This is a genomic window from Citrobacter sp. Cf088 (assembly GCF_030334295.1).
GTDB lineage: Bacteria > Pseudomonadota > Gammaproteobacteria > Enterobacterales > Enterobacteriaceae > Citrobacter > Citrobacter freundii.
Genome location: NZ_JAOWEE010000040.1, coordinates 57672 through 115342 on the forward strand (window position 1 = coordinate 57672; position 57671 = coordinate 115342).

45 protein-coding genes (2 of these 45 cut by a window edge) are annotated in these 57671 nt (G+C 53.3%); 24 read left to right on the plus strand and 21 right to left on the minus strand.

Features of this window, described 5'->3' with window-relative positions; all coding sequences use genetic code 11:
- A protein-coding gene (gene mrcA / locus OGV71_RS05635) for a peptidoglycan glycosyltransferase/peptidoglycan DD-transpeptidase MrcA (RefSeq protein WP_204583216.1) crosses the window boundary here: on the plus strand, positions 1–2258 show its 3' portion. Its footprint begins 295 nt before the window's first position; only the last 2258 of its 2553 coding nucleotides appear in the window; the start codon falls outside the window, past its left edge; its stop codon occupies positions 2256–2258.
- Positions 2259–2313: 55 nt separating this feature from the next.
- Here the strand turns inward: mrcA and nudE are convergent, their stop codons facing one another.
- A complete protein-coding gene (gene nudE, locus OGV71_RS05640; RefSeq protein ID WP_071697068.1) occupies positions 2314–2874 on the minus strand; it encodes an ADP compounds hydrolase NudE in 561 nt (186 codons plus the stop codon).
- 322 nt (positions 2875–3196) lie between these two features.
- On the opposite strand from nudE, the gene igaA reads away from it, so the two are divergent.
- From igaA to hslO, 4 genes are all read left to right on the plus strand, one after another.
- Positions 3197–5332 (plus strand): intracellular growth attenuator protein IgaA, encoded by a 2136-nt coding sequence (gene igaA / locus OGV71_RS05645; RefSeq protein WP_003023535.1) that lies wholly within the window; start codon positions 3197–3199, stop codon positions 5330–5332.
- Between the two features lie 62 nt (positions 5333–5394).
- Positions 5395–6063 (plus strand): GMP/IMP nucleotidase, encoded by a 669-nt coding sequence (yrfG, locus tag OGV71_RS05650; RefSeq protein WP_003023533.1) that lies wholly within the window; start codon positions 5395–5397, stop codon positions 6061–6063.
- Between the two features lie 10 nt (positions 6064–6073).
- Positions 6074–6475 carry a ribosome-associated heat shock protein Hsp15 gene (gene hslR, locus OGV71_RS05655; RefSeq protein ID WP_003837900.1) on the plus strand — a complete coding sequence of 134 codons (402 nt, stop codon included), beginning with the start codon at positions 6074–6076 and terminating at the stop codon, positions 6473–6475.
- A gap of 24 nt (positions 6476–6499) precedes the next feature.
- On the plus strand, positions 6500–7378 hold the full coding sequence (hslO, locus tag OGV71_RS05660; protein ID WP_003023531.1) for an Hsp33 family molecular chaperone HslO: 879 nt from the start codon (positions 6500–6502) through the stop codon (positions 7376–7378).
- Positions 7379–7487: 109 nt separating this feature from the next.
- Here hslO and OGV71_RS05665 read toward each other — a convergent pair whose 3' ends face one another.
- Complete coding sequence (locus tag OGV71_RS05665) at positions 7488–9206, minus strand: DUF4153 domain-containing protein (protein ID WP_204583215.1); 1719 nt, start codon at positions 9204–9206, stop codon at positions 7488–7490.
- Between the two features lie 378 nt (positions 9207–9584).
- Between OGV71_RS05665 and pckA the strand changes: the two genes are divergently transcribed.
- The 3 genes from pckA to nadS all read left to right on the plus strand — a co-directional run bounded on the left by pckA (position 9585) and on the right by nadS (position 11996).
- Positions 9585–11207: a phosphoenolpyruvate carboxykinase (ATP) gene (pckA, locus tag OGV71_RS05670; RefSeq protein ID WP_003023529.1), complete on the plus strand. Its 1623-nt coding sequence runs from the start codon at positions 9585–9587 to the stop codon at positions 11205–11207.
- Between the two features lie 122 nt (positions 11208–11329).
- The gene (locus OGV71_RS05675; RefSeq protein ID WP_003847996.1) at positions 11330–11647 is read left to right on the plus strand and encodes a type II toxin-antitoxin system RelE/ParE family toxin; all 318 of its coding nucleotides are present in this window, start codon (positions 11330–11332) and stop codon (positions 11645–11647) included.
- Between the two features lie 52 nt (positions 11648–11699).
- Positions 11700–11996 (plus strand): NadS family protein, encoded by a 297-nt coding sequence (nadS, locus tag OGV71_RS05680; protein WP_003837894.1) that lies wholly within the window; start codon positions 11700–11702, stop codon positions 11994–11996.
- Positions 11997–12052: 56 nt separating this feature from the next.
- Here the strand turns inward: nadS and envZ are convergent, their stop codons facing one another.
- Both envZ and ompR read right to left on the minus strand, forming a co-directional pair.
- A complete protein-coding gene (envZ, locus tag OGV71_RS05685) occupies positions 12053–13405 on the minus strand; it encodes a two-component system sensor histidine kinase EnvZ (RefSeq protein ID WP_003837891.1) in 1353 nt (450 codons plus the stop codon).
- The gene (ompR, locus tag OGV71_RS05690; RefSeq protein ID WP_001157751.1) at positions 13402–14121 is read right to left on the minus strand and encodes an osmolarity response regulator transcription factor OmpR; all 720 of its coding nucleotides are present in this window, start codon (positions 14119–14121) and stop codon (positions 13402–13404) included. The genes envZ and ompR overlap by 4 nt, the downstream gene beginning before the upstream one ends.
- A 225-nt stretch (positions 14122–14346) precedes the next feature.
- Between ompR and greB the strand changes: the two genes are divergently transcribed.
- The 6 genes from greB to OGV71_RS05720 all read left to right on the plus strand — a co-directional run bounded on the left by greB (position 14347) and on the right by OGV71_RS05720 (position 21636).
- Positions 14347–14820: a transcription elongation factor GreB gene (gene greB / locus OGV71_RS05695; RefSeq protein WP_003023524.1), complete on the plus strand. Its 474-nt coding sequence runs from the start codon at positions 14347–14349 to the stop codon at positions 14818–14820.
- 98 nt (positions 14821–14918) lie between these two features.
- Entirely contained in the window at positions 14919–17252 is a 2334-nt protein-coding gene (locus tag OGV71_RS05700; RefSeq protein ID WP_016151100.1) for a Tex family protein, read from the plus strand.
- Between the two features lie 375 nt (positions 17253–17627).
- Positions 17628–17855 carry a ferrous iron transporter A gene (gene feoA / locus OGV71_RS05705; protein ID WP_003023519.1) on the plus strand — a complete coding sequence of 76 codons (228 nt, stop codon included), beginning with the start codon at positions 17628–17630 and terminating at the stop codon, positions 17853–17855.
- 18 nt (positions 17856–17873) lie between these two features.
- Positions 17874–20192, plus strand: coding sequence for a Fe(2+) transporter permease subunit FeoB (feoB, locus tag OGV71_RS05710; protein WP_032937253.1), 2319 nt, complete (start codon positions 17874–17876; stop codon positions 20190–20192).
- 11 nt (positions 20193–20203) lie between these two features.
- Positions 20204–20440 carry a [Fe-S]-dependent transcriptional repressor FeoC gene (gene feoC / locus OGV71_RS05715; RefSeq protein WP_003023516.1) on the plus strand — a complete coding sequence of 79 codons (237 nt, stop codon included), beginning with the start codon at positions 20204–20206 and terminating at the stop codon, positions 20438–20440.
- Between the two features lie 245 nt (positions 20441–20685).
- Entirely contained in the window at positions 20686–21636 is a 951-nt protein-coding gene (locus OGV71_RS05720) for an Rpn family recombination-promoting nuclease/putative transposase (protein WP_286532824.1), read from the plus strand.
- Positions 21637–21681: 45 nt separating this feature from the next.
- On the opposite strand, the gene bioH is transcribed toward OGV71_RS05720, so the two are convergent.
- Positions 21682–22452 carry a pimeloyl-ACP methyl ester esterase BioH gene (gene bioH, locus OGV71_RS05725; RefSeq protein WP_204583214.1) on the minus strand — a complete coding sequence of 257 codons (771 nt, stop codon included), beginning with the start codon at positions 22450–22452 and terminating at the stop codon, positions 21682–21684.
- Positions 22453–22489: 37 nt separating this feature from the next.
- Here bioH and gntX point away from each other — a divergent pair, with 37 nt between their 5' ends.
- The 3 genes from gntX to gntT all read left to right on the plus strand — a co-directional run bounded on the left by gntX (position 22490) and on the right by gntT (position 25492).
- Entirely contained in the window at positions 22490–23173 is a 684-nt protein-coding gene (gene gntX, locus OGV71_RS05730; protein WP_204583213.1) for a DNA utilization protein GntX, read from the plus strand.
- Positions 23174–23231: 58 nt separating this feature from the next.
- A complete protein-coding gene (nfuA, locus tag OGV71_RS05735) occupies positions 23232–23807 on the plus strand; it encodes a Fe-S biogenesis protein NfuA (RefSeq protein ID WP_003023509.1) in 576 nt (191 codons plus the stop codon).
- A 368-nt stretch (positions 23808–24175) separates the two neighbouring features.
- Entirely contained in the window at positions 24176–25492 is a 1317-nt protein-coding gene (gntT, locus tag OGV71_RS05740; protein WP_032950402.1) for a gluconate transporter, read from the plus strand.
- 45 nt (positions 25493–25537) lie between these two features.
- Here the strand turns inward: gntT and malQ are convergent, their stop codons facing one another.
- Entirely contained in the window at positions 25538–27625 is a 2088-nt protein-coding gene (malQ, locus tag OGV71_RS05745; RefSeq protein WP_204583212.1) for a 4-alpha-glucanotransferase, read from the minus strand.
- 9 nt (positions 27626–27634) lie between these two features.
- Entirely contained in the window at positions 27635–30028 is a 2394-nt protein-coding gene (malP, locus tag OGV71_RS05750; RefSeq protein WP_204583211.1) for a maltodextrin phosphorylase, read from the minus strand.
- 618 nt (positions 30029–30646) lie between these two features.
- Between malP and malT the strand changes: the two genes are divergently transcribed.
- Positions 30647–33352 (plus strand): HTH-type transcriptional regulator MalT, encoded by a 2706-nt coding sequence (malT, locus tag OGV71_RS05755; protein WP_003837876.1) that lies wholly within the window; start codon positions 30647–30649, stop codon positions 33350–33352.
- 41 nt (positions 33353–33393) lie between these two features.
- Here malT and OGV71_RS05760 read toward each other — a convergent pair whose 3' ends face one another.
- From OGV71_RS05760 to glpE, 3 genes are all read right to left on the minus strand, one after another.
- A complete protein-coding gene (locus OGV71_RS05760) occupies positions 33394–34152 on the minus strand; it encodes a DeoR/GlpR family transcriptional regulator (RefSeq protein WP_003023499.1) in 759 nt (252 codons plus the stop codon).
- Between the two features lie 95 nt (positions 34153–34247).
- Entirely contained in the window at positions 34248–35078 is an 831-nt protein-coding gene (glpG, locus tag OGV71_RS05765) for a rhomboid family intramembrane serine protease GlpG (protein WP_003023496.1), read from the minus strand.
- A gap of 75 nt (positions 35079–35153) precedes the next feature.
- Positions 35154–35480, minus strand: a complete 327-nt coding sequence (gene glpE, locus OGV71_RS05770) for a thiosulfate sulfurtransferase GlpE (protein ID WP_003023495.1) — start codon at positions 35478–35480, stop codon at positions 35154–35156.
- A gap of 198 nt (positions 35481–35678) precedes the next feature.
- Between glpE and glpD the strand changes: the two genes are divergently transcribed.
- A complete protein-coding gene (gene glpD, locus OGV71_RS05775) occupies positions 35679–37187 on the plus strand; it encodes a glycerol-3-phosphate dehydrogenase (protein ID WP_003023494.1) in 1509 nt (502 codons plus the stop codon).
- A gap of 90 nt (positions 37188–37277) precedes the next feature.
- Here the strand turns inward: glpD and glgP are convergent, their stop codons facing one another.
- From glgP to asd, 6 genes are all read right to left on the minus strand, one after another.
- Positions 37278–39725 (minus strand): glycogen phosphorylase, encoded by a 2448-nt coding sequence (gene glgP / locus OGV71_RS05780; RefSeq protein WP_003023492.1) that lies wholly within the window; start codon positions 39723–39725, stop codon positions 37278–37280.
- Positions 39726–39744: 19 nt separating this feature from the next.
- Positions 39745–41178 carry a glycogen synthase GlgA gene (gene glgA / locus OGV71_RS05785; protein ID WP_086538630.1) on the minus strand — a complete coding sequence of 478 codons (1434 nt, stop codon included), beginning with the start codon at positions 41176–41178 and terminating at the stop codon, positions 39745–39747.
- The gene (gene glgC, locus OGV71_RS05790) at positions 41178–42473 is read right to left on the minus strand and encodes a glucose-1-phosphate adenylyltransferase (RefSeq protein WP_003023489.1); all 1296 of its coding nucleotides are present in this window, start codon (positions 42471–42473) and stop codon (positions 41178–41180) included. The genes glgA and glgC overlap by 1 nt, the downstream gene beginning before the upstream one ends.
- Positions 42474–42487: 14 nt before the next feature.
- Entirely contained in the window at positions 42488–44464 is a 1977-nt protein-coding gene (gene glgX, locus OGV71_RS05795) for a glycogen debranching protein GlgX (RefSeq protein ID WP_204583210.1), read from the minus strand.
- Entirely contained in the window at positions 44461–46647 is a 2187-nt protein-coding gene (glgB, locus tag OGV71_RS05800) for a 1,4-alpha-glucan branching enzyme (RefSeq protein ID WP_071697063.1), read from the minus strand. Before glgB ends, glgX begins: the two co-directional genes overlap by 4 nt.
- Before the next feature lie 273 nt (positions 46648–46920).
- Complete coding sequence (gene asd / locus OGV71_RS05805; RefSeq protein WP_119174632.1) at positions 46921–48027, minus strand: aspartate-semialdehyde dehydrogenase; 1107 nt, start codon at positions 48025–48027, stop codon at positions 46921–46923.
- Between the two features lie 191 nt (positions 48028–48218).
- On the opposite strand from asd, the gene yhgN reads away from it, so the two are divergent.
- Together yhgN and OGV71_RS05815 are read left to right on the plus strand one after the other, a co-directional pair.
- A complete protein-coding gene (gene yhgN, locus OGV71_RS05810) occupies positions 48219–48812 on the plus strand; it encodes an NAAT family transporter YhgN (protein WP_003023480.1) in 594 nt (197 codons plus the stop codon).
- Positions 48813–49567: 755 nt separating this feature from the next.
- Positions 49568–50014 (plus strand): lipoate--protein ligase family protein, encoded by a 447-nt coding sequence (locus OGV71_RS05815; protein ID WP_204583209.1) that lies wholly within the window; start codon positions 49568–49570, stop codon positions 50012–50014.
- Positions 50015–50109: 95 nt separating this feature from the next.
- Here the strand turns inward: OGV71_RS05815 and gntU are convergent, their stop codons facing one another.
- The 5 genes from gntU to OGV71_RS05840 all read right to left on the minus strand — a co-directional run bounded on the left by gntU (position 50110) and on the right by OGV71_RS05840 (position 55103).
- Positions 50110–51450: a gluconate transporter gene (gene gntU / locus OGV71_RS05820; RefSeq protein WP_003023477.1), complete on the minus strand. Its 1341-nt coding sequence runs from the start codon at positions 51448–51450 to the stop codon at positions 50110–50112.
- Complete coding sequence (gene gntK, locus OGV71_RS05825) at positions 51450–51980, minus strand: gluconokinase (protein WP_003023475.1); 531 nt, start codon at positions 51978–51980, stop codon at positions 51450–51452. Before gntK ends, gntU begins: the two co-directional genes overlap by 1 nt.
- 141 nt (positions 51981–52121) lie before the next feature.
- Positions 52122–53117 carry a gluconate operon transcriptional repressor GntR gene (gene gntR, locus OGV71_RS05830; protein ID WP_032937248.1) on the minus strand — a complete coding sequence of 332 codons (996 nt, stop codon included), beginning with the start codon at positions 53115–53117 and terminating at the stop codon, positions 52122–52124.
- A gap of 129 nt (positions 53118–53246) precedes the next feature.
- Entirely contained in the window at positions 53247–53942 is a 696-nt protein-coding gene (yhhW, locus tag OGV71_RS05835) for a quercetin 2,3-dioxygenase (RefSeq protein ID WP_003023472.1), read from the minus strand.
- A gap of 123 nt (positions 53943–54065) precedes the next feature.
- Positions 54066–55103, minus strand: a complete 1038-nt coding sequence (locus OGV71_RS05840) for an oxidoreductase (protein ID WP_003837856.1) — start codon at positions 55101–55103, stop codon at positions 54066–54068.
- Between the two features lie 468 nt (positions 55104–55571).
- Between OGV71_RS05840 and yhhY the strand changes: the two genes are divergently transcribed.
- The 3 genes from yhhY to OGV71_RS05855 all read left to right on the plus strand — a co-directional run.
- Positions 55572–56060, plus strand: coding sequence for an N-acetyltransferase (gene yhhY, locus OGV71_RS05845; RefSeq protein WP_138828002.1), 489 nt, complete (start codon positions 55572–55574; stop codon positions 56058–56060).
- 46 nt (positions 56061–56106) lie between these two features.
- Complete coding sequence (locus OGV71_RS05850) at positions 56107–56991, plus strand: hypothetical protein (protein WP_204583208.1); 885 nt, start codon at positions 56107–56109, stop codon at positions 56989–56991.
- A 322-nt stretch (positions 56992–57313) separates the two neighbouring features.
- Positions 57314–57671, plus strand: partial view of a PfkB family carbohydrate kinase gene (locus OGV71_RS05855; RefSeq protein WP_003023466.1) — the beginning only. The gene runs 857 nt beyond the window's last position; 358 of the gene's 1215 nt are visible here — the first part of the coding sequence; its start codon is at positions 57314–57316; its stop codon lies beyond the right edge, outside the window.

A 57671-nucleotide genomic window follows, 5' to 3' on the forward strand; every position in this document is an offset into this window, starting at 1 on the left:
TGGGGATCTTCCGTGCGGCCAGCGTAGCATTGTTCTCTGGTCACGCGTCGCAAGGGGCGAGTACCATTACCCAGCAGTTGGCGAGAAACTTCTTCCTGAGCCCGGAACGTACGCTGATGCGTAAGATCAAAGAAGTGTTCCTGGCGATCCGCATTGAACAACTGCTGAGTAAAGATGAGATCCTCGAGCTGTATCTGAACAAGATTTACCTGGGGTATCGCGCCTATGGCGTGGGTGCTGCCGCGCAGGTCTATTTCGGTAAAACGGTGGATCAACTCAGCTTAAGTGAAATTGCGGTGATTGCCGGTCTGCCAAAAGCGCCGTCAACCTTCAACCCTCTCTATTCGATGGACCGGGCAACCGCGCGACGTAACGTTGTACTATCGCGTATGTTGAGCGAAAACTACATCACGCAGGCCCAGTACGATCAGGCGCGCGGCGAGGCCATTGACGCCAACTACCACGCACCGGAAATCGCTTTCTCTGCACCATATCTGTCTGAAATGGTGCGCCAGGAGATGTATAACCGTTATGGTGAGAAAGCCTATGAAGACGGGTATCGCATCACCACCACCATTACACGCAAAGTACAGCAGGCAGCTCAGCAGGCAGTACGTAACAACGTGATGGATTACGACATGCGCCACGGCTACCGCGGCCCATCGAACATACTGTGGAAAGTGGGCGAAAGCAGTTGGGACAGCAAAAAAATCACCGATACGCTGAAAGCGCTGCCGACTTATGGCCCGCTGTTACCGGCGGTTGTTATCAGTGCCAATCCGCAGGAAGCCATTGCCGCGCTGGCGGATGGTACGTCAGTGTCATTACGCATGGATGGTATGCGCTGGGCGCGTCCTTACCGCTCGGATACTCAACAAGGCCCAACGCCGCGTAAAGTGACCGACGTGGTACAGGCCGGCCAGCAAATCTGGGTACGCCAGGTGGGCGATGCCTGGTGGCTGGCGCAAGTGCCGGACGTCAACTCCGCACTGGTCTCCATCAATCCGCAAAACGGCGCGGTGCTGGCACTGGTTGGTGGTTTTGACTTCAACCAGAGCAAGTTTAACCGCGCAACGCAGGCGTTACGCCAGGTGGGTTCTAACATCAAGCCATTCCTGTATACCGCCGCGATGGATAAAGGTCTGACGTTGGCGAGCATGCTCAACGACGTACCAATCTCCCGCTGGGATGCCGGTGCTGGCTCCGACTGGCAGCCGAAGAACTCCCCGCCGCAGTATGCCGGTCCTATCCGCTTACGTCAGGGGCTGGGTCAGTCGAAAAACGTGGTGATGGTACGCGCCATGCGCGCCATGGGCGTGGATTACGCGGCAGAGTATCTGCAACGTTTCGGTTTCCCGGCACAGAACATTGTGCATACCGAGTCACTGGCGCTGGGTTCGGCTTCGTTCACACCGTTGCAGGTGGCGCGCGGTTACGCAGTGATGTCTAACGGCGGCTTCCTGGTCGATCCGTATTTCATCAGTAAGATCGAAAGCGATATGGGCGGCGTTATCTTCGAAGCGAAGCCGAAAATTGCCTGCCCGGAATGCGATATTCCGGTGATTTACGGCGATACCCAGAAATCTAACGTGCTGGAAAACAGTAACGTAGAAGATGTCGCTGTCTCGCAGGAACAGCAGAATGCTGCCGTGCCTATGCCACAGCTTGAGCAGGCTAACCAGGCACTGGTCGCGCAAAGCGGCACACAGGAATACGCTCCGCACGTGATCAACACACCGCTGGCCTTCCTGATTAAAAGCGCGCTGAACACCAATATATTTGGTGAACCAGGCTGGATGGGAACCGGTTGGCGCGCAGGTCGCGATTTACAGCGTCATGATATCGGCGGGAAAACCGGAACCACCAACAGCTCTAAAGATGCGTGGTTCTCCGGTTACGGACCAGGCGTGGTGACGTCAGTATGGATCGGCTTTGATGATCATCGCCGCAACCTTGGTCATACGACAGCTTCCGGCGCGATCAAAGACCAAATCTCCGGCTACGAAGGCGGTGCGAAGAGTGCGCAGCCAGCATGGGATGCCTACATGAAGTCCGTGCTGGAAGGCGTGCCTGAACAGCCGTTGACGCCGCCACCGGGTATCGTAACGGTCAATATCGATCGCAGCACAGGACAACTGGCAAGCGGTGGCAATAGCCGCGCAGAGTACTTCATTGAAGGCACTCAGCCGACGCAACAGGCGGTGCATGAAGTGGGGACGACCATTATCGATAATGGTGAGACGCACGAACTGTTCTGATCAAAAAAGGCGCTTAGGCGCCTTTTTTGTTGTTCGTGTATTAGCTGCAGAGAAATTAAAGCCGCCCCTGCCCTTTCAGCCATTCGCGTACGAGGAACAAGGCACTGACATTACGCGCTTCGTGAAAATCAGGATCTTCCAGCAGGTCCATCAAATGCGCCAGCGGCCAGCGCACCTGCGGCAATGGCTCAGGTTCATCACCCTCCAGCGATTCAGGATATAAATCTTCTGCCACCACGATGTTCATCTTGCTGGAGAAATAAGATGGTGCCATGCTGAGTTTCTTTAAAAACGTCAGATCTTTTGCGCCAAACCCCACCTCTTCTTTCAGCTCCCGATTCGCCGCCTCAAAAATGCTTTCGCCAGGATCGATTAATCCCTTGGAAAAACCCAGTTCGTAAGATTCGGTCCCGACTGCGTACTCGCGGATGAGGATCATGTGGTCGTCAACAATCGGCACAATCATTACCGCTTCACGCGTGGATGGACGCATACGTTCATAAACGCGGCGTACGCCATTGCTGAACTCAAGGTCCACGCTTTCGACTTTAAACAGCCGGGATTGGGCGACGGTTTCCACTTTCAAAATCGTGGGTTTCTGAAATGATTTGCTCATTGTGAGGATCTTTGCTGTGAAATCTGGGGTTATTGTGCGATATACCGCACGGTTTCGGCAATGTGAATTGCCGTTTATTTACATTTATGTAACGTACTAAAAGTTAATCCCTATTTCAAATTAAAAGTCAATAGGTTGAAATAACTCCAGGAATTTGCTGATATTCCATTTTTAGTGATTTTGCTATGATTCGCTTTTACTGGGCTGTACTTAAAGATGCTCAAGTTCGACTCCACACTTGCCGATAGCCAACCACAGAATCACGAATATTGAACAGGGTGCGACTGACCACGCCTGACAGACTAAGTAAGATGGGGAAAGCATGAGCACCATTCTGATTTTTTTAGCTGCTTTGCTGGCCTGCTCATTGCTTGCAGGATGGCTACTCAAATCAAAATCCAGGCAGAAAAATTTACCCTTGAGCAGCGTTTTCTCAGACGCCTCGAAACGTAAACTCGCGCCTGAAGAACGCACTGCCGTCGAAAACTATCTCGAAAGCCTTAGTCAAATTCAGCAAGTACCTGGTCCAACTGGAGCCAGTTCTGCGCCAGTCTCATTAACGTTGAATGCCCAAAGTAATAGCGTCATCGTGCTTACTCGTTCGATTACACGTTACGGCATCACTACCGACGATCCTAACAAATGGCGCTACTATCTTGATTCCGTTGAGGTACACCTTCCCCCTTTCTGGGAACAATACATCAATGACGAAAATAGCGTTGAGATAATCCATACCAATACAATACCGCTGGTTATCTCGTTGAACGGCCATACGCTGCAGGAATATATGCAGGAAGCGCGTGGCTATGCGTTGCAGCACACCGCTTCTACCCAGGCATCCATTCGTGGTGAAGAAAGTGAGCAGATTGAACTGCTGAATATTCGCCAGGAAACCCATGAAGAATATGCGCTCAGCCGCCCTTCGGGATTGCGCGAGGCGTTGCTGATAACCGCATCATTCCTGCTGTTCTTTTTCTGTTTGGTTATCCCGAATACGTTTGTTCCATGGGCAGTCGGTGGCGCGGTGTTGCTGTTAGCTGCGGGCCTGTGGGGATTATTCGCCCCGCCGTCCAAAACCGCCCTGCGGGAAATTCATTGTTTGCGCGGTACGCCGCGTCGCTGGGGGTTGTTTGGCGAAAACGACCAGGAGCAAATTAATAATATCTCGCTGGGTATTATCGATCTGATCTACCCACCTCACTGGCAACCTTACATCGCCCAAGACCTTGGCCAGCAAACGGATATCGATATTTATCTCGATCGCCACGTTGTCCGCCAGGGGCGTTTTTTATCTCTGCACGATGAAGTCAAAAATTTCCCGTTGCAACATTGGCTGCGCAACGCCGTCATCGCGGGCGGCTCGTTGCTGGTACTGCTGATGCTGCTGTTTTGGATCCCGCTGGATATGCCGATAAAGGTCACGCTTTCCTGGATGAAGGGCGCGCAAACTATCGAAGCCACCAGCGTTAAACAGCTCGAAAACGCGGGCGTTCGCGTGGGTGACACGCTGCACCTGAGCGGTACGGGTATGTGTAATATTCATACCCAAGGGAGCTGGAATGCGCAGCCCACCACGCCGTTTATGCCTTTCGATTGCTCGCAAATTATCTGGAATGACGCACGCGCATTACCGCTGCCCGAATCCGATCTGGTGAATAAGGCCACTGCGCTCACGCAGGCCGTGAACCGCCAGCTGCATCCCAAACCTGACGATGACTCTCGCGTCAGCGCATCGCTACGCTCGGCAATCCAAAAGTCCGGCATGGTGTTACTGGACGATTTTGGTGAGATTGTCCTGAAAACGGCCGATCTGTGTGCAGCCAAAGATGAATGTGTACGCTTAAAGAATGCGCTGGTTAACCTCGGTAACAGCAAAGACTGGGCCGCGCTGGTAAAGCGAGCGAACGCAGGCAAACTGGATGGGGTGAACGTGCTGCTGCGTCCGGTAAGCGCTGAGTCGTTAGATAATCTGGTGAATACCTCTACGGCACCATTTATTTCACGCGAGACTGCGCGAGCGGCCCAGGCGCTGAATAGCCCTGCTCCCGGCGGTTTCCTGATTATCAGCGATGAAGGCAGCGATCTGGTCGATCAGCCGTGGCCGACGACCTCGCTGTATGACTATCCTCCCCAGGAACAGTGGAACGCCTTCCAGCGCCTGGCGCAGATGCTGATGCAGACACCATTTCGCGCAGAGGGGATCGTCACCAATATTTCGACTGACGCCAATGGCACCCAGCACATTGGCCTGCACCGTATCCCGGATCGTTCAGGGTTATGGCGCTACCTTGGCACGACGCTGCTGATGTTCTCCATGCTCGGATGCGCTGTCTACAACAGCGTGCAGGCATTCAGACGCTACCAGCGTCACCGCACCCGCATCGCGGAAATTCAGAGCTACTACGAAAGTTGCCTGAATCCAACGCTGATTGACGACCCGGAAAGCCTGATTCGATAACACGCTCGCACGACAGGATATGCTACTCTGTCGCGCATCATGTTTTCTTGTGGGGAGTTTCCATGCATATCAATATTGCCTGGCAGGATGTCGACACCGTGTTGTTAGATATGGACGGCACGCTGCTCGACCTGGCATTCGATAACTATTTCTGGCAAAAACTGGTGCCGGAAACCTATGGCGCGAAGCAGGGTATCTCTCCTCAGGAAGCCCAGGACTATATTCGTCAGCAGTATCATGCCGTGCAGCATACGCTAAACTGGTACTGCCTGGATTACTGGAGCGAGTGCCTGGATCTGGATATTTGCGCCATGACAACGGAACAGGGACCGCGCGCCGTTTTGCGTGAAGATACCGTACCGTTTCTTGATGCCTTAAAAGCCAGCGGCAAGCGCCGTATTTTGCTCACCAACGCGCATCCGCATAATCTGGCGGTGAAGCTGGAGCATACCGGTCTGGCCTCACACCTTGATTTATTACTTTCCACCCACACATTTGGTTATCCCAAAGAGGATCAGCGGTTATGGCACGCTGTGGCTGAAGAAACGGGAATGAGTGCAGAGAAGACGCTGTTTATTGACGACAGCGAACCCATTCTCGACGCCGCTGCTCTGTACGGTATTCGTTACTGCCTCGGCGTGACCAATCCCGACTCCGGCATCGCCGAAAAGCAGTACGCACGCCATCCGTCACTGAATGACTACCGCCGACTGATCCCCTCACTGATGTGAAGGAGACGCCATGAAAGAAAAGCCCTCTGCTGAAGTCAGGCTGGATAAATGGCTGTGGGCTGCACGCTTTTACAAAACGCGTGCGCTAGCCCGCGAAATGGTTGAAGGCGGTAAGGTGCACTACAACGGCCAGCGCAGTAAGCCGAGCAAGATTGTCGAGCTGAACGCCACCCTCACCCTTCGCCAGGGAAATGACGAGCGAACGGTCATTATCAAGGCCATTACCGAGCAGCGTCGCCCGGCAACGGAAGCCGTTACGCTGTATGAAGAAACCGCGGAAAGCGTGGAAAAACGCGAAAAAATGGCGCTGGCGCGTAAACTTAACGCGTTAACCATGCCGCACCCGGACAGACGACCGGACAAGAAAGAGCGCCGCGACCTGTTACGATTTAAACATGGCGACAGCGAGTGACTGTCACCTGCAAGAGAGATGATTATGCCGCAACATGACCAATTACATCGTTATCTGTTTGAAAACTTTGCCGTGCGCGGCGAGCTGGTGACCGTTTCGGAAACCCTGCAACAGATCCTCGAAAATCATACTTATCCGCAGCCGGTCAAAAACGTACTGGCTGAGCTGCTGGTTGCCACCAGCCTGCTCACCGCTACGCTGAAGTTTGCCGGTGATATCACTGTGCAGTTGCAGGGTGATGGTCCGCTGAGCCTGGCCGTCATCAACGGCAACAACAATCAGCAGATGCGCGGCGTGGCCCGCATGCAGGGTGATATTCCTGAAGATGCCGATTTGAAAACCCTGGTGGGCAACGGCTACCTGGTGATCACCATTACCCCGGAAGAAGGCGAGCGTTATCAGGGCGTGGTCGGTCTGGAAGGTGATACGCTGGCAGCCTGTCTGGAAGACTACTTCATGCGTTCCGAACAGTTGCCGACACGCCTGTTCATCCGCACTGGCGACGTTGATGGCAAACCCGCTGCTGGCGGAATGCTGCTGCAAGTGATGCCGGCGCAAAACGCACAGGCAGATGATTTCGATCACCTGACCGCCCTGACCGAAACCATCAAGGCCGAAGAGCTGCTGACGCTGCCGGCCAACGAAGTGCTGTGGCGCTTATACCACGAAGAAGAGGTTACTCTCTACGATCCGCAGGACGTTGAGTTCAAATGCACCTGTTCACGCGAACGCTGCGCAGGCGCACTGAAAACGTTGCCGGACGAAGAAGTTGACAGCATTCTGGCGGAAGAAGGCGAGATCGATATGCACTGCGATTACTGCGGTAGCCACTATCTGTTTAACGCCATGGATATTGCAGAGATCCGCAGCAACGCCTCCCCTGCCGATCCACAGGTGCATTAATTACCGTCTTGCCTGAAGGCGCGGCGCTTATCAGGCCTACGGAAAAACTGTCGTAGGCCGGATAAGGCGTTCGCGCCGCTATCCGGCATAAACGCTGCCGGCAACACACTCACTCGGTGTAATAAGTCATCGGCAGTCTTTTGCCATCAATAGTGATATCCCGCCAGATTCTGGGGGCTGAACCCAGTTGCTGATTCGCCACCGCCTGCAGCAATTTATCCTTATTGAATCCTTCAGGTAGCCTGGCAACAGCTAACAAATCCCATTTGTTTTTCTGCATGCCGAAGACCAGACTCTCCCCATCGCCAAAAGCATATAGCACCTGCTCAGGATGACCATCCGCATTGAGGTCCTGACTCACCAATACGCACGCATTCTGCTCAGCACAAGAGGTGATGCGATACCCCTGTGCTTTGACAAACGTCCAGAACGCATCGTCTGGCTTCTCGCTCCCCGGAGCAATCACAACCTTCGATACTAACTGTGTTGCGGTTAGCTCTTTAACCGGATCCCGGCTCCCTTGCAGCAGAGAATTCAAGTCGCGTCTGCGCTTACTGTCTTGATTAAACGCCACATCTTTTTGTAATGCTTCCAACGCTGCGCGCCCCGGTTTTCCGCTGTGATCCAACATATACAGGCTGACCTGATCCGGTTTAATTTTCCCGCTGTGATACAGCCCCATATGGCTGTTAACGCTGATACGCCAGGCGTCAATAACCGGCGACGACAGCAGAACCAACAGCCCCAACGCCAGCAACGAAACGCCAAGAATGACCGGCCCCTGAAGCTCAAGCGGATTGCGCCCGCGGCGTAAAATGCTGGCCAGATAGCCAAACGACCATACCAGCAGTACCACGACCACCAGCACGCCATACAAACGCTCAGGCGTCCAACCGTACTGCTGTATTCGCACCCACAGTGACCAACCAGCAATCAGCATATAGATGGGCGCGACAATCAGAGAGCATTTGATCAGGTAGCGTAACGCGCCAGGATAGGGTAACGCCTCTTTTTGCGGTTCACGCACGATAGCCATCAACAGCAACAGGAGCAGCGTCAGCGTTGACATCAACCCGGCCGCAGACACGCGTTGCGAAATAGCCTCCAGTCCAGTGAAGGGCAAGGTCAGTATGAACATCAGCGCCAACAGCGCGACCAGAGGTAACAGACCGGTGGCAATAAACGTCAGTAATTTTTGTACCGCCGTGACCAGACGCGACTGTGTACGAGCCAGTACCACTGCCAGTGCGGTAATCAGACCAAAGGCCACATAGCCAAACCAGTCGGTATCAAAGAAGAGCGTGCTGAAGAAGGGAATACCGACCAGCTTAAACATCTCGCTCCATAGCAGGAGCACCAGCCAGAACAGACCGTTGGCGACAAAGACAATCAGCAACGTCAACGCATTAAGCCACAATTGCCGATAAAAATGCGGGTAACGCGCCTGCTCACGAGAGACATGAAGCGAGTACTGAATCCAGGGCAAGGCAAGCATCGCCATCAGCAGTAAGCGCCAACCGTAGAACATAAAAACTTCATGTTGCCGCCACTTATCACTGTCCTCGACTTGCCACTTTAGCCAGACGCTCATCGCCAGCACCACAACAAAGATCAGCGCCATCCAATACCACAGCGCGCGTTGTTTGAAAGAAACGACAGTAAGCAAAAGTGCCGAGGTGATCGCAATCGTCGCAGGCATGCCATAGAACAGCCAGTCGTCGTTATGGGACACCAGATATGTCATCAGCAGGTAGCATAATGCCCCCTGCAACAGGCCGATAAATATCATGCCCAAACGAGTCGTACGTGAAATTTCAGCACTATCCATGTCAGTTTCCAGAATGAAGGGAAAAGCTAATTATCGCATCAACTTCACAATTTTGAGCATTGGTAGGCTGATTTCAGACTAACGCGACGGGAAGTGAATCGATATTGTATATGTATGAGTTACGTTATTTTCTTACGTGAATGCGATTACACTCACAAGATTCCCGCCAAAAACACTCTTCATTAACGTTTTAAGAACATTTTCCACAACAAAAAAGGGTTTCCTGCCATAATATCCGCCTCTTTGTGACAGGAGTCGCAGCGTATTCGGTAACCCGTGATTTTCCCGGATGCGTAAATCTATGAGCCTTGTCGCGGTTAGCAATCCCTAAAAAACCTTACTATTCCAGGTAATACATATTGGCTAAGGAGCAGTGAAATGCGTGTGAACAACAGTTTAACCCCGCAAGATCTCAAGGCTTATGGTATCAATGACGTTCAGGATATCGTTTACAATCCAGACTACGACACGCTTTTCCAGGAAGAACTTGATCCAAACCTGGAAGGTTATGAACGTGGCGTGTTAACGAATCTGGGCGCCGTTGCCGTTGATACCGGTATCTTTACCGGACGTTCGCCAAAGGATAAGTACATTGTCCGTGACGACACCACGCGCGACACGCTCTGGTGGTCCGACAAAGGTAAAGGTAAGAACGACAACAAACCGCTCTCCCCGGAAACCTGGCAGCATCTGAAAGGATTAGTTACCCAGCAACTTTCCGGCAAGCGCCTGTTTATCATTGATGCATTCTGCGGCGCTAACGCCGATACCCGTCTTTCCGTGCGCTTCATTACCGAAGTTGCCTGGCAGGCGCATTTCGTCAAAAACATGTTCATCCGCCCAAGCGACGAAGAGCTGGTTGATTTCAAACCGGATTTCATCGTGATGAACGGCGCTAAGTGCACCAACCCACAATGGAAAGAGCAGGGTCTGAACTCTGAAAACTTCGTGGCTTTCAACCTGACTGAGCGTATCCAACTGATTGGCGGCACCTGGTACGGCGGCGAAATGAAGAAAGGTATGTTCTCCGTGATGAACTACCTGCTGCCGCTGAAAGGCATTGCCTCCATGCACTGCTCAGCAAACGTCGGGGAAAAAGGTGATGTGGCAGTCTTCTTTGGCCTGTCCGGTACCGGTAAAACAACGCTGTCCACCGATCCGAAACGTCGCCTGATTGGCGATGACGAACACGGCTGGGATGACGACGGCGTATTTAACTTCGAAGGCGGTTGCTACGCGAAGACCATCAAACTGTCTAAAGATGCCGAGCCAGAAATCTACAACGCAATTCGTCGTGACGCGCTGCTGGAAAACGTCACCGTGCGCGAAGATGGTTCCATCGACTTCGACGACGGTTCCAAAACTGAAAACACCCGCGTTTCCTACCCGATTTATCACATCGATAATATCGTTAAGCCAGTGTCAAAAGCGGGTCATGCTACCAAAGTGATCTTCCTGACTGCCGACGCATTTGGCGTGCTGCCGCCGGTTTCTCGCCTGACAGCAGACCAAACTCAGTACCATTTCCTGTCTGGCTTCACCGCCAAACTGGCCGGTACCGAACGCGGCGTTACCGAACCGACCCCAACCTTCTCTGCCTGCTTCGGCGCAGCATTCCTGTCTCTGCACCCAACGCAGTATGCAGAAGTGCTGGTGAAACGTATGCAGGCGGCAGGTGCGCAGGCGTATCTGGTTAACACCGGCTGGAACGGTACTGGCAAACGTATCTCTATCAAAGATACCCGTGCGATTATTGACGCCATCCTGAACGGTTCGCTGGATGACGCAGAAACGTTCCGTCTGCCGATGTTTGACCTGGCTATCCCGACCGAGTTGCCGGGCGTGGATACGCGCATTCTCGATCCGCGTAATACCTACGCGTCTCCAGAGCAGTGGCAGGAAAAAGCCAATGCACTGGCGAAACTGTTTATCGAGAACTTCGAGAAATACACCGACACCCCTGCGGGTGAAGCGCTGGTTAGCGCCGGACCGAAGCTGTAATTTTTGATTCGTTATATAGCCCCTTATCCGAGAGGGTAAGGGGTTTTTTATTGTGTTTATCTTTTAAAATGTACTCCGTACACCTATAATCTGTACTATCAACCCCATGCGCAGGACGCGCTATGTTCACATTTATTGAGCTACAAGGATTTAGTAAACGCCGTCCGTTACTTTTGCCTGACGATGAGTTTCGCGCTTTTCAAGAGGCGCTTATAGAGAACCCTGAGGCTGGAGATACTATCGCTGGTACAGGTGGATTCAGAAAAATTCGCTGGAGTCGCTCTGGTATGGGCAAACGCAGCGGTATTAGGGTTATCTATTACAACGTGACGCGCAAAGGTCGAATCTATCTCGCTTTGCTCTATCCTAAAAATGAACAGGATGATTTAACCGAAGAGCAAAAAAGAGTTTTAATGCACTTATCCAATATGCTGATTTAATCATGGGAATTTTAATCATCAGGACACCGCTATCCGGTGTGGTGAGGCCAAAATGAAAGACGAATTATTTGCCGATTTGCTGGCCAGTGCAGAAGAAATGGTGCGTATAGAGAAAGGTGAAGAAACACCTAAGCCTGAACATGTACATACCTTTAGCGAAATTGATGTTAAAGCCATCCGCGAAGCAACAGGGTTACGCCAACAGGATTTTGCCATAGCTGTTGGCGTGAGTTATGACCTGGTTAAAAGCTGGGAAACGAAACGACGCCAGCCGACTGGTGCACCAAGAAAACTGCTTTTATTAATTCAAAAAAATCCATTTATAATTAATCAATTAAAAGCAATTTAAGCCAGAAGTTTTACTCTGTATCCCGTAAACAAAGGGAGGCACTTCGCCTCCCTTTCTTATACGTCTTTCGTGATACCCTGCGCGCGAGTGAAAGGAACCGGAAGCCATGCACGAATCGACAACCCACCACGTTCACTGGTACCAATCTCCAGCATGCCGTTATGGTTATCGATAATACGTTGCACAATCGCCAGACCCAGCCCCGTGCCGCTGGTACTGCGCGCGCTGTCGCCGCGGACAAATGGCTGGAACAGGTGCTTACGCTGCTCCGGCTTGATGCCCGGACCATCATCTTCTACCTGGAACCAGGCGCGATGCGTCTCCGTACCGCTACTGACCTTAATCCAGCCGTTGCCGTAGCGGGCGGCGTTAACCACCATATTGGCAACCGCACGCTTGATCGACAGCGGGTGCATCTTCACCTGAATGGCGCCAGGCTGCAGCGCAGTTTCGATTTCACGTTCATAGCCGCTTTCTGCCGCAACCACTTCACCCAGCACCGAGTTCAGATCCGCCATCTCCATCGGCATCTCTTGACCGGTACGCAGGTAATCGATGAACTGCTCGATGATGGCGTTACACTCTTCGATGTCCTTATTGATGGACTCCGCAAGATAACCGTCCTCTTCGCCCATCATTTCCGTTGCCAGACGAATACGCGTCAGCGGAGTACGTAAATCGTGGCTCACGCCCGCCATTAACAGCGTACGGTCATCGGCCAACTGCTTCACACCTGCGGCCATATGGTTAAAGGCTCGGGTTACGGAGCGCACCTCTGAAGCGCCATACTCACGCAACGGCGGTGGAATGATACCTTTCCCCACCTGCAGCGCCGCATGTTCAAGATCCACCAACGGTCGGTTCTGGATACGGATAAACAGCCACGCGCCACCGATAGCCAGCAGCATAATCGCCAGCGTATAGCGGAACAGCGGTGAGAAATCGCCTTGATGAATTTCCGTAAGCGGCACACGTACCCAGATGTTGGGCGACAGCCAGGTTTTCAGCCACACAACCGGCGAGCTTTTGTTTACCTCAACGCGGACTTCCGTTGGGCCACCCAACTGCTGCGCCATCTGATGGCTTAAGAATTCATAGTGTTGCGCCCAACGCAGTCCGGCTTCTTCAGCGGCCTCGTTGGAATAGAGGGAAATACCCAGCTCACGATAAATTTCCCGACGGAATGCGGGCGGCACCACCAGTTGCGTACCGTCCTCCAGCTGTAGTTTATCGGTCATCAGCATACGAACTTCGTAGGCCAGGACCTTATTAAACTGCTGGAGGCTCGGCAGAATCGCGAAGTTCAGCACTACCAGGTAAGTCGTCACCAGGCTGGCAAACAGCAAGGTGACGATGAGCAATAACGTGCGGGCAAACGAACTTCGTGGCGAGAAGCGCATTCGCCTCATGCTTTAGAACCGTCCGGAACAAAGACGTAGCCCAGACCCCATACGGTCTGAATGTAGCGTGGATGCGCCGGGTCTTCTTCCACCATGCGACGCAGACGGGAAATCTGGACGTCGATAGAACGTTCCATCGCAGAATATTCACGACCACGGGCCAGGTTCATCAACTTGTCGCGGGACAGCGGCTCACGCGGATGGCTAACCAGTGCTTTCAGCACCGCAAACTCACCGCTGGTGAGCGGCATAGGCTCATCTTCACGGAACATTTCACGCGTCCCGAGGTTCAGTTTGAACTTACCAAACGCAATGACCGCTTCTTCCTGAGAAGGCGCGCCCGGCAATTCATTCGCCTGACGGCGCAGGACTGCGCGAATACGTGCCAGTAGCTCACGCGGGTTAAACGGTTTCGGAATGTAATCGTCAGCGCCGATTTCCAGTCCTACAATACGGTCCACTTCTTCGCCCTTCGCCGTGACCATAATGATCGGCATCGGGTTGCTTTGGCTGCGCAGGCGACGGCAAATAGACAGGCCATCTTCTCCCGGCAACATTAAATCCAGCACCATCAGGTGGAAAGACTCACGGGTCAGCAGACGATCCATCTGCTCAGCGTTTGCGACGCTTCGAACCTGGAAGCCCTGCTCGGTCAGATAACGCTCCAGAAGCGCACGTAAGCGCATGTCGTCATCGACCACCAGAATCTTATAGTTCTCTTGCATTGTTATTACTCCCAAAGGTTCGCAACAATTAAGTGTATATTCTTAAGAAAGCTAACGTGAGTCACCAGCGAATTCTGGTATGAATTCCAGGCTAAATTGTTACAAAGCATATTAAACAGCAGCTTAAGTATACAATGTTTCTCGCAATACATTATTTATTCTGTTGATATGCTCACGTAATACTAATTGTGCGCATCATCACAGAGTCGAAGGTAAAACAATAAGATGAAAACGCCCCTGATAACCCGTGAAGGGTATGAAAAACTCAAACAAGAGCTGAATTATCTCTGGCGTGAAGAGCGCCCGGAAGTCACCAAAAAAGTAACCTGGGCCGCGAGTCTGGGTGACCGCAGCGAAAATGCCGACTACCAGTATAATAAAAAGCGCCTGCGTGAGATCGACCGTCGCGTCCGATATTTGACCAAGTGCATGGAGAATCTGAAAATCGTCGATTACTCCCCGCAGCAGGAGGGCAAAGTCTTCTTTGGCGCATGGGTTGAGATTGAAAATGACGATGGCGACATCCGCAAATTCCGTATTGTTGGCTACGATGAGATCTTCGGTCGTAAAGATTACATCTCTATCGACTCACCAATGGCGCGGGCGCTGCTGAAAAAAGAAGTCGGCGATCTCGCAGTAGTAAACACCCCTGGTGGCGAAGCCAGCTGGTACGTGAACGAGATTGAATACGTTAAGTGAGACCGGAACAATCCGAAGCCCCGGCAGATGGCTGGCATTTTTGTCAGTCAATCCGTATAACTATCCCCTGATTTTTTATCCTATAGACGAAGCTATCCATGATGAATGATTCTTTCTGCCGCATTATCGCAGGTGAAATTCAGGCTCGTGCTGAACAGGTAGAAGCTGCCGTTCGCCTGCTTGACGAAGGGAACACCGTGCCGTTTATCGCACGATATCGTAAGGAAATCACCGGCGGTCTGGACGATACGCAACTGCGTAATCTGGAAACCCGTCTGGGATATCTGCGTGAACTGGAAGACCGCCGTCAGGCAATCCTGAAATCTATCGGCGAGCAAGGCAAACTGACCGACGACCTGGCGAAAGCGATCAACGGCACGTTAAGTAAGACCGAACTCGAAGATCTCTATCTGCCGTACAAACCTAAGCGTCGTACCCGTGGGCAGATCGCCATTGAAGCAGGCCTTGAGCCGCTGGCAGACCTGCTGTGGAACGAGCCGTCTCACGACCCGGAAACAGAAGCCGCTAAATATCTCAACGCCGACAACGGCGTGGCGGATACCAAAGCGGCCCTCGACGGCGCACGTTACATCCTGATGGAACGCTTCGCTGAAGATGCCGCGCTGCTGGCGAAAGTGCGTGACTACCTGTGGAAGAACGCGCATTTGGTTTCCACCGTGGTAAGCGGTAAAGAAGAGGAAGGCGCGAAATTCCGCGACTACTTCGATCACCACGAACCGATCTCTACCGTGCCATCCCACCGTGCGCTGGCCATGTTCCGTGGCCGTAACGAAGGCGTGCTGCAGCTTTCGCTGAATGCCGATCCGCAATTCGATGAGCCGCCAAAAGAGAGCCACGGCGAACAGATTATCCAGAACCACCTGGGACTGCGCCTGAATAACGCACCTGCCGACAGCTGGCGCAAAGGCGTGGTCAGCTGGACATGGCGAATTAAGGTGCTGATGCACCTCGAAACCGAACTGATGGGCACCGTGCGCGAACGCGCGGAAGATGAAGCAATCAACGTCTTTGCCCGTAACCTGCATGACTTGCTGATGGCGGCTCCGGCCGGCCTGCGCGCCACTATGGGCCTCGATCCCGGCCTGCGTACCGGCGTGAAGGTGGCGGTTGTTGACGGTACAGGTAAGCTGGTCGCGACCGACACCATTTATCCACACACCGGTCAGGCCGCCAAAGCCGCCGTTGCCGTTGCGGCGCTGTGTGAAAAATACAACGTTGAGCTGGTGGCGATTGGTAACGGTACAGCGTCGCGCGAAACCGAGCGCTTCTTCCTCGACGTGCAGAAACAGTTCCCGAAAGTCACCGCGCAGAAAGTGATCGTCAGCGAAGCCGGGGCATCGGTTTACTCGGCTTCCGAGCTGGCGGCGCAGGAGTTCCCGGATCTCGACGTTTCATTGCGTGGCGCAGTGTCTATCGCCCGTCGTTTGCAGGATCCGCTGGCTGAGCTGGTGAAAATCGATCCGAAATCGATCGGTGTGGGCCAGTATCAGCACGACGTTAGTCAGACGCAGCTGGCGCGTAAGCTGGACGCGGTGGTGGAAGACTGTGTGAACGCCGTCGGCGTCGATCTCAATACCGCTTCCGTTCCGCTGTTGACCCGCGTGGCCGGTCTGACACGCATGATGGCGCAAAACATCGTCGCCTGGCGTGATGAGAACGGTCAGTTCCAGAACCGTCAGCAACTGCTGAAAGTCAGCCGTCTGGGGCCAAAAGCCTTTGAACAGTGCGCAGGCTTCCTGCGCATCAACCATGGCGATAACCCACTGGATGCCTCCACCGTTCACCCGGAGGCCTATCCGATTGTGGAACGCATTCTGGCCGCTACCGAGCAATCGCTGCGTGACCTGATGGGCAACAGCAACGAACTGCGCAATCTGAAAGCCGCCGATTTTACTGACGAACGCTTCGGGGTGCCGACCGTCACCGACATCATCAAAGAGCTGGAAAAACCGGGCCGCGATCCGCGTCCTGAATTTAAAACCGCGCAGTTTGCCGATGGTGTCGAAACCATGAACGATCTGCTGCCGGGAATGATCCTGGAAGGGGCGGTCACCAACGTCACCAATTTCGGCGCGTTTGTTGATATCGGCGTTCATCAGGATGGCCTGGTGCATATCTCTTCGCTGTCGAATAAATTCGTCGACGATCCACACACCGTGGTGAAAGCGGGCGACATTGTGAAGGTGAAAGTGCTGGAAGTGGACCTGCAACGTAAGCGTATCGCGCTGACCATGCGTCTGGACGAGCAGCCGGGTGAAACCAATGCGCGTCGCGGCGGCGGGAATAACGATCGCACTCAGGGCAATCGCCCGGCGCCAAAAGCGGCGAAACCGCGTGGTCGTGACGCCCAGCCTGCGGGCAACAGCGCGATGATGGATGCGCTGGCAGCGGCAATGGGTAAAAAGCGCTAAGTTTAAACCGTGTGCCGGATGACGGAATCAATACCTTATCCGGCATATTTAATATATGCCCCGCTTTTCACCACAATATATTTATCACTTTATTAACAGATGAAACCTTAATTAAACATTAAGATTCTCAATAATTACCTCCGCGAACCATTCTTTCCCTACAAGAATAAATATTGAGGAATATCAAAATTGGCTCAAATTATTATCCAATTGTACATTCCGTCACATTTATTCTATTGATGATAGAAACCATTCTCATTATCATTGTTTTGTTGATTATTTACTCTTTCCTTACGTTGGCTAATCATCTGGTCTCATGCCGCCCTGTCGCCCCATGAGGTAATCATCCAGTTAGCGAGATATAAGTAGGTCCCTATGCAATTCACTCCTGACAGTGCGTGGAAAATTACCGGCTTTGCCCGTGAAATCAGCCCGGCTTATCGTCAGAAACTGTTGTCACTTGGCATGCTGCCCGGCTCCTCCTTCAACGTAGTACGCGTCGCCCCGCTCGGCGATCCTATCCATATCGAAACGCGTCGCGTAAGTCTGGTATTGCGTAAAAAGGATTTGGCGTTATTAGAAGTGGAAGCGGTTTCCTGTTAATACAGTGAGTCTATAAAAATGAAAAAACTAACCATTGGTTTAATTGGTAATCCTAATTCCGGCAAGACAACTTTATTCAACCAGCTCACCGGCGCGCGCCAGCGTGTAGGTAACTGGGCTGGCGTTACCGTTGAGCGTAAAGAAGGTCATTTCGCCACAACGGACCATCAGGTCACGCTGGTGGATTTACCCGGCACCTATTCTCTGACGACAATCTCATCCCAGACCTCTCTCGATGAGCAGATTGCCTGCCACTATATTTTAAGCGGCGACGCGGATCTGTTGATCAACGTGGTCGATGCTTCAAACCTTGAACGCAACCTCTACCTGACGTTGCAACTGCTTGAGTTGGGCATCCCCTGCATCGTCGCGTTGAATATGCTGGATATCGCTGAAAAGCAGCAAATCCGTATTGATATCGACGCCCTCTCAGCACGTCTTGGCTGCCCGGTGGTTCCGCTGGTTTCCACCCGCGCCCGCGGCATTGAAGCGCTGAAGCTGGCGATCGATCGCTACAAAGAAAACGACACCGTCGAGCTGGTCCATTATGCCCAGCCGTTGCTGCAGGAAGCGGACTCCCTCGCCGACGCGATGGCCAAAGATATGCCGCTCAAACAGCGCCGCTGGCTTGGCCTGCAGATGCTGGAAGGCGATATCTACAGCCGCGCCTATGCGGGTGATGCCGCGCAAAATCTCGATGCCTCTATCGCACGCCTGAGCGAGACAATGGATGATCCGGCGTTGCATATCGCCGATGCGCGCTATCAGTGCATTGCCGCTATCTGCGATACCGTCAGCAATACTCTGACGGCAGAACCGAGCCGTTTCACCACCGCGGTAGATAAAATCGTTCTCAACCGCTTCCTCGGGCTACCGATTTTCCTGTTCGTGATGTATCTGATGTTCCTGCTCGCCATTAACATCGGCGGCGCACTGCAACCGTTGTTTGACGTTGGCTCCGTAGCACTCTTTATCCATGGTATTCAGTGGATTGGCTACACGCTGCACTTCCCGGACTGGCTAACCATCTTCCTGGCCCAGGGCCTTGGCGGCGGGATTAACACCGTGCTGCCGCTGGTACCGCAAATCGGCATGATGTATCTGTTCCTCTCCTTCCTTGAAGACTCCGGCTACATGGCGCGCGCCGCGTTTGTGATGGACCGTCTGATGCAGGCGCTGGGACTGCCGGGCAAATCGTTCGTCCCACTGATCGTCGGCTTTGGCTGTAACGTACCGTCCGTGATGGGCGCACGTACGCTGGACGCCCCGCGTGAGCGTCTGATGACCATCATGATGGCGCCGTTTATGTCCTGCGGCGCACGTCTGGCGATTTTCGCCGTCTTTGCCGCGGCGTTCTTTGGTCAGAACGGCGCACTGGCGGTCTTCTCGCTGTACGTACTGGGTATCGTGATGGCTGTGTTGACGGGCCTGATGCTCAAACACACCATCATGCGTGGTGAAGCAACGCCGTTCGTGATGGAGCTGCCGGTATACCACGTGCCGCACATCAAGAGTCTGATTATTCAGACCTGGCAACGCCTGAAAGGCTTCGTTCTGCGTGCAGGTAAAGTCATCATCATCGTCAGCATTTTCCTCAGCGCGTTTAACAGTTTCTCGCTGAGCGGGAAAATCGTCGATAACATCAACGACTCTGCTCTGGCCTCCGTTAGCCGTGTTATTACTCCTGTGTTTAAACCGATTGGCGTTCACGAAGATAACTGGCAGGCAACCGTAGGTTTGTTCACCGGCGCGATGGCGAAAGAAGTGGTGGTGGGTACGCTGAACACGCTCTATACCGCGGAAAACATTCAGGAAGAAGAGTTCAACCCGGCAGATTTCCACCTCGGTGACGAGCTGATCGGCGCAGTGGATGAAACCTGGCAAAGCCTGAAAGACACCTTCAGCCTGAGCGTACTGGCTAACCCTATCGAAGCCAGCAAGGGCGACGGCGAAATGGCCACGGGCGCAATGGGCGTGATGGGCGAGAAATTTGGCAGCGCCGCCGCCGCGTACAGCTACCTGATCTTTGTTCTGCTGTATGTGCCGTGCATTTCAGTGATGGGCGCTATCGCACGTGAATCCAGCCGTGGCTGGATGAGTTTCTCGATTCTGTGGGGCCTGAATATCGCCTACTCTCTGTCGACGCTGTTTTATCAGACGGTCAGCTACAAAGAGCACCCGACCTACAGCCTGGTGTGCATTTTAGCGGTCATCCTGTTTAACATCGTGTTGCTGGGCCTACTGCGTCGAGCTCGCAGCCGCGTGGACCTCGCACTGCTGGCAACCAACAGAACGGCGAGTTCCTGCTGTTCCAGCACGACTGGCGATTGCCACTAAGGTTATCGACAATGGCATCACTTATTCAGGTTCGTGATTTATTGGCTTTGCGGGGGCGCATGGAGGCAACACAAATTAGCCACACGCTGCATACCCCGCAGCCCATGATTGACGCCATGCTGAATCAGTTAGAAAAGATGGGCAAAGCGGTGCGGATTCAGGAAGATGCCGACGGGTGTCTTTCCGGAAGCTGCAAAAGTTGCCCGGAAGGTAAAGCCTGCCTGCGCGAATGGTGGGCTTTACGCTAATCAGATGCTATTTGCCGGATGGCGCTACGCTTATCCGGCCTACAAATGATGCAAACGTCCAGGCCGGATAATTCGTTTATGCAGATATCCGGCTTTTTTGCGTAATGGATTCCACATAGATTTCATTATTTCAGCAAAAAAGATCTATCCTCCAGCCAGCTACGCATCGTTATTAATTCGTGGATGATTACTGCCGACCATGAAAGTAGAGTCTCGTCATCTTGTTTCTCAGGTGACGGATCGCCATGAATACTGACACGACTGCTACGCCGCATGACGCGATTTTCAAAACGTTCTTAAACCACCCGGCAACCGCACGCGACTTTCTTCAGCTCCATCTTCCAGCCTCTTTACAAAAACTATGCGATCTTAAAACGCTGCAACTGGAATCAGGCAGCTTTATCGAGGACGATTTACGCGCGTACTATTCCGACGTACTGTGGTCGTTAAAAACTCGCGAAGGTGATGGTTACATTTACACCATTATTGAACATCAAAGCAGCGCCGATGCTCACATGGCATTTCGGCTAATGCGCTATGCCATTGCGGTAATGCAGCGTCATCTGGATGCGGGACATAAGAAGCTGCCTCTGGTAATCCCCCTACTTTTTTATCATGGTACAGCAAGCCCATACCCCTATTCACTTTGTTGGCTGGACGAGTTTAATGACCCAGAGTCCGCCAGACAGCTTTATAGCACCGCGTTTCCATTGATCGATATCACCGTTATGCCCGATGACGAGATTATGCAGCATCGCCGGATGGCGCTGTTGGAGCTCATCCAAAAACATATCCGTAAACGCGATTTAATGGGGCTGGTAGAAAAACTGGCCATCCTGCTTGTTAAAGGACACGCTAATGACAACCAGTTGAAAGCCTTGTTTAATTACCTGATGCAAGCCGGAGACACCATGCATTTTGGGGAATTTATTCATGAAGTCGCCGAACGTTTACCCCAACACAAGGAGAGATTGATGACAATCGCTGAGAGGCTACGGCAGGAAGGACATTTTAATGGTCTTCAGGAAGGCCATCGGAAAGGATTACAAGAGGGGTTACAAACAGGTCTACAACAAGGCAAACGAGAGGAAGCTTTGCGCATCGCGACGACCATGCTAGCGGATGGTATCGACAGATTAACAATACTCAGAATTACCGGGCTTAGCGCTAAAGACCTGCCTGCGCAACCGCATTAATTTCAGGCCCGGCAAGCGCGACGCTACCGGGCAAATCAACATTGGCTATAGCTGTTGTTTTAACGCCACCAGCGCTGAGCAGAACTCCGCCGGATGCGAGATAAACGGCGCATGCGCCGCCTTAGCAAACACCAACGACTCGCTCTGCGGCCACAGGGCATCCAGCATCGGGACGACTTTGCGCGGCACCAGGCCATCAAGATAGCCGTACAACCGCAGGAAAGGCACCTCCACCGCGCACAGCGGCTCACGCAGATCAACTGTTTTCAGGATCTCCAGCCCGCCATTAAGCACCTCGACTTCCGGCATGGGTAAAGCCAGCACCGTTTTCTTCAACGCTCGCGCATCCTGACGCGCGGTTTCCGTACCTATCGTTTGCAATGCCAGAAAACGCTCAACTGTACGCTGGAAATCTTCGCTCAGCTGCTGTTGGAAGCCTGCCAGCACCTCTGGCTTAATACCCGGCCACTCTTCCCGCGCGCTAAAGCAAGGGGAAGACGCGACGGTCACCAGCGCCTGAACACGCTCAGGATGCGTCAAGGCTACCTGACTCGCGACCAGCCCGCCCAGACTCCAGCCGAGCCAGATAGCTTTCTCCGGTGCCTGTTTCAATACCCGCTCAGCCATCTCTTCCAGCGACATTGCACCGAAACCCTGGCTACGACCAAATCCCGGTAAGTCGACAAGATGCAGCGTAAAATGCGAACTCAGTTCCTCGCTTATGCAATGCCACACTTGCGCATTCAGTCCCCATCCGTGCAGCAGCACAAGATGGCAATTTCCCGAACCCTGGGTCTGCCACCAGATGTCATTCATCAGTTATTGTTCTCTTTTAGCCTGAAAGGATGCATCTATGCTAACAGTACCGGGATTGTGCTGGCTATGCCGAATGCCCCTGACGTTAGGGCATTGGGGGATCTGCTCAGTCTGTACGCGGGCAACGCGCCAACACGCCAGCCTATGCCCTCAATGTGGACTCCCTGCCGCTCATACCGTCATTCCCTGTGGGCGCTGTCTGCAAAAACCGCCGCCGTGGCAGCGGCTGGTCACCGTCAGCGACTATGTTCCGCCGTTGAGCGGGCTTATCCACCAGCTCAAGTTTTCGCGACGCAGCGAAACAGCCTCCGCTCTTTCGCGTTTGCTGTTGCTGGAGGTACTACAGGCCCGGCGCGTCAGCGCTCTTCCTCTGCCGGACAGGCTGGTCAGCGTCCCGCTCTGGCAACGCCGACACTGGCGCAGAGGGTTTAATCAGAGCGATTTACTGTGCCGTCCGCTTGCACGCTGGCTGGGTTGCGACTGGGACAGCCGGACCGTATCGCGGGTTCGGGCAACCGCCACACAGCACCATCTCAGCGCCCGATTACGTAAACGTAACCTGAAAAATGCCTTTCGCCTTGAATTGCCGGTGCAGGGACTCCATATGGTTATTGTGGATGATGTCGTCACTACCGGAAGTACCGTCGCGGAAATCGCGCAGCTGCTTTTACGCAACGGCGCGGCGACTGTCCAGGTATGGTGCCTGTGTCGAACCTTGTAGAGCCTCGATGATGGGCGTATTATAACCAAGTAAAATAGTCAACTATTAGGCCATTACTATGATCCATATTTCCGATGCTGCACAAGCGCACTTTGCCAAACTGCTGGCAAATCAGGAAGAAGGGACACAAATCCGCGTATTTGTGATTAATCCCGGCACGCCTAACGCTGAATGCGGCGTTTCTTATTGTCCGCCGGACGCCGTGGAAGCAACCGACACCGCCATTAAATTTGACCTGCTGACCGCATATGTTGATGAACTGAGCGCACCGTATCTGGAAGATGCAGAAATCGATTTCGTTACCGACCAGTTAGGCTCCCAGCTGACCCTGAAAGCACCAAACGCCAAAATGCGTAAAGTTGCCGATGATGCGCCGCTGATGGAACGTGTGGAGTACATGCTGCAATCGCAGATCAACCCACAGTTGGCTGGTCACGGTGGTCGCGTATCTCTGATGGAAATCACCGATGAAGGCTACGCCATTCTGCAGTTTGGCGGCGGCTGTAACGGCTGTTCAATGGTCGATGTGACGCTGAAAGAAGGTATCGAGAAGCAGCTGCTGGCTGAATTCCCTGAACTGAAAGGCGTTCGCGATTTAACCGAACACCAGCGCGGCGAGCACTCTTACTACTAACGACCAGACTTGTAGGCCCGGTAAGACGCATCCGCGTCGCCACCGGGCATCGATGCCGGATGGCAGCGTAAACGCTTTATCCGGCCTACGCCCTTACATTTCTCTGCACGCACCCTGTAATAATCCCCCGCATAATTTGACCAGCCTCTCATAATTTAAATTTTGCCTGCCCAGGTGATTTTCAAGCGCCTCATGTTACCCGTATCATTCGTATCAGCACCTAACACACACATAATAGCCAGCTAAACTGATTAGTTTTGCAGGCAACCAGCATTGGTGCTGAGAATACTCTGTTCCCGGTCGGGACAATCGGAATTTGTCATCTAAACACTGACGTTACCCATAACAAAGTTAAGGCCAGGTAAATCATGCCATTAGTCATCGTTGCTATCGGTGTAATCTTGTTACTCCTCCTGATGATCCGTTTCAAAATGAACGGCTTCATCGCTCTCGTCCTGGTGGCGCTTGCTGTCGGATTGATGCAAGGGATGCCACTGGATAAAGTCATCGGTTCAATTAAAGCCGGCGTCGGCGGAACCCTTGGCAGCCTCGCCCTGATTATGGGTTTTGGCGCCATGCTGGGCAAAATGCTGGCGGACTGCGGCGGCGCACAGCGCATCGCAACCACCCTGATTGCTAAATTCGGCAAAAAACATATTCAATGGGCGGTGGTATTAACCGGCTTCACCGTTGGTTTTGCCCTGTTCTACGAAGTTGGTTTCGTACTGATGCTGCCGCTGGTGTTCACCATTGCCGCTGCTGCCAATATCCCGCTGCTGTACGTTGGCGTGCCAATGGCTGCGGCACTGTCCGTAACGCACGGCTTCCTGCCACCGCACCCGGGTCCAACCGCTATTGCCACCATTTTCCACGCAGATATGGGTAAAACCCTGCTGTTTGGTACGATTCTGGCAATCCCGACCGTTATTCTCGCCGGTCCGGTATACGCACGTTTCCTGAAAGGCATTGATAAGCCAATCCCGGAAGGTCTGTACAGCGCAAAAACCTTCACTGAAGAAGAGATGCCAGGCTTTGGCGTCAGCGTCTGGACCTCTCTGGTCCCGGTTATTCTGATGGCAATGCGCGCCGTGGCGGAGATGATTCTGCCGAAAGGTCATGCTTTCCTGACGGTTGCAGAATTCCTCGGTGACCCGGTCATGGCAACGCTGATTGCAGTGCTGATTGCGATGTTCACGTTTGGTCTGAACCGCGGACGTTCGATGGATCAGATTAACGACACGCTGGTGTCTTCAATCAAAATCATCGCGATGATGCTGTTGATCATCGGTGGTGGCGGAGCCTTCAAACAGGTCCTGGTTGATAGCGGCGTGGACAAATACATCGCCTCAATGATGCACGGCTCTAACGTGTCTCCGCTGCTGATGGCATGGTCTATCGCTGCAGTACTGCGTATCGCATTGGGTTCCGCAACCGTTGCAGCGATCACCGCTGGTGGGATAGTGGCGCCGCTGATTGCAACAACCGGCGTAAGCCCTGAGCTGATGGTTATTGCGGTTGGTTCCGGTTCCGTCATCTTCTCCCACGTGAACGATCCAGGCTTCTGGCTGTTCAAGGAGTACTTCAACCTGACCATCGGTGAAACCATCAAGTCATGGTCAATGCTGGAAACCATTATCTCCGTCTGCGGTCTGGTAGGGTGTCTGCTGTTAAATATGGCAATCTGATGTAAAAAAGCCGGGTGGCGCTAGCGCCTACCCGGCTTGATTTCTTTATTTCTTCTTCGCGGCCGCTTTTCGCCGCTTATCCAAATCCTTAATCAGCTTATTCACTCTCTCATCGGCAAACATCTGCTCCAGCGTGGCGGTGAGCTTACGCCGCCAGTTTTTGTACTGGTCGCTGGTCCCCGGAATGTTGACCGGTTCAGCCATATCCAGCCAGTCTTCCGGTTGTAGGCCCAGCAGCGCACTGTTGCTGTCAGCGATGTAGCGTTGCATGCCGCGATTAAGAATCGGCGTCATCGACATCAGGGATGCCTTGTGACCGGCACGTTTTGGCAGGCAGCCGTATTTGTGCAGCGCGTCCAGCAGCCCCTGTTTCGCCAGTTCTCGGTCCTGATACAACCCGCGCAGCACGACTTCATCCGGATACAGACCCAGTGCTTTACCCAGCGTCAAATCGCCGCTGTCCCAATAACCTTTAAGCGTAGGAAGGTCATGCGTCGCCGCGACTGCCATTGATTGTTCCGGGTACGCTTTCGGCGTACGGAAGTTTTTCTCATGGTCATTCTCGAAATAAAGCACTTTGTAGGAGTACACGCCGCTGTCGCGCAGCTTGCTGACGATCTCCACCGGCACAGTACCCAGATCCTCACCAATTACCATGCAGTGATGACGTTTACTCTCCAGCGCCAGAATTGAAAGCAGGTCATCGACCGGATAGTGCACGTAAGCGCCGTGATCGGCAGTTTCACCGTAGGGGATCCACCACAGACGCAGCATCGACATAACATGGTCGATACGCAGCGCACCGCAGTTCTGCATATTGGCGCGCAGCAGTTCGATAAACGGTTCGTAGGCGCGTGCCGTAATGATGTGCGGATCCATCGGCGGTAGCCCCCAGTTTTGTCCGAGCGGACCGAGAATATCCGGCGGCGCACCAACCGAGGCTTTCAGGCAATACAGCTCGCGGTCGCACCAGGTTTCCGCCCCACCTTCGGCCACGCCAACCGCCAGATCGCGATACAGTCCAATCGGCATCGCAAAACTCTGGCTGGTTTTCCAGCAGTCAGCAAACTGGGTATACGCCAGCCACTGTAACCACAGGTAGAAATCCACATCGTCACGATGTTCTTCGCAGAAGCGTTTTACCTCTGGCGAGTCCACTGACTGGAAAGCTTCCGGCCACACCGGCCATCCCCAGCGCAATGCGTCCTCTTTCACCTGATGCGCATGCAGCGCATCAAAGGCTGCCTGCCAGTAGAGGCTGTCCCCTTCCTGAGACACAAACTGGCGAAAGGCCGCCATCTGCTCATCATCACGTACAGAGAAGCTTTTCCACGCCATACGTAGCGCCGTCATCTTCAGTGCAGTAACGGCAGAATAATCAACCCACTCGGCATCGCGCGCACGTTGCAGAGCTTGCTGAGTCGCGGGTTTCTGCCACCACGCCTGCGCCTCTTTACTCAGACGGAAATCGTCTACGGCGTTCACATCAATATAAATCACGTTCAACCAGCGGCGTGAAGACGGGCTGTACGGGCTGGCGCTCTCCGGGTTAGCCGGATACAGCGCGTGAATAGGATTAAGCCCGATAAACGCGCCGCCGCGTTGCGCCACATCTACCAGCATGGCGCTGAGATCGCCAAAGTCGCCAATCCCCCAGTTCTTTTCTGATCGCAGGGTGTAGAGCTGAACGCATGCGCCCCACAGCTTCTGCCCGGCTAACAGCGCCTGCGGTTCATAGCAGCGCTTTGGTGCCACGATGATACGACAATGGGTACGCAGCTCGCCCTGGGTCAGGGTCAACGTGTGATACCCCTCCGGCAGCTTCGCCGGAAGAGTGAAAGATTTACCGCCGACGGCATGCCCTTTGTGCTGCACGCCCTCTTCGGTGGTCAGCAGCCAGTTAAACTCTCCGCTTCCCTCAACCGCCAGCGGCATTTTCTTACCGGCGGTATAGACCATGACATTCGGCACCGGAGTTACCGCCACCTGAGTGGCAGCGGTGGTGCGATGCATGGCGTCAAGCAAACGCCGTTTGGTTTCGGCACCAATAGACTGCGGTTTACCGTGGGCATTAATGTAATTGGGGCTGATCCCCGCCGCCAGCGCGGCATTATCCAGACGTTTGCTTTCCATCGCGATTCCTTAACGTTTCGCCTGCCAGATACGAGCCTGATAATCGCAGATGGAGCGATCCGAGCTGAACATACCGCAACGTGCGGTATTCAGAATCGCCGCCCGAGTCCAGGCTTCCTGGTCACGATACAACACGTCAACCTGCTTCTGAGCTTCAACGTAGGCCGCGAAGTCCGCCATCACCAGATACGGGTCGCCGCCCTGCTTGCCGATACTGTGCAGCATCTGGTCAAAGGCATGCTTGTCGCCGTCGCTGTATTTCCCGCTTTCCAGCTCTTTCAGGACAGCATCCAGCACTTTGTCTTTTTTACGCCATTTCACCGGGTCGTAGCCTTTGGCTTTGAGCACCTTCACCTCTTCCACGGTATGACCAAAGATAAAGATATTCTCGTCACCCACCTTCTCGGCGATTTCGACGTTTGCGCCATCCAGCGTACCAACGGTTAACGCACCGTTCAGCGCCAGCTTCATGTTACCGGTGCCGGAAGCCTCTTTCCCTGCGGTTGAAATCTGCTCAGAGATATCCGCCGCCGGGATCAGCATTTCCGCCGCCGAGACACAATAATCCGGCAGGAACACGACCTTCAGCTTGTCGCCAACTTTCGGGTCGTTATTGATAGTTTGTGCAACCTGGTTGATGGCGAAGATGATATTTTTCGCCAGGTAGTAACCCGGAGCCGCTTTTGCGCCAAACAGGAATACGCGCGGCACGCGATCTGCCTGCGGGTTCTCACGGATTTCTTTGTACAACGCCAGAATATGCAGCAGGTTGAGGTGCTGACGCTTGTATTCATGCAGACGTTTAATCTGAATATCAAAGATAGCGTTAGTCGTTATTTCAATACCGGTACGCGCTTTAATAAACTTCACCAGGCGCTCTTTGTTCGCCAGCTTGATGTCGCGATACTGCTGACGGAACTTCGCGTCGTCGGCGTATTTTTCCAGGTTAATCAACTGGTCGAGGTCGTTGGCCCACTCTTTTTTCAGCGTTTTATCCAGCAGTGCGGCAAGCGCCGGGTTGCACTGCTTAATCCAGCGACGTGGGGTAATCCCATTGGTGACGTTATGGAATTTGTTCGGCCAGAGCTGGTGATATTCAGGGAACAGATCTTTCACCACCAGATCGGAGTGCAGCGCCGCCACACCGTTAACAGCAAAGCCGCTGACCACGCACATGTTAGCCATGCGCACCTGTTTGTTGTGCACCACCGCCAGCTTCGCCCAGACTTCAGCATCACCCGGCCAGGTTTTATCGACCAACGTCTTAAAGCGCTCGTTAATCTCTTTGATGATTTGCATATGGCGCGGCAGTAGCGCTTTCACAAGCTTCTCGTCCCAGCACTCCAACGCCTCTGGCATAAGGGTGTGGTTGGTGTAAGCAAAGGTTTTGCTGGTAATGGCCCACGCATCGTCCCAGCTCATCTGGTGCTCATCAATCAGCACGCGCAGCAGCTCAGGAATGGCAATGGTCGGGTGAGTATCGTTGAGCTGAATAACTTCAAAATCAGCCAGCTCATGCAGTTTACGCCCTGCCAGATGATGGCGGCGCAGAATGTCAGCTACAGAACAGGCACACTGGAAGTACTGCTGCATCAGGCGCAGCTTTTTACCCGCGGTGTGGTTATCGTTCGGGTACAGCACTTTCGTCAGTTTTTCGGCGTCGATGCCCTGCTGCTCTGCGCGCAGGAAATCACCGTCGTTAAATTTGGTCAGGTTAAACGGATGCGCGTGGCTGGCCTGCCACAGACGCAGCGGTTGCGCTACGCCGTTACGGTAGCCGAGAACTGGCAGATCCCAGGCCTGACCGGTGATGGTAAAACCTGGCTCCCAGTGGCCTTCTTTGCTGACCTTGCCGCCAATCCCAACCTGCACATCCAGCGCCTCGTTGTGACGGAACCACGGGTAGCTGCCACGATGCCAGTCATCCGGGGCTTCCATCTGTTGCCCATCGGCAAAGGACTGACGGAACAGGCCGTACTGGTAGTTGAGGCCATACCCCGTCGCCGACTGGCCGACAGTCGCCATCGAATCGAGGAAGCAGGCTGCCAGGCGTCCCAATCCACCGTTACCCAACGCCGGATCGGTCTCTTCTTCCAGCAGGTCGGTCAGGTTGACATCATGTGCTTTCAGCTCATCGCTCACCTCCTGATACCAGCCGAGGTTGAGTAAGTTATTGCCGGTCAGACGGCCAATCAAAAACTCCATCGAGATGTAGTTAACGTGACGCTGATTTTTTGCCGGTTTCGCCGCAGGCTGGGCGCTGAGTAACTCAGCCAACGCCCCACTCACTGCCCGCCACCACTGGCGCGACGTCATTTCTTGAGCCGACAGTAAACCGAAGCGCTGCCACTGACGCGTCAGGGCAGCCTGAAATTGATCTTTGTTGAAAGTAGGCTGTGACATAGGGGTTCCAGATCCTTAGGTAATAAAACAACGTTATCGCTAGTTTGCCTGGCTCGTTGTTGACATTCCTCATCCTGGCACGGATTAGGGAGGGAGGAGGAGCGGGGATGAGCATAAAAGTGTGATCACCGCCACTTAAAGGGGGCGTAATCACCCGTAAATTCGCGCAAACCGTGCATAACGCCCTTTGGATGACGCATTAATAACAAAGGATTAATCGACAATCTCAAATAATGGAGTGACGATGAGAAACAAAATGTAAATAGAGAAATAGTTTCTAACCTGAAATATCTATGCCGGGTAAGATAATTCACATAAAAATTTTAAGTCGGCCACAAAATTCGTCGATTTTGATTAGTCGCCTGAGTAACCATATAAAAACAGAGGGATTTTTCGACACATTAAAAATTACAACGGATCCAGTCGCCACGCCTGTTGCGACTCTTTAAAACAATTATTGCAATAGATGTATAGATTTGTGACATAGTGCAAAATCAGACACACAAAAAGTCCGCTTAGCTTGCATAAAACACCAATCTGGCCGACCTTATATCTATTAATTACGAAGCGCAAAAAAAATCATTCTTCCCTATTTTCACACAGTGAAGTGACTAACTTATGTTGATTCCGTCTAAATTAAGTCGTCCGGTTCGACTCGACCATACGGTGGTTCGTGAGCGCCTGTTGGCTAAACTTTCCGGCGTGAACAATTTCAGGCTTGCCCTGATAACAAGTCCTGCTGGTTATGGAAAAACAACGCTGGTTTCACAATGGGCGGCGGGGAAGAACGACTTAGGTTGGTACTCTCTGGATGAAGGCGATAATCAACAAGAGCGCTTTGCCAGCTATCTGATCGCCGCCATCCAACAGGCAACGGGTGGACATTGCACCACCAGCGAAGCGATGGTGCAAAAGCGCCAGTACGCCAGTCTGACGTCACTGTTTGCCCAGCTATTTATCGAACTGGCCGAGTGGCACCGTCCGCTCTACCTGGTGGTGGATGATTATCATCTGATCTCCAATCCGGCTATTCACGAAGCGATGCGCTTCTTCCTGCGTCACCAGCCTGAAAACCTCACGCTGGTCGTACTGTCGCGCAACCTGCCGCAGTTGGGTATTGCCAATCTGCGGGTACGCGATCAACTGCTGGAAATAGGCAGCCAACAGCTGGCCTTTAACCATCAGGAAGCCAAACAATTTTTCGACCGACGTTTGTCCTCTCCCATTGAAGCGGCAGAAAGCAGCCGGATGTGCGATGACGTTGCTGGCTGGGCCACAGCGTTACAGCTGATCGCCCTCTCCGCCCGCCAGAACAACCATTCTGCGCACCAGTCCGCACGCCGTCTCGCGGGGATCAACGCCAGCCATTTGTCCGATTATCTGGTTGATGAAGTGCTGGACAGCGTCGACCTCGGCACCCGTCACTTCCTGCTGAAAAGCGCCATTCTGCGTTCCATGAACGATGCGCTGATCGTCCGCGTTACCGGGGAAGAAAATGGCCAGATGCGGCTGGAAGAAATTGAGCGCCAGGGGTTATTCCTGCAGCGGATGGATGACGTTGGCGAGTGGTTCAGCTATCACCCGCTGTTTGGCAGCTTTTTACGCCAGCGCTGCCAATGGGAGTTGGCGAACGAACTGCCCGAAATACACCGCGCCGCCGCCGAAAGCTGGATGGCGCAAGGCTTCCCCAGCGAAGCTATCCACCACGCGCTGGCGGCCGGTGACGCCCATATGCTGCGCGATATCCTGCTTAATCATGCGTGGGGACTGTTTAACCACAGCGAGCTGACGTTACTGGAAGAGTCGCTGAAAGCCCTGCCGTGGGAAAGCCTGCTGGAAAATCCGCGTCTGGTTCTGCTACAGGCCTGGCTGATGCAGAGCCAGCACCGCTACGGAGAGGTTAACACCCTGCTGGCGCGCGCAGAGCAGGAAATAAAAGGCGACATGGAGCCAACGCTGCACGCCGAATTCAACGCTTTACGGGCGCAGGTAGCGATTAACGATGGCAACCCTGACGAAGCCGAACGCCTGGCAAAACTGGCGCTGGATGAATTACCTATCGCCTGGTTCTATAGTCGTATCGTCGCCACCTCGGTGCACGGCGAAGTCCTGCACTGTAAGGGCGATCTCACGCGCTCTCTGGCGTTAATGCAGCAAACCGAGCAAATGGCACGTCATCATGACGTCTGGCATTACGCACTGTGGAGCCTTATCCAGCAAAGCGAAATTTTGTTTGCCCAAGGCTTTTTACAGGCCGCCTGGGAGACTCAGGAAAAAGCGTTCCAGCTGATCAAAGAGCAGCACCTGGAACAGCTGCCGATGCACGAGTTCCTGGTACGTATTCGCGCGCAGCTCCTGTGGGCATGGGCGCGTCTGGACGAATCAGAAGCCTCTGCCCGTAGCGGTATTGAACTGCTTTCTACTTTCCAGCCGCAGCAGCAGCTACAGTGTCTGGCGCTGCTGGTTCAGTGTTCACTTGCGCGGGGTGATCTTGATAACGCTCGCAGCCTGCTCAACCGTCTGGAAAACCTGCTGGGCAACGGTCACTATCACAGCGACTGGATCTCCAACGCCGATAAGGTGCGGGTGATTTACTGGCAAATGGTGAGCGACAAAAACTCTGCCGCCAACTGGCTGCGCCACACGCCGAAACCAGAATTCGCCAATAACCACTTCCTGCAAAGCCAGTGGCGCAACATCGCTCGCGCGCAAATCCTGTTGGGTGAGTTTGAACCGGCTGAAATTGTGCTGGAAGAGTTGAATGAAAATGCGCGCAATCTGCGCCTGATGAGCGATCTGAACCGTAACCTGCTGCTGCTTAATCAGCTCTACTGGCAGGCAGGGCGCAAAAATGACGCCCAGCGTGTGTTACTCGAGGCCCTACAGCTGGCGAACCGCACCGGGTTTATCAGCCACTTTGTTATCGAAGGCGAGGCCATGGCGCAACAACTGCGTCAGCTGATTCAGCTCAATACCTTACCGGAACTCGATCAGCACCGCGCCCAGCGCATTTTGCGTGAAATTAACCAGCATCATCGCCATAAATTCGCTCACTTCGATGAAGGGTTCGTTGAGCGTCTGCTGACTCACCCGGAAGTACCAGAGCTTATCCGCACCAGCCCGCTGACCCAGCGCGAATGGCAGGTTCTGGGACTAATTTATTCGGGCTACAGCAACGAGCAGATCGCCGCAGAGCTGGCCGTCGCGGCAACGACCATCAAGACGCACATCCGCAATTTGTACCAAAAGCTCGGCGTCGCACACCGCCAGGATGCGGTGCAACATGCGCAGAAGCTGCTGAAAATGATGGGATACGGCGTTTAGTTAATGCCTGATACGCGACGCTTATCAGGCCTGGAATTACCTTAGCACAGCTCTAACTGAATATGATGGTCAGCAATCACCTGCATCACACCAGCAGGCGGCAGCGTATCGGTATACACCGCATCCACCATGCTGATGCTGCCCATATTCACCATCGCGTTACGCCCAAACTTCGAGTGGTCCACCACCAGCATCACATGACGTGAATTCTCAATGATCGCGCGTTTGGTGCGAACTTCGTGATAATCAAATTCCAGCAGCGAACCATCGCTGTCGATACCGCTGATGCCTAAGATGCCGAAGTCCAGACGGAACTGAGAAATAAAGTCGAGGGTCGCTTCGCCCATAATACCGCCGTCGCGGCTACGCAGTTCACCACCGGCGAGGATTATGCGGAAATCCTCTTTCGCCATCAGCGTATTCGCCACATTGAGGTTGTTGGTCACAATGCGTAAATTGCTGTGATTGAGCAGCGCGTGAGCCACCGCTTCCGGCGTAGTTCCGATATCAATAAACAGCGTAGAACCGTTCGGGATCTGCGTGGCAACTTTGCGGGCAATGCGCTCTTTTTCCGCCGTCTGCGTTGCTTTACGGTCATGCCACGGGGTGTTAACGGAGCTGGATGGCAACGCCGCGCCGCCGTGATGGCGCAAAATCATGTTCTGATCGGCCAGATCGTTAAGATCGCGGCGAATAGTCTGCGGGCTGACGGAGAAATGCTCCACCAGCTCTTCAGTACTGACGTATCCCTGTTTTTTTACCAGCTCGATAATCGCGTCATGTCGTTGTGTTTGCTTCATTATTGTTCCCTGAAATTTTGCCGGATGCGCTGACGCTTATCCGGCCTACAAATTGGTCCAAACGCACACCGCCTTCCGGCACCACAAAACTTGAATCAAGTTCGTTTTCGTACATTTATAGTATCGGCAAACGCCATTGCCAAACCCACGGCCAACCCGGCGATATGAGCGCCATTCGCCATCGACATGCCGAATAGATCAAACCAACCGGCAACAATCCAGATCAAGGCAAAGATAATCAAACCACGCTGCAGGAAAATACCGCTCTGCGGATCGCGCTCGCCGCGCAACCACACGTAGCCCATTAGCGCATATACCACGCCAGACAATCCACCAAACCACGGGCCGCTAAATTTCTGCTGAACATAGCCGCTCAACAGGGCGCTGATCACGGTAATAACAATCAGTTTTCCACTGCCCAGACGCTTTTCAACCGCACCGCCGAGATACCACCACCACAGCAGGTTGAACAGAATATGCATCAGCGAGAAGTGCATAAAAGCGTGGGTGAAATAACGCCAGAATTCAAATTTCAGCGAAGGGTCAAACGGCCATGCCAGCCAGAGCATCACAGCCTGATCGCCCAGCACGTTCATCGCGATAAACACCAGCACACACGCGGCCATCACCAACCAGGTTACCGGACCTGCGCGTTCGCGCAATGTGGCCAGGAACGGATAACGTTGGTAGCGCAGACCGCTGTCGGTCTGACCCGACTGCCAGCTTGCCGCGAGGTAGCGCGGATCGCCCGGATTTTCCAGAAACCGCACCAGTTCAGCGTGCACGCGCTGAGCCTGGGACTCATCCGCCAGCCAGACATCCGTTTGCTGATGTTGTTGAATCGTCAGGATAACGCCCTGTGTCGCCATATAATCAACGAATGCCTGCGCCACGCGGGGGTTAGCAAAAGAGGTAATCATCAACATGGTTGCTGTCGCTTATTCCACACAAAAGAGGACAGTATATCTATCCTGCCCGTTTCAGGCTGCATCTTTGTTAGCTTACGAACCGTATGCCACTTCTGCCGGAAAATGTCGATGCCAGGCATCGAAGCCGCCGTCAACGCTGTAAACCGCGTCATAGCCCTGCTGCAGAAGATATTGCGCCGCGCCTTTACTGCTGTTGCCGTGATAACACATCACCAACACGGCGGTGTCGAAATCATGCTCACGCATAAATGATCCCAGCGTGTCGTTCGTCAAATGAAATGCCTGTGGGGCATGGCCCATTGCATAGCTTTGCGGGTCACGAATATCCACTAACACCGCCGCCCCCTGATGCAGCTTCTGATGCGCTTCTTCGACATTAATACATTCAAACTGATCCATTGCTCTCTCTTCTTTATATGGCAGGTGACGCTTTTCGGACATGTTACTGCTTAGTGTACGTCCCGACGGCAGTTAAACGCCATAATGTTATATGTATCACTGTAAATTGTTTATCCGATGTTACCAATGGCGCGATTCTTTGCTATTATGCTCGATAACGAACATTAATGAGCTATAACGAAAGTGCGAGAGGCCAGCATGGAAACCAAAGATCTGATTGTGATAGGTGGAGGCATCAACGGTGCCGGTATCGCGGCAGATGCCGCTGGACGCGGTTTATCCGTGCTGATGCTGGAAGCGCAGGATTTAGCCTGCGCCACCTCTTCCGCTAGCTCCAAACTCATCCACGGTGGCCTGCGCTACCTGGAGCACTACGAATTTCGTCTGGTGAGCGAAGCGCTGGCCGAACGTGAAGTGCTGTTGAAAATGGCACCACACATCGCCTTCCCGATGCGCTTTCGTCTGCCCCACCGCCCGCACCTGCGTCCGGCGTGGATGATCCGCATTGGTTTGTTTATGTACGATCATCTGGGCAAACGCACCAGTTTGCCAAGTTCTACCGGTTTGCGTTTTGGCGCAGATTCCGTAATGAAACCTGAGATTGTGCGCGGTTTCGAATATTCTGACTGCTGGGTAGACGATGCACGACTGGTTTTGGCAAACGCCCAAATGGTCGTACGCAAAGGCGGAGAAGTATTAACCCGCACTCGCGCCACCTCTGCTCGCCGTGAAAACGGTTTGTGGATTGTTGAAGCTGAAGATATCGATACCGGCAAAAAACACACCTGGCAGGCGCGTGGCCTAGTCAACGCCACCGGTCCGTGGGTGAAAGAGTTTTTCGACGACGGTATGCACCTGCCATCACCGTACGGTATTCGCCTGATTAAAGGCAGCCACATCGTGGTGCCGCGTGTACATACCCAGAAGCAGGCTTATATTCTGCAAAACGAAGATAAACGCATTGTGTTTGTCATCCCATGGATGGACGAATTCTCGATCATCGGGACGACAGACGTTGAATACAAAGGCGATCCGAAAGCCGTGAAAATTGATGAAAGCGAGATCAATTACCTGCTGAAGGTTTACAACGCGCACTTTAAGAAGCAGCTGGGCCGTGATGATATCGTCTGGACTTACTCGGGCGTGCGTCCGCTGTGCGATGACGAGTCTGACTCACCGCAGGCGATCACCCGTGATTACACGCTGGATATCCACGACGAAAACGGCAAAGCGCCGCTGCTGTCGGTCTTTGGCGGTAAGCTGACGACCTATCGTAAGCTGGCTGAACATGCGATGGAAAAACTGGCGTCGTACTATCAGGGCATCGGCCCGGCGTGGACCAAAGAGTGCATTCTGCCCGGCGGTGACATTGGCGGCGATCGCGAAGACTACGCGGCCAAACTGCGCCGTCGCTACCCGTTCCTGACCGAGTCGCTGGCGCGCCATTATTCTCGCACCTACGGCAGCAACACCGAATGGGTCATCGGCGAAGCCACCTCGCTTGCCGAGTTAGGTGAAGACTTTGGCCATGAGTTTTATGAAGCCGAGCTGAAATATCTGGTCGATCACGAATGGGTTCGTCGTGCAGAAGATGCGTTGTGGCGTCGCACGAAAGAAGGTATGTGGCTGAACGCTGAGCAGCAGTCGCGCATGACCCAGTGGCTGGCTGAATACATTGAGAAGCACCAGCTGTCGCTGGCGTCCTGATAAAAATGCCGGATGGCGGCGACGCTTTATCCGGCCTACAAAAGTGCATAAACGTAGGCCGGGCAAGCGAAGCGCCCCCGGCCTCGTGTTTTACAACCGCACCGAATCAATATGCCAGATGTTTTCGGCGTACTCTTTGATCGTCCTGTCCGATGAGAAGTAACCCATGTTGGCGATATTAATCATCGACTTGGTAGTCCACTCTTCCGGGTGACGATACAGTTCATCAACCTTATCCTGACAATCAACGTAACTGCGATAATCCGCCAGCACCTGATAGTGGTCGCCAAAGTTGATCAATGAGTCCACCAGGTCGCGATAGCGTCCCGGCTCCTCCGGGCTGAATACGCCGCTGCCGATCTGCGTCAGCACCTGGTGCAACTCCTCGTCTTTCTCGTAATATTCACGCGGCTTATAGCCCTGACTACGCAAGGCTTCAACCTCTTCCGCCGTATTACCAAAGATAAAGATATTTTCTGCGCCCACATGTTCCAGCATCTCGACGTTGGCACCATCCAGCGTACCGATGGTCAACGCGCCATTCAGCGCAAATTTCATGTTACTGGTCCCGGAGGCTTCGGTCCCGGCCAGTGAAATCTGTTCAGACAGGTCGGCAGCAGGAATTATCACCTGCGCCAGGCTGACGCTGTAATTGGGGATAAACACCACTTTCAGTTTGTCGCCAATTTGCGGATCGTTATTGATCACTTTCGCGACATCGTTGATCAGATGAATGATGTGCTTCGCCATGTAATAGGCCGAAGCCGCTTTACCGGCGAAGATATTCACACGCGGCACCCACTCGGCGTCAGGATCGGCCTTAATGCGGTTGTAGCGGGTGATCACATGCAGCACGTTCATCAGTTGACGTTTGTATTCGTGAATACGCTTTATCTGCACATCAAACAGCGATTTCGGATTCACTACCACGTTAAGCTGCTGGGCAATGAGCGTGGCCAGACGTTTTTTGTTCTCCAGCTTCGCCCGGCGTACCGCCTGGTTCACCAACGGGAAATCGCAGTGCTGTTCAAGCTCGCTCAACTGGCTGAGATCGGTACGCCAGGTGCGGCCAATATTCTCATCCAGTACCTCGGAGAGCGGCGGGTTAGCCAGCGCCAGCCAGCGACGCGGCGTCACGCCGTTGGTAACGTTGCAGAAGCGGGTCGGGAAGATCTTCGCAAAGTCAGCAAATAGCGACTGCACCATCAGGTTGGAGTGCAGTTCAGACACACCATTAACCTTGTGGCTCACCACGACCGCCAGCCATGCCATACGCACCCGGCGGCCGTTAGATTCATCGATAATCGACGTCCGCCCCAGCAGACCGGTATCGTTCGGATACTGCTCCTGCAGCGTTTTCAGGAAGTAGTCGTTAATCTCAAAAATGATTTGCAGATGGCGCGGCAGAATTTTGCCCAGCATATCCACCGGCCAGGTCTCCAGCGCTTCGCTCATCAAAGTGTGGTTGGTATACGAGAAAACCTGACAGCACACTTCAAACGCATCATCCCAACTGAACTTGTGCTCATCAATCAACAGACGCATCAGCTCAGGGATCGACAGCACCGGATGGGTGTCGTTGAGGTGAATGGCGATTTTATCCGCCAGATTATCGTAGGTTTTGTGCAGTTGATAATGACGATTCAGAATGTCCTGCACCGTGGAGGAGACCAGGAAATACTCCTGGCGCAAGCGCAGCTCGCGTCCTGAATAGGTGGAGTCATCCGGATAGAGCACGCGGGAGACGTTCTCGGAGTGGTTTTTATCTTCCACCGCCGCAAAGTAGTCGCCCTGGTTAAATTTACCGAGGTTGATCTCGCTACTGGCCTGGGCATTCCACAGGCGCAGCGTGTTGGTGGCATCGGTGTCGTAACCGGGGATAATCTGGTCGTAGGCAACCGCGAGGATCTCTTCGGTTTCTATCCAGCGCGTTTTCTTGCCTTCCTGCTGTATACGCCCGCCAAAGCGCACTTTGTAGCGCGTATTGTGGCGTTTGAACTCCCATGGGTTACCGTATTCCAGCCAGTAGTCCGGCGACTCTTTCTGTCGGCCATCAACAATGTTTTGCTTGAACATGCCGTAGTCATAGCGAATACCGTAGCCGCGTCCCGGCAGTCCCAGCGTTGCCAGCGAGTCCAGGAAGCAGGCCGCCAGGCGCCCGAGGCCACCGTTGCCTAGGCCTGGGTCGTTTTCTTCATCGATCAGATCTTCAAGATCCAACCCCATACCTTCCAGCGCATTTTTGACATCGTCATAAATACCCAACGATAACAGTGCATTGGAAAGCGTGCGGCCAATCAAAAACTCCATAGACAGGTAATAAACCTGTCGAGTTTCCTGTGACAATTGCGCACGGTTAGAACGCAGCCAGCGCTCCACGAGACGATCGCGCACCGCGAACAATGTGGCGTTCAGCCACTCATGTTTATTGGCAATGACCGGGTCCTTACCAATCGTGAACATCAGCTTGTAGGCGATAGAATGCTTAAGTGCCTCTACGCTGAGTGTGGGCGATGCATAAGTAAATGGAGCATTCATATAGGTGATTCCTGGATAACTATTTCAAGCGATAGTAAAGCTCACGGTATGACTTCGCCGCGACTTGCCAGCTAAAATCCATGGTCATGGCCTGGCGTTGTACAAACCGCCACAGCGAAGGCCGGGACCACAATACGAAAGCACGCCGGATCGCACGTAGTAGCGACCAGGCATTACTATCTTCAAATACAAACCCACTGGCGATACCGTCCGCCAGGTTTTCCAGCGAACTGTCAGAGACCGTATCAGCCAGCCCACCGGTGCGCCGCACCAGCGGCAGCGTGCCGTACTTCAGTCCATACAATTGCGTTAAGCCACATGGCTCAAAACGGCTGGGAACCAATATCACATCGGCCCCACCCATGATGCGGTGCGAGAAGGCTTCGTGATAGCCAATCTGCACGCCCACTTGCCCCGGATGTTCCGCCGCCGCGGCGAGGAAACCTTCCTGCAATACCGGATCGCCCGCGCCGAGCAACGCCAGTTGTCCGCCCTGCTCTAACAGACCCGGCAGAGCCTCCAACACCAGATCCAACCCTTTCTGACTGGTCAGACGGCTGACTACGGCAAACAGAGGCACTTTGTCGTTAACCTTAAGTCCCATCGCGATCTGTAGCTGACGTTTGTTCTCCGCCTTTTCTTCCAGCGTGTCACGCGTATAGCGCGACGCCAGCAGCAGGTCGGTTTCCGGGCTCCAGATTTTTTCATCCACACCGTTCAGCACGCCGGAAAGCCGTCCTTCCCGATGACGCTGCTGCAACAGACCTTCCATACCATAGGCAAACTGCGGCTCGGTAATCTCCCGCGCGTAAGTTGGACTCACCGCTGTAATGTGGTCTGCGTAGTACAACCCGGCCTTCAGGAACGAAATCTGGCCGTTAAACTCCAGCCCGTGCACATTAAAGAACGACCATGGCAATTGGATGTCATCCATATGCTTTGCATAAAACATGCCTTGATACGCCAGGTTGTGTACGGTGAACACCGATTTCGCCGGATGGCCGCGCGCCGCCAGATACGCCGGGGCCAGACCGGCATGCCAGTCGTGCGCATGCACCACATCCGGGCGCCAGAATGGGTCAAGGCCGCAGGCCATTTCACATCCGACCCAGCCAAGCAACGCAAAACGCAGGACGTTATCGGTATAAGCGAACAGGTTGGTGTCGTGATACGGGCTACCGGGACGGTCGTAGAGATGCGGCGCGTCAATCAGGTAAATACCCACGCCGTTGAAATGCCCGAAAAGCAGCGTGATACGTCCAGCGAAGGTATCGCGACGCGTCACGACCTGTGCATCGGGAATGCCGCGACGAATATCAGGAAACGCCGGGAGCAACACGCGGGCATCCACGCCGTCCGCAATTTGCGCGGCAGGTAACGCCCCAATAACATCCGCCAGTCCCCCGGTTTTTAACAGGGGGAACATCTCTGAACAAACGTGTAAAACCTGCATTATCGCTCCTGTTTGATCTGCAGTTTGCGCAGCATTTCACGCGTGACCAGCACAATGCCTTCCTCTGAACGGTAGAAACGACGCGCATCTTCTTCCGCGTTTTCACCTATCACCATGCCTTCAGGAATAACGCAGGCGCGGTCAATAATGCAACGACGTAAGCGGCATGAACGTCCCACCCACACTTCAGGTAATAACACTGCCGAATCAATGTTACAGAATGAATTCACCCGCACACGCGGGAACAGAACGGACTGCACCACCACCGAACCCGAAATAATACAGCCGCCGGAAACCAGCGAGTTCAGCGTCATTCCGTGGCTACCGGAACGGTCCTGCACAAATTTCGCTGGCGGCAGCGATTCCATATGCGTACGGATTGGCCAGTCCTGGTCGTACATATCCAGTTCAGGCGTCACCGAAGCCAGATCAAGGTTCGCTTTCCAGTAGGCTTCCAGCGTCCCCACATCGCGCCAGTACGGCTCGGATTCCGGGTCAGACTGCACGCAGGACAACGGGAATGGATGTGCATACGCCATGCCAGCTTCGGTGATTTTTGGAATGATGTCTTTGCCAAAATCGTGACTGGATTTTTCATCGAGATCATCTTCCGCCAGCAGTTCATACAGATAATCGGCGTTGAAAATGTAGATCCCCATACTGGCAAGAGATTTGGTCGGGTCGCCTGGCATCGCTGGCGGGTTGGCGGGTTTTTCAACGAACTCAATAATTTTATCGGTGTCGTCCACGTCCATCACGCCAAACGCGCTGGCCTCTTCAATAGGCACTGGCATACAGGCCACGGTGCAACGCGCGCCCTTCTCGACGTGGTCGATCAGCATGCGTGAGTAGTCCTGCTTATAAATATGATCGCCCGCGAGGATCACCACGTATTCCGCTTTATAGCGTCGAATGATGTCCAGGTTTTGGGTCACCGCATCCGCCGTACCGCGATACCAGTTTTCACCCTGCATTCTCTGCTGGGCAGGCAACAAATCGACAAACTCGTTCATCTCTTCGCTAAAAAACGACCAGCCGCGCTGAATATGCTGCACCAGCGTATGGGACTGGTACTGGGTGATCACGCCAATACGGCGGATCCCGGAGTTAATACAGTTGGATAAGGCAAAATCGATAATGCGGAACTTACCGCCAAAGTGCACAGCAGGTTTGGCACGTTTGTTGGTCAAATCTTTTAAGCGGGTACCGCGGCCACCGGCCAGGATCAGGGCAACAGATTTTAATGGCAGCTGGCGCGCCAACATTACACGATCGTTCTTCTCTAAACTCACCATGACTAACTCCTTTTTTATCTTCTCTGGAACACACACAGTCCGTGCGCAGGTCCCTGCCAGACAGCCGTAAGCACCGGATTATCCTCTCCGGCAAATGGGGGAATGGCATGCCATTCCCCTTCAGGTAAAACGATATCTGTCACCTCAAGCGTGGCGTTTATTGCAATCAGAAAACGGTCTGAAAGCTGGATTTGCATCTGCCTCGGGCCGTTTTGCCACTCATCCGCACTTAAGGGTTGTGCGTACTTATTCAGCCAACGAACATTGCCATCGCCCTCTTCCCACCAACAATCCCCTGTTAATGCTGGGATTTGCCGGCGCAGATGAATCAGCGCGGCGGTAAATGTGGTTAGCCCACTGTTTGCCTGCTGCCAGTCCAGCCACGTTAAGGCGTTATCCTGACAGTAAGCGTTATTGTTGCCGTGCTGGCTATGACCATGCTCATCGCCCGCCAGCAACATCGGCGTCCCCTGGGAGAGCAACAGCGTGGTTAACAGCGCATGAATGCTGTCGCGCCGCCGCTCAATCAGGTCCAGCGTGCCGCCTAATCCTTCTTTACCATGATTGTCGCTGTAGTTATTGCTAGTGCCGTCGCGATTTTCCTCACCATTCGCTTCATTGTGCTTATTTGTGAAGCACACACAGTCGCGTAGCGTAAAACCGTCGTGCGCAGTCACCAGATTGACCGTGGCGCTGGGTTTGCGGCCCTGGCGTTTAAACACATCGCTGGATGCGGCAAAACGCCCGGCAAACTCGCCCAACGAGAGATTACGCTGGAGCCAAAAGCGTCGCGTCGCATCGCGGAAATGGTCATTCCACTCGGCAAACGGAGGGGGGAAATTCCCCACCTGATACCCGCCTTCACCAATATCCCACGGTTCCGCAATCAGCTTCACGCGTGAGAGCAGCGGACAGGTTTGGATCGCGGTAAACAGCGGCGCATCCTGACGAAACGCAGGTGTACGCCCCATGACGGAAGCCAAATCAAAACGAAAACCATCTACATGGCAGGTTTCAACCCAATAGCGCAGGCATTCACATGCGTATTCCACAACGCCAGGATGGCTCAAATTGAGGGTGTTCCCACAACCGGTCCAGTTGTAGTAATCACCATCGTCCCTGATCCAATAATAGCTACGGTTATCAATTCCGCGCAGCGAGAAGACAGGCCCTTCGAGATCCAGCTCGGCGCTGTGGTTCAAAACGATATCGAGAATGACCTCAATCCCCGCTTTGTGCAGCGCTTTTACCGCGTCGCGAAACTCATCAAGCGCACTCTCCGGCGAACAGGCATAGGCCGGATGCAGCGCGAACATGGCCACCGGGTTGTAGCCCCAGTAGTTCGACAGGCCCAGCCGCTGAAGTCGTGGTTCGCTGGCAAAATGCGCCACCGGCAGTAGCTCCAGCGCGGTAATGCCGAGACGCTTGAAATAGTCGATCATTACCGGATGACCCAGCGCTTTGTAGGTTCCGCGAATCTCTTCCGGCAGGTCAGGATGCAAATACGTCAACCCTTTGACATGCGCTTCGTAAATCACGGTATTGCCCCACGGCGTGCGCGGCGGGGCATCATCCTCCCAGTCATAATGGTCGGACACCACCACCCCCTTCAGCGCGATGGTGACATTATCATGGTGATCCGGTTCATTTAGCCCGTCGTGCAGCAGCAGGTTATCTTTTAACTCGCCCTCGACCCTACGGGCGCAAGGGTCAAGCAGCAGCTTGGCTGGGTTAAACCGGTGGCCCTGCTGCGGTTGCCATGGGCCATGGACGCGATAGCCATAGCGCAGACCGGGCCGGGCGTTGGCCAGATAGCCGTGCCAGACATCACCGCTACGCCCCGGCAGGTCGTAGCGGAGTTCGCAACCGTCCTCGTCAAATACGCATAATTCAACGCGTTCAGCGTGGGCTGAGAAGAGAGTAAAATTAACGCCATGGCCGTCATACGTTGCACCATGGGGGGTGGCGTTGCCGGTTGCCAGTTGCGTCATTCCCCCTCCCGAACCAGCCAGATCGTTGCCAACGGCGGTAACGTGAGGCTCAGTGAATGCTGACGACCATGACTGGCGATTTCATCACTGTGCACCGCACCACCGTTGCCAGTATTGCTGCCGTGGTAATGCATCGAATCGGTATTGAGGATTTCACGCCATTTGCCCGGCTGGTTAATACCGAAGCGATAGCCGTGGCGCGGCACTGGCGTAAAGTTACTGACCACGATGATTTCATTGCCGACCTTGTCACGACGCACGAAAGCCAGCACCGAACGTTCTTTGTCATCCACCACCAGCCACTCAAAGCCATAGGCGTCAAAGTCGAGCTCGTGCAGCGCTTTGTGATGACGATAGGTGAGGTTCAGATCGCGCACCAGACGCTGTACGCCGTGATGCCAGTTATCACCGCCTTCCAGCAGGTGCCAGTCGAGGCTGGCGTCATGGTTCCATTCACGTCCCTGCGCAAACTCGTTGCCCATAAACAGCAGTTTCTTACCGGGGAAGGCCCACATCCAGCCGTAGTAGGCGCGCAGGTTGGCAAACTTCTGCCACGCATCGCCCGGCATGCGGTCGAGAATCGATTTCTTGCCGTGCACCACTTCATCGTGCGACAACGGCAGGACAAAGTTCTCGGTGTAGTTGTACAGCATGCCGAAGGTCAGCTTATCGTGGTGATGTTGGCGATAAACCGGATCCAGTTTCATGTAGTCCAGCGTGTCGTGCATCCAGCCGAGGTTCCACTTATACCAGAACCCTAAACCGCCCATGTCCTGCGGTCTTGAAACGCCAGCAAAATCAGTGGATTCTTCCGCCATGCTCACCGCACCAGGCACCTGTTCACCAAGAATACGGTTGGTATTGCGTAAAAACTCAATGGCTTCGAGGTTTTCACGACCACCAAATTCGTTCGGGACCCATTCCCCTTCTTTACGGCTGTAGTCGCGATAAATCATCGATGCCACGGCATCCACGCGCAGCGCGTCGATACCAAAGCGCTCAATCCAGTACAGGGCGTTGCCCACCAGATAGTTGCTGACTTCACGGCGGCCATAGTTGTAGATCAGCGTGTTCCAGTCCTGGTGATAGCCTTCACGCGGGTCGCTGTGCTCATACAGATTAGTGCCATCAAACTCTGCCAGACCAAAATCGTCCGACGGGAAATGGCCCGGCACCCAGTCAAGAATGACGTTCAGCCCCGCCTGATGCGCGGCATTCACAAAATAGCGGAAGTCATCGCGCGTACCAAATCGACGGGTCGGCGCATACATGCCGGTAGGTTGGTAACCCCAGCTACCGTCGAACGGATGCTCGTTAATGGGCAATAGTTCAAGGTGGGTAAAGCCCATCCACTTGGCGTAAGGCACCAGCTGATCCGCCAGCTCGCGGTAGCTCAGCCAGAAGTTGTTATCGGTATGACGACGCCATGACCCCAGGTGCACTTCATAGATAGAGATTGGCGCATCAAACTGGTTGGCTTTTTTACGCTCCTCGCTTTGCACCACTTTTTCCGGCAGACCACAGATAAGCGACGCTGTTTCCGGGCGCATTTGCGCTTCGAAGGCGTAAGGGTCCGCTTTGATTCGCAGCTTACCGTTGGCATCGATCATCTCATATTTATACAGCTGACCATGCTGCGCACCGGGGATAAACAGCTCCCAGATACCGCTTTCTTTGCGCAGGCGCATCGGGTGGCGACGGCCATCCCAGTAGTTGAACTGCCCAACCACTGACACGCGTTGAGCGTTAGGTGCCCAGACAGAGAAGCGCGTGCCGGTTACGCCATCCATGGTATCCGCATGCGCACCCAGCGTTTCGTAAGGTCGCAGGTGCGTACCTTCAGATAGCAGCCAGGCATCCATATCCTGGATCAATGGGCCAAAACGATAAGGGTCATCAATCAGATTCTGCTGTCCATGCCAGACAACGGCCAACTGATAGCGAAAGAAATTTTTACGGCGGGGAAGTACTGCACAGAAAAAACCACGAGAGTCGAGGCAATCCAGCTTGCCGACTTTGCGTCCGGTTTTGGGTTCGATCACCCACACTTCGGTGGCGTCAGGTAATAGGGCGCGGACTTCAAGTCCAGCGTCAGTTTGGTGCATACCGAGTACGGAAAAAGGATCCGCAAAATGGCCTGCAATTAGCGCATTAATCACGTCTCTATCGATACGAACGGACATGGTTGTCATCCTGTTTTATGGTGTCACCCCTTCCAACTGATTTTCGACATCAGGTAGCGACACTTTTTTTGACCTGAACGGCGCAGCACAATTGTGCATCCTCTCTGCGTCGTCCCACCTTCAGGCAACAACTTAATACCTCCGGTACTAAGTCACCCTTAAAGAATAGCCAATGCTTTATCTTACTCCTGGTAAAAAATGAAACATCTGCGCTTACTCCTGTATTACGCAAAAAAAAGGGTGACTCAGCACCCTTTGATCATTAACAAACCATTACGCCAGTTGACGTAACATGCGGCGCAATGGCTCTGCAGCACCCCAAAGCAGCTGGTCACCTACGGTAAAGGCTGACAGGAACTCCGGTCCCATATTCAGCTTACGCAGACGACCTACTGGCGTGGCCAACGTGCCGGTAACGGCCGCCGGGGTTAACTCACGCATGGTGATTTCACGATCGTTTGGTACTACTTTCGCCCACGGGTTGTGCGCCGCCAGCAGTTCTTCCACGGTCGGAATAGACACATCTTTTTTCAGTTTTATGGTGAACGCCTGGCTGTGGCAGCGCAGCGCGCCGACGCGCACGCACAGACCATCAACCGGGATCACGGAAGACGTGTTGAGAATTTTGTTGGTTTCCGCCTGTCCCTTCCACTCTTCACGGCTCTGACCGTTATCGAGCTGTTTGTCGATCCACGGAATCAGGCTACCGGCCAGCGGTACGCCAAAGTTATCAACCGGCAGTTCACCGCTACGGGACAGGGTCGTCACTTTACGTTCGATGTCGAGAATAGCAGAGGAAGGGGTCGCCAGCTCCTCGGCCACATGGCCATACAGATGACCCATCTGAGACAACAGCTCGCGCATATGACGCGCGCCGCCGCCGGAAGCCGCCTGATAGGTCGCCACGGAGACCCAGTCGACCAGGTCATTGGCAAACAGGCCACCAAGGGACATCAGCATCAGGCTAACGGTACAGTTACCGCCGACAAAGGTCTTAATACCTTTATTCAGGCCATCGGTGATGACATCCTGGTTAACCGGATCGAGAATAATGATGGCGTCGTCTTTCATACGCAGCGAAGAGGCCGCGTCAATCCAGTAACCCTGCCAACCGCTTTCACGAAGCTTTGGATAGATTTCGTTGGTATAATCGCCGCCCTGACAGGTCACGATGATATCGAGCGCCTTCAGCGCATCCAGATCAAAAGCGTCCTGAAGCGTGCCGGTCGCGGTTCCACCGAATGTCGGTGCCGCCTGCCCGAGCTGGGAAGTAGAAAAGAAAACAGGGCGAATGGCGTCGAAGTCACGCTCCTCAACCATGCGTTGCATGAGAACAGAGCCGACCATACCGCGCCAGCCGATAAAACCAACATTTTTCATAGCGTTTTTTTCCTGCAGAGATGTGTGCTGTGTATGTATGCCAGTGTCCTGGTGGCATATCCTTCACCATACAAAATGCAGCCAAAGTCGCAAGTGAAATTAATCAATGATAGCGAAGCCATCAGTAATGCGACTTATCCCGCTGCGCAAGCAAGCAGAAAGTCCGTGGTAATTATCAGGGAATTTGAGTTATGAATGAAATCATTTCAGCGGCAGTTTTATTGATCCTGATTATGGATCCACTCGGAAATCTGCCCATTTTCATGTCCGTATTGAAACATACCGAACCAAAACGCCGCCGCGCGATTATGATTCGCGAGCTGTTCATTGCGCTGTTGGTGATGCTGATATTCCTGTTTGCGGGCGAGAAAATTCTGGCATTTCTTAACCTGCGCGCGGAAACCGTTTCTATCTCCGGGGGCATCATTTTGTTCCTGATCGCCATTAAGATGATTTTCCCCAGCGCCACCGGGAATAGCACCGGGCTTCCGGCGGGTGAAGAGCCGTTTATCGTGCCGCTGGCGATCCCGCTGGTAGCCGGTCCGACAATCCTGGCTTCATTAATGCTGTTGTCGCATCAATACCCAAACCAGATGGGGCATCTGGTGATTGCACTGCTGATCGCCTGGGGCGGTACGTTTGTGATTCTGTTGCAGTCGTCGCTGTTTTTGCGTCTGCTGGGGGAAAAAGGGGTGAACGCGCTGGAGCGCCTGATGGGGCTGATTCTGGTGATGATGGCCACCCAGATGTTCCTCGACGGCGTACGGATGTGGATGAAGGGGTAATTTCTCCTTTTTGGAGCAAATACCATGTTACCCGGAGAACGGCTCCGTTCACGTTATGACAGCAAAACAAATTTAACTGGAAGTCAGAGCGTTGAAGCGATGACACCGGTCCGGCTGAAAATCGATGAGGCGTTGACGGCTGACCGGGTCTGCCCGCAGGGATGCGGGCAGAGGGGACGGCCTGCATGGATGCAGGCTCGGCCCCGACCCGACAGGCAGACGGCATAAGACGAATACATCGCGCAGCGACGATTTTCCCGCCGGGAGCCTGGGTTGCAAGGGAGGCGGCGGTGAGCCTCCCTTGCACGTTCACGGGTATCAGCGCTTCAGAGAAATGACACCACTGAGGTGAACGGAAACCTGAGCAATAATCACATGTTCACCCTACATGCTTAACTGAACGGCATTGCGCTGTAATTTCAGGTATTCCTTATGCTTTTAAGTCGCTGATATAACGTATTTTCATTTCTGCGAGGCGCCTTCCGGAATGCCCTCTTGTCAGCATTGTGGATAAGCCTTATCTTCTCGCTGCACCTGCAAAATCAGGTGTCAGAATTAGCCTTCTGAAAATCATACTGGCGACATATACTTCTATGTCGTGCGACCGATTTCGTCTCAATGGCGGGTCGAGCGGGGGCGTCGCAAGACGCGCCGGTATCCAGTATGACCGGTAAGGCTAACTCCGCTCGATTCTGCCACCCGCGAGATTAGCCTCTCCGGTGGTGGTTTAAATAAAACATACTGGAGGCTGCCCTATGGCGACTCCCCCTCTCTTTTCACACTCTTTATTTACCCTGCCCTTTAGCCATGCCACGGACTTCACCGAACTGGCGGATAACTGCGAGCGTTTTGTCGAAGGACTGGTTGAATGCCATGACCCGGTTGAAAAACTGGCGATTTGTGCACGTCTGTCGGCCTGTCTCGCATTATTGCAACCGACCTTAACGGAGCCTGTACCGCAGCATCTGCAGGCCAGTCTGACGGTAGATACATTCCCGACCCGTTTTCCCCTTTTCGAGCCTGAGTCAGACCAGATGGGGCGTTACTGCCAGCTTTTGACGCATTTGCTGATGAGCAAAACGCTTTCTGATGATATGGAGCGAGTAGCGGGTGATTTGCTGCAGGATTTGGTGGGCTATTTCGCCGACACGCTGAAAGCGCCGCGTTGGTTGAAAACCGAGGATGGGGTGATGGTGCTGTAAAAAAGCCGGGTGACGCTTGCGCTTACCCGGCCTACGATGTGGATGTGTGCTCATTTCCAGGCCCGGTAAGCGCAAGCGCCACCGGGCAACAAGACTCAGCTCAACAGCTGGAAGGCAATCATACCGACAATTGCGCCGACCGTACCGAGGATGGTTTCCATCATCGTCCAGGTCTTCAACGTTTGTGCTTCCGTTGCACCGGTAAATTTACCGAACAACCAGAAACCGGCGTCGTTAACGTGGCTGACCACGATCGAGCCGCCTGCGATACAAATAGACAGTGCCGCCATCTGTGCGCCGGAGAAGTTTAGCTGTTCAATCACCGGCATCACCAGACCGACCGCCGTTAAGCACGCCACGGTCGCAGAACCCTGAATGATACGCACCGCTGCCGCCAGCACGAAGCAGGTAATGGCAATCGGCAGACCCATTCCGGTTAACGCTTCGCCCAGCGCCGGACCAACGCCGGAATCAACCAGCACCTGTTTAAACACGCCACCTGCACCAATCACCAGCAGGATTATCCCCGCCGGTTGCAGCGCATGACCGCAGATCTCCATCACTTTGTCTTTTGGCATACCCTGGCGAATCGCCAGACCGTAAATCGCCACCAGACAGGCAACCAGAATCGCGGTAAACGGGTGACCGATAAACTCAAACCATTCGTAAGTTGAAGAACCAACCGGCACAAAGCGCGCGGCGATGGTTTTCAGACCAACCAATACCAGCGGCAGCAGGATCAGCGACAAGCTAAAGCCGAAGGACGGCATTTTACCTTCGCCCAGATGTGGCTCGGTAATGTCATCAGGAATGTTCAGCTCAACGTAACGGCTGATGAAATTACCCCACAGCGGCCCGGCGATAATCATGCCCGGAATCGCGGCACACAGGCCAATCAGGATCATCCAGCCAAAGTCAGCGTGCATCTGCGAGGCCAGCAACATCGGCGCTGGCCCCGGCAGTAAAAACGCCGCAGCCGCCGCTACACCTGCAAACAACGGAATGACTAATTTAACCAGGTTGGTACCGGTGTGACGCGCCATCGAGAACGCTACGCTAATCAGCAGCACAATCGCCACCTCAAAGAACAGCGGCAGCGCGCAAATCAGACCGGCCAGGCCAATCGCGTAATGCGCGCGGCTGTGGCCGAAGGATTTCAGCATTTTGACGGCAATTTGATCGACTGCGCCGGTCTCATGCAAAATCTTGCCGAACATCGCCCCCAACGCCACAACAATCGCCAGGAAACCAAGCGTGCCTCCCATCCCTTTTTCCATAGTCGCGGCGATTTTATCGAGCGGCATACCGGAAAAGAGACCTGCACCAATAGACACCACCATCAAAGCAAGGAAGGCGTGCATACGCGCCTTCATCACTAAAAACAGCAGTAATAAAACAGACCCTACTGCTGTTAAAACAAGCGTTAATGTACTCACTACTTACTGCCCTGGTTAATAACCTCAATGGTGCTGGCGACCACACCGTCCAGTGGTTGATCGATATCGACCACCAGTACATCGTTTTCATTTGCACCCGGTTCTTCCAGCGCTTCAAACTGGGTCACCAGCATCTGCGTTTTGAAGAAGTGGCCTTTACGCGCTTTCAGGCGGCTTTCGATAACGTCAAAATCCCCTTTCAGATAGATGAAAGAGAGGTTCGGGTTACCGTCGCGCAGCTGGTCGCGGTAGACTTTTTTCAGAGCGGAACAGACGATCAGCGAAACCTTGTTGGTACGCTGCATCGCAAAGGCGGCGTCGTTCAGCGCCTGTAACCACGGTTTACGGTCATCATCGTTGAGTGGCTCACCGGAAGCCATTTTCATGATGTTGCTGCGCGGATGGAGAAAATCGCCATCAAGAAACGCGGCCTGCAGTTGATGCGCCACTTCGCTGGCGACAGCAGATTTACCGCTGCCCGATACGCCCATCAGAACGTAAACGTGGTGATCATGATTAGTCGTGCTCAAAGCGTTGCCCCCACTGGTACAAGAATCTGGAAATTGTTACGGGTAACTGTTATCGGTAACATTGTCCAGCCGGATAAATAGAGAAGCAATATCCATTCGTGCTCGAAGTGTATAAGTGTGAGCTACTTCAAACTTGTTGGCTTAAATAGATCCGCCCGGTGACAAGGTGAAACCTAAATCTAACATTTTAGGTGTGACTGCTTCACCACGGATGCGCGCCAGCAGGCGTTCAGCACCAATGCTGCCCATGCGTTCACGCGGCGTGAGCACGCTCGCCAGACGCGGCTCCATCACCTGTCCGATGTCGTGACCGTGGAATCCGGCAATCGCCATGTCATCCGGGATTTTCAGCCCTAAACGCTGGCATTCGAAGGCCGCCCCTACCGCCAGGTCATCGTTGGTACAGAAAATGCCGTCGAGCTGCGGGTATTCGCGCCGCGCCTGACGGATGAGTTCAATACCGGAGGAGTAGGAAGAAGACTGTTCCATCATCACGCTGTACGGCACCAGGTTGGCATCGCGCATTGCCTGCTCGTAGCCCCTCTGTTTGATGATAGTACGTTCATCAAGACGTGCGCCAAGATAGGCAACATGACGGTGCCCTCGGGCGATGATAGCGGCAGTCATCTGGCGCGCGGCTTCAAAGTTGTCGAAACCGACGGCGATATCCAGACACGGGGACTGGCTGTCCATCAGCTCAACCACCGGGATACCGGCGACCTCAATCATTTTCAGCGTACGAGGCGTATGGCTACGTTCGGTGAGGATCAGGCCATCGATATTCCACGACAGCATCGATTCCAGGCGCTCTTGTTCCATCTCTGGCTTATAGCCGTAGTGCGCAAGCATAGTTTGATAACCATGGGCGTCGGTGACGGCCTCAATGCCGCGTAACACTTCAGCAAAAACCTGGTTAGTGAGAGACGGTAACAACACGCCGATAGCGCGGCTGGTAGCGTTAGAAAGGATATCAGGAGCGCGATTGGGAATATAACCCAGCTCATCAAGTGCAGCGGCAATTTTGCCCCGCAGCGCCACGGAGACCTGCTCCGGATTACGCAAAAAGCGACTGACCGTCATTTTAGTCACGCCCACGCGGTCGGCTACATCCTGAAGTACGGGTCTTTTCTTTTTCATCGTCCTGAAGCGTTAAAAAGGGATAGATTCCCCCAGTTTACCACGGACGCATGGAATTAATGACAAACGATGAAAAGCCGGATGTCGACGCTTTCGCGTCTTATCCGGCCTACATCAGGTTCCAGCACGTTATACAGGTGGCAAGTCAAACAGCAATACTTCGCTGTCGCTGTCGGCATGAATAGAAATTGCCTGTTCATCCCAGATTGCCAGACCGTCGCTGGTGGTCGCTTTGGTTCCGTTAATGGTGACGTTGCCTTTAACGACCTGGATCCAGACGCGACGTTCAGCGGCAATCTGATGTACCGACTGCTCATCTTTGACCAGCGCCCAACGGTACAGCTCCATATCCTGGTACACTTTCAGTGAGCCATCGCGGGCATCAGGCGACAGCACCAGTTGTTTACCCTGAGCGGCATCGAAACGGCGCTGTTCATAGCGCGGCGTAATACCGTTTTCCTGCGGCATGATCCAGATCTGATACAGATGCAGCTTCTCAGTATTACTCGGGTTGTACTCCGAGTGACGGATCCCCGTCCCGGCGCTCATAATCTGGAACTCACCGGCAGGAACCTGCTCTTTGTTGCCCATGCTGTCCTGATGTTCTACTGCGCCTTCCAGCACGTAGGTCAGGATTTCCATGTCTTTATGGGGGTGAGTGCCAAAGCCCTGGCCTGCGTCAATCACGTCATCGTTAATCACGCGCAGTGCCGAGAACCCCATAAAGTTCGGGTCATAGTAGTTGGCAAAAGAGAAGGTATGCCAGGAATCGAGCCAGCCATGATTCGCATGACCGCGGTCGTTAGCTTTGCGTAAATAGATCATTGTGTTCACCCCCAGATGTTTTCGATGGAGTAAGTGTGGACTCAATCCGCCTGGGATCATAGAGGGTGAAAATTGACTCCTCTGTTCAAAAAATATGAATAAACCCAGAGGAGTCTGTGCAGGCTATTTGGCGAGGGTTATCGTCGCCGGAGATGCCTGTTCGAAGGCGCGTTCGAGAATCTCCAGGTTGGTTAGAACTTCAGATTCCTTGACGTAATTAGGCGTACCGGCGGTCAGCGTCTGGTACAGCGCATCATAGACGCGACCGTAATCCCCCACCTCCGGCTTCACCTCTTCTTTTACTGTGATGCCGTCATCGTTGACATACTCCAGCATTCCGATGGAATCATCAGCAGCGAAACCTGGCTCACCCGGCATAATATTGGCCTTCAGACTGGTTTCCTGCTGGTCGATGCCGTACTTCACAAACGAGCCTTTGGTGCCATGGACGATAAACTTCGGATAGTCGATTTTCACCAGATGACTGGTTTTAACAATGGCTTTCAGGTCGCCGTAAAACAGCTGTGCTTCAAAGGTATCGTCCGGGTTCGCTTTATTACGCAGGCTGCGGATGTCATAGGCCACATGATCGGGGCGTCCGAACAGCGAGATAATCTGATCCATGGTGTGTACGCCCAGGCCATAAAATGCGCCATCCTGTGGCAATCCCGGCTTAGTTTCCGCCTCGGGACGGTAGTAATCGAAATGGCTTTCAACCTCAACAATTTCGCCGAGCTTGCCGCTCTCAATCGCTTTTTTAGCAGTGAGAAAGCAGGAGTCAAAACGGCGATTCTGATACGGCGTAACGGTCAGCCCTTTGCTTTGCGCCAGTTCGAACAGCACTTTTGCTTCTGCCAGCGTCGGCGTGAACGGTTTCTCAACCAGCACGTTTTTACCCGCCTCCAGCGCACGTTTGGCGTAGTCAAAATGGCTGTCAGCATGGGTACAAACGATCACTAACTTCACCTGCGGATCGTTTAAGATCTCGTCGAGGTCGCTGGTGAAGTGAATATGTGAATACTGCGGCGCCTGCTCTTCCGGCCTGGCGTTACGGCGGAAAATGTGCGCGACATGCCAGCTATTTTTGCGGTTGAGGACGTACGGCAAATGGTAGCGAGTGGTACTTTTACCAAAACCAATAAATGCGCAGTGTAAGGTCATGAGACAGTCCTTTTGAAGATGATTATCTACACCATAGCGCAAAGCGGCTGGAGACTGAATGTTGGATTCTTTGCCGGATGCGGCGTAGCCTTATCCGGCCTACAAAAGCAGATGCCTCAAGATAGGCCGTCGGCGTCGCGGTCAGTTTGTTCACGGCAAGCGCGCAGGGCCCGGAGCGTACTAAATGTACGTGAGGAGCACGAGCACTTCCCGGGGGCAAAATGACAAGTAAGCCAGGCTGAAACAAAACCCCAAAAAAAAAGCCAGCAAAAGCTGGCTAAAGTAATACTGGAAGCAATGTGAGCAATGTCGTGCTTTCAGGTTCTCCGTAGGGGTTCCCCTGAACGCAGAGCAATAATAATCATTCTCATTCGCACTTGTCTACTTCTTTTTGCAAAAAAATGCAGTTGACGTAATTTTCTTTCTCAGCGAGGGTAAAGACTCAATTAACCCTGAAGGAGATAAGGAATGAGTGAGATAGTGATACGCCACGCTGAACCGAAAGATTACGACGCAATTCGTCAGATCCATGCCCAGCCAGAGGTGTATCACAACACGCTACAGGTTCCTCATCCTTCCATGGAGATGTGGCAAGAGCGACTAACCGAACGGGTCGGAATCAAACAACTGGTCGCGTGCATTGATGATATCGTCGTCGGACATCTCTGTATTGAGGTCGCGCAGCGCCCGCGCCGCAGCCACGTGGCCGATTTTGGTATCTGCGTTGATGCCCGCTGGCAGAATCGCGGCGTTGCCAGCGCGCTTCTCCGTACGATGATCGACATGTGCGACAACTGGCTGCGCGTCGACCGTATCGAGTTAACGGTGTTTGTTGATAACGAACCTGCTGTTGCGGTCTATAAAAAGCATGGCTTTGAGATCGAAGGGACAGGTAAGAAATACGGCCTGCGCAACGGCGAGTACGTGGATGCGTATTTAATGGCACGCGTGAAATAAATTTAAGGGCGAGTCTTATCGCCCTGCTTATTGAAAGGACGCAATAGTGAAAAAGTTTGTTCCCCTGGTTTTACTGGCCTCGCTCTCCCCAGCTTTTGCCACTACCGTACAAAATCTCGATGCCGTACCCGGCGCTATTCAACATACTGAAGGTAAACAGATTTTTTCTGAGCAAATGGCAGGGGCAACACCTGCGAAAGGATTTGGTGAACTTCCACAGGGATTATCAGAGAACCAGTGGATTGGCTGGGTTGCGCCGAACGAAAATCCTAATAATCTGATCCTCACTGGCGCCAAAGCCTGGGGAAAAGACGGGAAATACATTGGCGTCGCCTGTTTTGCTGACAATCAGGCCGATGCCGGGCAGGCAAAAAAGTACGCAGATAACACCTGTCCGGAAAACTACAACAACGGACGCGCCAATAAATTATATCTCGGCGTTTTCTCCTGGCAGAACCAACAGCTGCAGCCGATTGCCCGCTTGGAAAAACCATTAAACCAGATCTCAGCGTGGAATAAAGCTGCCGAGAAAGAGAGCGATGATGAGTCCGTCAGACCGCTGGCTTATTATACAAAATTGGATCTGGCACCGTACCGGATCGCTCCCGATACTCTGGCGTTCGGGGTGCGCGGTGGCTACTCCGATGCCTACTCCGGCGGTGGGGCATTTTATGAAGTGCTGGAACTCTACACCATCAAAGACAGCAAGATAATCAACGTGTTTTCTGACCTTGTTTATTACTATTCGGATATCGCCGGAGACTGGAATAAAGACGGCACAAGGCAGCACGACATCAGCGAGAGTAAGTACATCCTGAAATTGCGGTCGGCAAAGACGCAGGGATTTTATGATTTAGAGGTCGTGAACCTGCAGGATAAAAGCAGCCAAATATTTCACTGGTCTGAATCACTGCAACAGTATGTTCCTTAAGGAACTAATAAGACCTGCAACGTTCAGAAGGCTGTAGGTCATTATCCTTAATTTCCCCGTCGTTACATGCAAAAGCGGAATTGCCATCCAATCCTGGCATAAAGTTGTTGATTGCAGTCCATCGCCTCCGCCGTCATCTTCAGGCGTAACAACCGCCTGAATCATAGGGTTATTTTACTTACTATCTTCATCGCTATTTATCTTAACTTTAATAATATTAATATTACATTTTTGTTTTTTTTTGGTTTCTGCCATCACTTTATGGTGACAATCACAACAATATACTTCCCCTGGGACTAACTTAACCACGGTGAGGTAAAAAATGAAATTTGAACGCCATCATAGAATATTGAAAGAAATCAGTATTTCGGGAGTTGTAAAAGTTTCAAATCTGGCGAAAAGTCTCAAGGTAACAAAGGAAACTATTCGCTCAGATCTCAATGAACTTGCCGGACAGGGATATCTCACTCGCTGTCATGGTGGTGCATTTATTACCCTTGACTCTCTTGATAACGTTGCAAAAAACGAAATTGCTTATGTGCTGGAAAAATATGAATCAGCGCAGAAAATAAAAAAAGGTCTCTCTGCCATGAAGAATAATGTATGTGTTATTGGCTCGTTCAATGTTGATATTATCAGTTACCTACCGAGGCTCCCCTCGACAGGCGAATCATTACTTG

What these genes read in the sequence shown, in the direction of transcription:
- envZ (WP_003837891.1), bottom strand. Translation starts at nt 13,405, where the DNA reads ATGAGGCGAATGCGCTTCTCGCCACGAAGTTCGTTTGCCCGCACGTTA.
- glgP (WP_003023492.1), bottom strand. Translation starts at nt 39,725, where the DNA reads ATGAATGCTCCATTTACTTATGCATCGCCCACACTCAGCGTAGAGGCA.
- glgA (WP_086538630.1), bottom strand. Translation starts at nt 41,178, where the DNA reads ATGCAGGTTTTACACGTTTGTTCAGAGATGTTCCCCCTGTTAAAAACC.
- glgB (WP_071697063.1), bottom strand. Translation starts at nt 46,647, where the DNA reads ATGTCCGTTCGTATCGATAGAGACGTGATTAATGCGCTAATTGCAGGC.
- glpE (WP_003023495.1), bottom strand. Translation starts at nt 35,480, where the DNA reads ATGGATCAGTTTGAATGTATTAATGTCGAAGAAGCGCATCAGAAGCTG.
- yhhY (WP_138828002.1), top strand. Translation starts at nt 55,572, where the DNA reads ATGAGTGAGATAGTGATACGCCACGCTGAACCGAAAGATTACGACGCA.
- feoA (WP_003023519.1), top strand. Translation starts at nt 17,628, where the DNA reads ATGCAATTCACTCCTGACAGTGCGTGGAAAATTACCGGCTTTGCCCGT.
- glgX (WP_204583210.1), bottom strand. Translation starts at nt 44,464, where the DNA reads ATGACGCAACTGGCAACCGGCAACGCCACCCCCCATGGTGCAACGTAT.
- malT (WP_003837876.1), top strand. Translation starts at nt 30,647, where the DNA reads ATGTTGATTCCGTCTAAATTAAGTCGTCCGGTTCGACTCGACCATACG.
- glpD (WP_003023494.1), top strand. Translation starts at nt 35,679, where the DNA reads ATGGAAACCAAAGATCTGATTGTGATAGGTGGAGGCATCAACGGTGCC.
- hslO (WP_003023531.1), top strand. Translation starts at nt 6,500, where the DNA reads ATGCCGCAACATGACCAATTACATCGTTATCTGTTTGAAAACTTTGCC.
- OGV71_RS05720 (WP_286532824.1), top strand. Translation starts at nt 20,686, where the DNA reads ATGAATACTGACACGACTGCTACGCCGCATGACGCGATTTTCAAAACG.
- glpG (WP_003023496.1), bottom strand. Translation starts at nt 35,078, where the DNA reads ATGTTGATGATTACCTCTTTTGCTAACCCCCGCGTGGCGCAGGCATTC.
- bioH (WP_204583214.1), bottom strand. Translation starts at nt 22,452, where the DNA reads ATGAATGACATCTGGTGGCAGACCCAGGGTTCGGGAAATTGCCATCTT.
- nfuA (WP_003023509.1), top strand. Translation starts at nt 23,232, where the DNA reads ATGATCCATATTTCCGATGCTGCACAAGCGCACTTTGCCAAACTGCTG.
- gntX (WP_204583213.1), top strand. Translation starts at nt 22,490, where the DNA reads ATGCTAACAGTACCGGGATTGTGCTGGCTATGCCGAATGCCCCTGACG.
- pckA (WP_003023529.1), top strand. Translation starts at nt 9,585, where the DNA reads ATGCGTGTGAACAACAGTTTAACCCCGCAAGATCTCAAGGCTTATGGT.
- nadS (WP_003837894.1), top strand. Translation starts at nt 11,700, where the DNA reads ATGAAAGACGAATTATTTGCCGATTTGCTGGCCAGTGCAGAAGAAATG.
- nudE (WP_071697068.1), bottom strand. Translation starts at nt 2,874, where the DNA reads ATGAGCAAATCATTTCAGAAACCCACGATTTTGAAAGTGGAAACCGTC.
- feoB (WP_032937253.1), top strand. Translation starts at nt 17,874, where the DNA reads ATGAAAAAACTAACCATTGGTTTAATTGGTAATCCTAATTCCGGCAAG.
- OGV71_RS05815 (WP_204583209.1), top strand. Translation starts at nt 49,568, where the DNA reads ATGGCGACTCCCCCTCTCTTTTCACACTCTTTATTTACCCTGCCCTTT.
- yrfG (WP_003023533.1), top strand. Translation starts at nt 5,395, where the DNA reads ATGCATATCAATATTGCCTGGCAGGATGTCGACACCGTGTTGTTAGAT.
- igaA (WP_003023535.1), top strand. Translation starts at nt 3,197, where the DNA reads ATGAGCACCATTCTGATTTTTTTAGCTGCTTTGCTGGCCTGCTCATTG.
- hslR (WP_003837900.1), top strand. Translation starts at nt 6,074, where the DNA reads ATGAAAGAAAAGCCCTCTGCTGAAGTCAGGCTGGATAAATGGCTGTGG.
- feoC (WP_003023516.1), top strand. Translation starts at nt 20,204, where the DNA reads ATGGCATCACTTATTCAGGTTCGTGATTTATTGGCTTTGCGGGGGCGC.
- greB (WP_003023524.1), top strand. Translation starts at nt 14,347, where the DNA reads ATGAAAACGCCCCTGATAACCCGTGAAGGGTATGAAAAACTCAAACAA.
- OGV71_RS05665 (WP_204583215.1), bottom strand. Translation starts at nt 9,206, where the DNA reads ATGGATAGTGCTGAAATTTCACGTACGACTCGTTTGGGCATGATATTT.
- OGV71_RS05840 (WP_003837856.1), bottom strand. Translation starts at nt 55,103, where the DNA reads ATGACCTTACACTGCGCATTTATTGGTTTTGGTAAAAGTACCACTCGC.
- yhgN (WP_003023480.1), top strand. Translation starts at nt 48,219, where the DNA reads ATGAATGAAATCATTTCAGCGGCAGTTTTATTGATCCTGATTATGGAT.
- asd (WP_119174632.1), bottom strand. Translation starts at nt 48,027, where the DNA reads ATGAAAAATGTTGGTTTTATCGGCTGGCGCGGTATGGTCGGCTCTGTT.
- gntR (WP_032937248.1), bottom strand. Translation starts at nt 53,117, where the DNA reads ATGAAAAAGAAAAGACCCGTACTTCAGGATGTAGCCGACCGCGTGGGC.
- glgC (WP_003023489.1), bottom strand. Translation starts at nt 42,473, where the DNA reads ATGGTGAGTTTAGAGAAGAACGATCGTGTAATGTTGGCGCGCCAGCTG.
- malP (WP_204583211.1), bottom strand. Translation starts at nt 30,028, where the DNA reads ATGTCACAGCCTACTTTCAACAAAGATCAATTTCAGGCTGCCCTGACG.
- OGV71_RS05675 (WP_003847996.1), top strand. Translation starts at nt 11,330, where the DNA reads ATGTTCACATTTATTGAGCTACAAGGATTTAGTAAACGCCGTCCGTTA.
- yhhW (WP_003023472.1), bottom strand. Translation starts at nt 53,942, where the DNA reads ATGATCTATTTACGCAAAGCTAACGACCGCGGTCATGCGAATCATGGC.
- OGV71_RS05760 (WP_003023499.1), bottom strand. Translation starts at nt 34,152, where the DNA reads ATGAAGCAAACACAACGACATGACGCGATTATCGAGCTGGTAAAAAAA.
- gntT (WP_032950402.1), top strand. Translation starts at nt 24,176, where the DNA reads ATGCCATTAGTCATCGTTGCTATCGGTGTAATCTTGTTACTCCTCCTG.
- OGV71_RS05700 (WP_016151100.1), top strand. Translation starts at nt 14,919, where the DNA reads ATGATGAATGATTCTTTCTGCCGCATTATCGCAGGTGAAATTCAGGCT.
- ompR (WP_001157751.1), bottom strand. Translation starts at nt 14,121, where the DNA reads ATGCAAGAGAACTATAAGATTCTGGTGGTCGATGACGACATGCGCTTA.
- malQ (WP_204583212.1), bottom strand. Translation starts at nt 27,625, where the DNA reads ATGGAAAGCAAACGTCTGGATAATGCCGCGCTGGCGGCGGGGATCAGC.